Raw genomic sequence first — 57,671 nt, 5'->3', positions numbered from 1 at the left:
CGACAGCGGGGCTAGGGATCAGAACGCTCTCGTTCGGTGACATACGAGTCTTTGGGACGACGATCCACGTGTCTCTCGTCCTGTTGCTCCTCGGCACGCTGATGTTTAACGCTGGACTGGGCGTACAAATATCCCAGTTAAAATCTCTCATACAGAAGACCGGGGTATTGGCAGCTGGACTCGCAGCCAACCTTCTCATTCCAATCGGCTATATCTTCTGCGTCAACCTCCTTCTGCTGCTGTGGCATAACCCCGAGGAGGCGCAACACATTCTTGTGGGGCTAGCCTTGGTCGCAGCTATGCCGATTGCCGGCTCGTCCACCGCCTGGGCGCAGAACTCCAATGGAAATTTGGCACTCAGTTTAGGATTAGTGCTGTGCTCTACAGTCTTCAGTCCAATCATCACACCCTTGGCGTTCTATGTGTTTGGAGAGATGGCATCAAGGGAGTATGAAACGGTACTGCATAATCTTGCTGATTATGGCTCCGGAGCCTTTCTTGGTTTTTGGGTTGTCCTGCCATCGCTCTTGGGGCTAAGTATCCGATTCACAGTCCCGGAAAGACAGCTCGCCGCTGTCATGCCGCACATAAAACTCATCAATTCCCTCGTCTTGTTGGTGCTGAATTACTCGAATGCATCCGTGTCACTCCCGCAGGCTATCGCACAGCCCGATGTGGACTTTTTAGTTCTAACCCTTGTCATCACAGCGGGGCTCTGTATTACGGGGTTTGCCGCTGCCTACTGGCTCAGCTGTCTGTTTAAGACAGACCAGGCGGATCGTGTTTCGCTCATGTACGGGCTTGGCATGAACAACAATGGGACGGGGTTGGTGCTTGCCTCACTCGTGCTCGCCTCTTTTCCACGCATTATGGTACCGATTATTCTTTACAACTTAGTGCAACATCTGGTGGCGGGAAGTGTGCACGAGCTGACAGACCGAAAGGCAGCGGTTCAAAAGGCTGGAGAACCATAAAGTCTTACTTTGGGAAACGTCCGGAAAAGATGCAACCGCGAACCAGCATTGGGGCTATGTCGTCATGCGAATGCAACCATCCGACTGAAATATGTTCGTGGCTCCACAAGACAAAGGGGGCTGACGGTGTCGCACCGACAGCCCCCTTTCTTCATATCCCCCTGGTCTTATGTGTCACCTGGGCGACGATGGCCTCACCGTTCTTGAGCCAGCCCCGCTCTTGAGCACAATCTCGCAAATATGGTCGAGCCGCTCAATATGCTCATAGGCTCCCCAGGGATCCATGGCGACGGCACAGACGCCGTGATTCATTTGCCCGACAATATCGAATTCAAGCGTCCCATCGTTCCTCAACCCCAAACACTCCGCCGTCATATCAGCCAGATCACGTGATAAGGCGGGCACTGCGGGGACTGACCGCCCTACGCGAGTGTAGCGAGAAATCTCCGGAAACTCCGCACTCATGGCCTGCAAATCGATCCCGGCATACATGGCGGCCACGATGTGCGTGGCATGAACATGGACCACCGTTCTCGTCTTTTTTGTCTCCCTCTGAAGATTCCAATGCATCCACAGCTCACCCGATGGGTGTTGCCCATCACGCACGTTGGGGATCAATTGTCCGGTCACAGGATCAGTCACGACCTCTAAGCGAACTATGTGTTCCGGGTGAACAATCGTCTTACGCCATCCGGATGGCGTAATGTAGAGATACTTGCCCGCCCGCTTCCGCATGCTGATGTTGCCATCCCTGGTCGTAATCCATCCTCGTTCGTACACTCGCCTCATCACATCGCCGATCGCAGTCAGCATACCTGCCTCCTTTTGGGACCAACTCTCCAGCTTCTGTTATCGGTTCCTCACTCGCAACCCTTGAGGGGAAAGTCAGCCCTCCAGCAGGAAATGGAATGTGCACAGAGAGACGCATTTGTTTATGATGAGCCGGATATGGCTGCGCTCGATGGATTCATTCCCGCACTCCTGCTCCGCAATCGACATCTCATGACTTTGGTGCCTCGCTACTGGCCTCGGGAGGCGATAGGACCACCCATTCCTCACCTGACACGCCGATTCACGACCGAGCCGGGAACTCAGCTACAAGGCGTCTGTCACTGGCAATCTTACCCTGGCAACTCCCCGACCCTCATCCTGCTCCACGGGCTTGAGGGATCCGCAGAATCCCATTATATGCGAGGGATGACGATCAAGGCCTACCGTGCTGGATTTAACGTGATCCGCATGAACCAACGAACCTGTGGCGGCAGTGACCACCTGACTCAAACTCTGTACAACAGCGGACTCAGTAACGATTATCGAGCGATCATCCAGGAATTGCGGATACGCGATCACCTGTCCCCAATATGGCTGGTAGGATATTCGATGGGCGGAAATCTCGTCTTGAAAGCGGCAGGAGAGATGGGACCGTCTGATCCGGCATTGGCAGGCGTGGTCGCCGTCAGTCCAAATATTGATCCCACCCAGTGTGTGGTCGCTCTCGAGCAACCCAGAAATTGGCTCTACCACCGGCACTTCCTCTCAAGCTTGAAAGCGAGACTGCGACGGAAGGCCGCACTTTTCCCGGGACGGTGGGATGTGTCGCCGTTGGATTCGATGAAAACGATCACCCAGTTTGACGAAGCCTACACCGCTCGAGATGGTGGGTATCGGAATGTCGTCGATTATTATGACCGCGCAGGAGCGCGCCACGTTCTCCAGCACATCGCCGTGCCTACGTTGATCATCACCGCGCAGGATGATCCGTTCATTCCTGCCTCCATATTTGAAACCCCGGCGATCCGGCACAATCCCAACATTACACTCACCCTACTACGCCATGGAGGACACTGCGGATTTTTTCAGCGTCGGCGCCCGCAGGAAGATCGCTTCTGGGCAGAGAACAGAATACTCGAATGGTTGACTCGACAAGGATAACGCAAGAAGGCATTCAGACGCCTGATGGGCCTCCGCCCGCGCGCGCCACTCATCCTTCGCTGCTGGCTTTGATGGGAGACGATGGCTTGCCGAACTGTTCCTCCAAGCCCAGGTGGGGTCTGGCGAAAAACGATCCGGCCAGCTTTCGGCCGTCATCATACAGGGGCTGCGCAGCCTGCCACTCCGCCAGAGGAGGATTCACGGGAAGATTGACCATGAACTTCGTCCCGTGGCCCACTTCACTGGCCACTTCCACATAGCCTCCATGCTCCTGCACAATCTGGTGAGCAATGGTCAAGCCTAGCCCCGTTCCTTCGCGTTCTCCGCTCTCGTGCTTGGTGGTATAAAATGGATCGAAGATATGATCCAGGTCCTGAGGATCGATCCCTGGCCCACTATCTTCGACCTCGATCTGAACCCAGGGCTCATTCACCGGCTTCACGAGTTTGCGGGTACGAACGGACAGGCGGCCCCCTTGGTCGCCTCCGATTGCTTCCATCGCGTTAATAAACAAGTTCAGTAACACTTGTTTGATCTGCTGCCGATCTAACTTCACGTAGGGCAGATCGCTCGCCAATTCCTTCTGAATCGTGATGGCCTTGCTGCTCGCTTTGACCTCGATAAAATAGAGACAGGACGAGACCACGTCATTCAGACTTTCCTGGGTCAACTTGGGCGTCATATACCGCGCATAGTCCAGAATCTCGTGCACCAGTCGTTCGATCCGCTCCACGTCCTCGCACACGACCTGACTGAACTGTTCCATGAATTCCACGTCGTCCCGCCGTTCGGGAGCCAATTGCACAAAGGTCTTGATGGAGGTCAACGGGTTTCGAATCTCATGGGCAAACCCGCCCGCCATGGTTTCAAGCGAGCGTAGCCGGTCGGTACGGCGCATCAACAATTGAGACCGGCGGAGATCTTCGTACAAGAGCGCGTTGTCGATCGCGATCGCCGCATGCTGCGCCAGCGTCTTGAGCAATGCCAACTCCTCAGTCGAATACATGCCGTGGTTGGACCGGCGGCCTAAGTTGCAGAAACCCACGAGCCGCTCCTTGCTGATCAACGGAATGCACACCTCTGACTCCAGACCGTTCAGGGTATCTAGCAATCGTAGGTAGTCTGTATCCGCCTTGTCGTATTCGATTTCCTCTCGAACCAAAGCCGTTTCCGTCCGCAGCAACGCTTTCGGAAACTCTCCCTCCATCTTAATAGGCGGCACAATGGAATCGCGGGTCACAAACCCGTACGCGGCCGTCAAACTGTAGACCCCCTGCTCCTTATCCAGCACGTAGACGGATGCCGTCTTAATGTTCATCACGCGCGCGAGCGTCTGCACGATTTCCTTCGTGAGAGACTTCAACTCGAGAATGGCCACCAGAGATTTCGAGAATTGCACCAGCGTGTCATAGGCATCATACCGCTCGCGAAACAACGTCTGCCCGATAGCCCGCTCGACGCCCTTCTGAAGGTTCGCCAAACCGCTCGATACGATGACAAACAAACCGAATAACACGCCAGCTAACAGATAATGAAACGTCCCAGTGAAAATTCTGATCACCAGCAAGATCATCATGTAGGCCGGAATCAGGCCCATCAACTTGATCGACAGCATCACCTTCGGCCGGCTCGGGACGAACGATACATCCATCAATTCGTATCGAGCGATGGCATATGCCACGACGGTGACCGAGAGACCGGCCAGCAAGTACCCGACCGGGTAAAACCCCACGCCATAATTCTGGAAGAAATCGAGAGAGGCGAAGAATCCCAGCGCCAACGCCACACCGGTATATTTCAACTGTGCGCCGAGTACCGGGGCTGAACTGAGATGGAGCCGATAGCCCTGATGCAGGCGATACACCGTCAGGCCTCCACCCGCGACCACATAGGCCACCAGCCACGGGTGGAGCACTCCCGCCTTCGGATAGCGCCCCCAGTAGTAGAGATACTGTCCCTCTACGAGATACGGCGTGAACAACAGGCTCCAAAACAGTGCTCCGATAACATAGTTCCACACGATCAGGCGATCATAGGCGGCCACTCCTGCAAGGGTCTGCGCGAAGTGGTACGTCAATGCGGGCAAGAACACGATGCCGGTATAGATGACCCGCACCCAGAAAAGCGCCTCATCCTCGCGCGACGCCGAAAACAGCATGAAACAACCGAATAACCAGAGACAGGCGGCCCCACACACAGCGCTGAAGATCGTATTCGAAGTTGAGCGGGGATTATTGCTGAGCACCCAGAGCGCGCAAATGAGAAAGAGCGTTCCGGCCAATAATGGAGGGGTGGAATGTCCGGTCGCACGGTTACTGAGCACCGCACCGATGGAGGTCGCCACGACGATAATCGCCAGGACAATGGCATAACCAAGGCCCTTATTCAGTACGACACTGATATTCATGAGACGGTACCGAACGATCGTATACGCCATCAACGCGGTATACACCGTGATCAGCACCGTGCCGTAAGGCAACAGCGGCACACCATACCAGAGAGGAAAATTCGTGGCCCCGCCCACATACCCGATAATACTGGCCGCCAGCATGTAGGCATATTGATGGCGTCGAATTCCATTGGCATCTCGGAGCGCGACCCCGACAAGCGAGGTGGCATAGATGACATACCAGAGGAAATACGCCAGAAAGGGATGAAAGAAAGGGCCGGGCACCGGCCAGAAGGCGAACGACATTGCGGGATGCACGCCCGCCACGAACCAGGGCGTCGCATCCACCAACAGAAACAAAGCGGCTAGGCCATACCCGATCTTCAAGGCCTTGGCATGGCCCGCGGCGATATCAAGAAATGTGACGGTATGGTGAAAATACAGGATCGGAATAAGGGCCGCGCCGGCCATGACCAGGCGCAGGAGGCTCAGCGCAAGCTCTCGAGACTCAGTAAGTTGCCACCCGCAGTAAAAAATGCTCCAGAAGGCGATGCTCAGACAATACAGCCCGTAGATGCGATTGCGAGGAGCGGCGGGATCCCGGAAGTAAACAAACATTCCGAGCCCAGTCGCCGCCAACGCATTCACCAACGCGCTGAACGCGAGCACTTTCATGTTAGGTACTCTGGGAGAGTCGCGGTCGTAGCATCATGCCGCCACCGTGAGATTCGCCAGGCCCTTGTCGGCCACGGCAATGAGGGCTTGGTTGCCGAATGTGGAGTACACGCGCGGCTGACTGACGCCGGCCGCGCGCAACAAACTTTCCAGTTCAGCCTGGTAGTGGAAATGAAAAATGCCTTCGCCCTCGCGCGCCTTGATTCTACCAGAATTGTCCAGGAGACGACGGCCTTCTTCCACTTGGTCCGGCGACTGCGCCGTTTCGACGAAACTGCGATAAATCGCCGAGAGATCCGCATATGGCTTCAGGTTAGAGACCACCAACCGCCCATTGGGCGCCAACACGCGCAGATACTCCCGCAGCGTGAAGAGCGGATCACGTACGTACCCGATCACAAGATTGCACACGACTCGGTCGAACGAATGATCGGGAAACGGCAATGGGGATTCCAGATCGGCCCGGCAGACTCGCATCGACATCGGCACATAGGCTCGTAACCCTTCATAAAATTGCCCCCGCAACGCCGCCGCAACCTGGTCGAAGTTGGTCATTGCCTGAGCCAACGCCGCTGGCACAAAATCGATCCCGACATAGTCAGGCGAGCGAAAATCTCCGCGCCGGGCATAGCGCTGCCGAAACGCTTGATTGAGCTGCAAGAACACCCCGAGGTTACCATTGCCGCACCCGGCGTCCAGAATCCGCTCACCGTTATGGCAGTCGCCCATCAGGCGATAGACATGATCCATGAGTTGCCAAAAATCGGCCACGTTCGGGATCGTTCGGAAATTATGCAAATACTCCTGCCAGAACGCCACATGGTCCGATTTGCCCATCGGCCGACGCTTCTTACTGCGTTCACGTTCCACGCGGTTCTGCACGCCGATTTCTCGATGTGACGGTTCAAGCATCCGTTCCGTGGCTCGTGTTGGCCACAACTCCTGCTGGCAACACAGGGCGAGTTGGCGATAGACCGTGCGAGCCTTCCGGGGGCTCTCCTGAAGTCGATGCAAGGCGCCCGGCACCACATAGGAGTGACGCAAATTCGAACCCATCGCAGAGCCGACCGATTCGATCGAGGCCGAATCGACCCACGCATCCTGCTCGGCATGAAACAGTACGACGGGAGCACGGAGGCGCTCGGCATCCTGCCGGGTGGTACTCAGATCGGCGTAGCCTCCCTGAACAGCATGCTCCAGCCAACGATCCGCATCGATAGTCAGGCCCAGAATGTTGACCACGCCTTTGCGCACACCAGCCAGATGTTCGCCGATCAGATCTTCTTGATGCACAGCCTCTAACGTATGCTGAACGTCCATGATTCCATTGATCAACACCAGCAACCCTAGGTGAGGGACTCGCCCCGCGACCTTGAGGGCGACACGGCCGGCCAGGCTGGTTGCCACGAGACCGATGGATCGACCCGGCCATTGAGCCGCCACATAATCCAGCACAGTCTCCAGATCAGTTTCCATATCCTCTAGGCGAAATTGTGTCACCGATCCATCGCTCTCTCCGACATGATTCACATTGTCGAAGCGCACGACACGAAACCCATTGCCGGCGAGATAGTAGGCCAACGGCACATAGTCGCGTTTGCTCTCCCCATACCCAGGAGCCAGCACCACAATCGGTGCGTTGTCCGACAGATCGGTTCGAGGTCGATCGTGGCAGAGCGCGATACGGAGACCGGACGGACGGACACACTCGGAGAACTCACTGATGACAGAAGGTCCTTCCGTCTTAGCGTCAACGCCCTCCCCCTGCCGCTGCTCAAGTAGATGCTCAATGATGTCCTCTGCCTCTTTCGCAACCGGGAGAAATCGCACACCGGCCAACACGGTCCGCCCACCCACCTCCTGAGAACCCAAGCGAGCGCCGGCTTCCCACGGCCTTGTCCACATGACTTCCCCCACCACAGAACAGACAGACGACGGCAGGGAGACTGCAGGTGTTCCCTGATAAGCACTTGGCGATATCCATCGCAGTTCTAATTCCGAACCCAGCAAATCTTCCTCGGCCGCCAAACGCACGCAGGCTCCGTTGGGCGTCAAGTCCGTCGTCGTCGCGCCGGACACGAGCCGATGGCCAGCCACATTCTTCAGACTGATTTGGGTGGTCAACCCGACCGTAATCCGCTGCTGACGTCGCCGCTCCCGATACGGCCGATTCGGCGACAAGGCACCGCGCGCACGCACGGGTTGAGCAACAACCGGCTGCCGGGACTCGGTCTCAATCAGGGCCTCTTCACTCTCTTGGGCGACCAATGCCGCGACGAGATGCAGCCCATTCGACCGTGCGCGGCCCTCGCTCATCCACATGGCTACCACCCGTTCATCGCCGGCGCTCAACCGCACAAACTGAACCGCGAGTGTCACCTCTCGTTTCGTGTGGCCTGACTCAAGGACGCTTTCGGATACGCGGATCCCACACACAATCCCCACACTTTCTGGCCGCACAGCTCCTGGAGTCAAACTCAGCACAATCTGCTGATTCAGCATGGCAGGGATGTCCTCGATAAAATCCATCGACAGCCCCCCTAAACTGAGGCTTTTCGTCTGACCTTTCCATGTATGATCCTGAAAGTGAAGGAGGGTCGACAGGCGAGTATCGAGGCGCCGGGTAGCCCGCCGCTCCGCAACGGACAGGGACCACGCATCGTTGGTTTTCTTCCGATCCGGTGCCGAAGATTGCAGGTGGCTCTCCTGACCAAGCAAGCCGGTGATAGACAGACTCTCATTGCGCACAGCGAAGTGCTTCGACATGTATTTCCTCCCGCCATATTACGTGCTGCACGTGGCACAGCATCGGATTGAATAACGCGTGGACGTCGTCGCCCGCTCACAGAGCTCGCTCCGGGCGAGGCTGGACTCTTGCAAGCGCACGAACGATTCCAAAGACGCGGGAGGAGGTTGGTTGATCTAACCAGGGCAGGATTAACGACACGTACGGCCTCAGAATTGGCACAAGGCACCTGTCATAACAATCCGATGTTCGAAGCTTATTCTAGGGAATTAGACATATTTGTCAACTCGTCCACAGAAAAAAATGCAGCTACCTACAAAAATCAACGTAGATGACAGCCACAGGGAAAAACGATACCGTTTGCCGGGGTTGCACGGCACGAACGGCGCCACGGCGAGTCAAAACGATGACGATTGTCATGATCCTGACGCCGTTTCATGGCCTCTCTCGAGAGGCTGCCGCATATCCTCTGAGAGCATCATGGCCAGGCCTCACCCGCACATATTAAGTATTTGCACGCAGCACAATGAGCCCAGGACACCGCGCACCGGCTCACCGATGACGGTTAATGGGTACCCACCTCAGTGCCCGATATCGCAGCTCGTCGAAAGCCGCACGGCGAGCGTCGAGAATCAGCCCGGGTTGGTTGCTTTGGCCTGGCAGATATGCTAGTCACAACTCCCGATAAACCAAGCTGAGTGCTCACGATGCGTCCACCTTATATTCGTTTTTATCAGAGCATTCTGCTGACCTTCCTGCCTGCAATCATGCTCGGCTGCCACAGCACACCACCGGTCACCGAGGGGTATCCGCATCAGCAGGCATTGCGTGGAAAGAGCACGGCCCAGGTGTTGTCTTGTGCCGGCCCCCCTCAACAAGAGCATGCAGATGGATCGCTCACCATGCTCCGGTATTACAAAGAGGCCCCGCTGCTGGAAGAATCCATGGTGTCCTCGAAGGGCAGCCGCCCGACCGCCCACCACGGTTGCTGGGCCACAGTCGTGCTGCAGGGTGACCACGTCGACCAGGTCCGGTATCGTTTCGTCCCGAGTTCGGTCGATGCATCAAACGACTGCGAAGAGATCTTCGCTAATTGCCCTGAATGACACTCCGGCAACCCAACATTCCCGGCCTGTCTTGGCTGGTCCTGGCGATCAGTTTGCTGGCGGGGATGACACCCTGGACGCCACCGGCGTTCGGCCTGGAAAAGTACGGCCGCCCGCTCCCCTCGATGGATGAACCGGAACATGAAGCGCGCGAGGAAGAAGAAACGCTTTTCGGTGGGTATCTGCTGACCGCAGCCTTTGTGAAGAATCCAACGTTCGCCGCGAGACCTGACAATACCGGACTCGTCGGCCTACGTCACATGCTGCACCTGGAAACCGATCTCTATAAGCAGTACCTCACGTTTTATACCGATCAGAATTTCTTCTCGGACCGCACCGACGGGTGGATCAAACTGACGGAATGGGACGGCACCTTCGCATTTACCGGCGTCCTCGACCGCTTCAATTGGCGCCTACAGTACGAACGGGATGCCCCGCTGGACCGTCGCGGCCTCAAGCAGGCATACGCCGATGCACTCGTGACGGCCCGATTCCAAGCCATTCAGGACTTCACCTGGTGGCGACACACGTTCCCGAACCAGAACCTCACGGCCTATGCCGGCGCGGGATGGCTCTTCCACAACAGCCAGTATTTTGCGCGCCCCAACAACACCGGCCGCGCATTGTTCCGATATGTCGCCCATACCGATCTGGATCTCTACAAAAACAAGGTCGTCCTGTACGGAGACATGAACCTCTTCACCGACCGTGAAGCGAGCAACACCCTGAATCCCTCTGAACTCGATTGGATCGTAGGTATTGCTGTCCGCTGGAAGGATACGGAATTGGCTTTTTACCGCGAAGAAGACCGACCGCTGGACCAAACCGGCCTGGTCCAGAAGTATTATGCAGTCCAATTGCGCTTCGCATTCGATGTGTCGAAGAGCGCGCTGGAACGGATGGGATTGAAGCGATAGGGGGAAGACTATCGAGCGGCCAGGTGGCTACGCACATCCTGCGCGTAAGTCTTGAACGGATCGGCCATAAAAAACGGCGGAGTTCCACGCAGTTTGAAATTCGACCAATTGATGATGTAATCGCAGGCCATCTGTTCCTCGAAATCGAGCGGGGCATCCGACACAATTCCTGCCGTTCCGCTCTCCAGCAGATGCCTGACCAACTCCCCTCGCCCGAACGCCCGAGTGTTGCGCGGCGGATGGTCCTGCGCGAGATGCACAATCTTATCGGTCGTCAGGCGCGGCCCTCGCCCCTCCTGCTCAAGGCCGTAACAGAGTCCCCGCTCGGGATGCAGATTGTGATACTCAAGGTCGAGACTCTTCAACATGGGATCGTCCCACGCAGACTGCTCGGCATCCCGATAGGTCTCCAGTAGCCACAGTTTCGAGGCCCAATCGATTCGTCCGACTAATTTCTCGTACCCGCCGCGCAAATCGGTCAGCACAGACTCCCACTGCTCCAGCACCCAATCCGTCTCCTCGTCCTGCCCCTTGCAATGGCGCTGGGCCGCGGCCAGAAACTGTTCTTGAATATCGATGGCGGACATCGACTGTCCCGACTCCAAGCGGACGGTCCATTGACGATCCGGGTCGCGAGAAATATCCTGCAGCGCCTCGACCGGCTCCTGAATTCCCAGACCGCGCGGGGCCTGTCCGGCCTCAATCAGCTGCAACACCAGCCCGGTGGTTCCCATCTTGAGCGCCGTGGCATACTCAGCCATGTTCGAATCTCCGAGCAGGAGATGAATCCGGCGGTATTGATTCGGATCGGCCAACGGCTCGTCCCGTGTATTCACGATCGCCCGGTTGTGTTGCACCCACTCGAAGAAGTCGTTGACGATATAATCGGCGCGTTGGGAGATCTGGAACGGCACGATCGATCGATCCTGCGCATCCCGCATCCCCGGCCGGTGCAGGATCAGCCCTCCGACTTGCACCCATTCGTTGGGATCGCTCGCGCATCCGATACGTCCGGCTCCGGTGAACACCTGACGAGTGACTAAAAATGTCACCAGCGGGCCGAGGCCACGTCGAGAAAAAGGAAACTGCCGCGTGACGAGATAGTTTTCATGCGAACCGAACGTCGCATCGGTCTCGTGATCGATGTTGTTCTTGATGAGCGAGACCGTCTCTTCCAGCCCCAGCGCCCGCACCGCATCTTGAATAATCCGATCCCCTGCACGATCCGAAGCCACCAGGTCAGCCAGGGTCGTACACTCCGGAGAGGCGTATTCCAGATGCCCCATATCGATATAGATGCGGCCCGCATTGGTGAGAAACCCGCCGTTGCCCGGCGGTTCGTCATGGCCACGATGGTGCAGATCGAGGACGCCTCGCCGCTCAACATGAAAAATATGGTCGCGAATACGCTGCGCCACCCAGGACGGCGAATGGTCAGGCCGATCCTGATTCACCAGCAGGCCATACTCCGTTTCAAGGCCGAAGATCCGATTGAGCATGTTAGGTCACGATCGGCGCGCTGACAGCCGGAGGCAATAGACCGCCCAACTCATCAGGACGAAGCGCGCGATATTTGGCCGATCCAGGCCCGCGGCGCTCCAGCAGAACACATTCCAATGATTTTTCAACAACGGTCTGACGCACATGAGTGAGCAACGCCGCCTTGTCAGGGAGACTGGAACCGTCTCCTTCCGTCTTGTCTTCCGAGACCTGAGCGGAGGATGACTCCGCAGCCGAGGACTCGGATGCTGTTTGAGCCAGCGAGCCAACCGCCCACATGCACAGGGCGAGTTCCACCGCCTGCGCCAGCGAAGCCTGCGCACACGCCGGTTGCGACTCAACATAACGTCGCATCCGGCTCTGCACGGACGACGTCGCGCCTAATGCCGCCCAGCCCCGGCTCTCCTCGAAATTGCCATCGTAGTTGATCGAGAGAAACAAGTCGCGCTCGGGTTTCACGCCCAATTCGGCCAGCAAAATTTTGGCGATGAAGGGCGCTTTATAAATTTCTTCAAAGGCCTGCTTGATGACTGGTGCCAAGCCATACTTCATGAGCCTGGCGCCCGTGACATCGGACGGCGATCGGTTAAAACCCTCGACATGGGCCATCTCCAGAAGAGAGAAGCGCAACTTTTCCAAATCCGCCGGGTGTCCCATTCCACCCAGCGCAATACGATCGTAAATCTCGTAGAGCTTGGGCGTTCCTCGGCTCACGGTCAACATCAGTATCCCGTCGGCATAGGCCAGCGCGACGACGGGTGAGCCCTTTGTGAACTGCTCGTCGAGATACTGGCGTCGGTTGCCGACTGCCTCGATCCACCGATAGGGTTCTTCATACATAACGTGCCACCTTCACCATTGAGATCAATAACCAGCCGTCTATCTGTCAGCGTCCGCGCAGCACTTCGCTCTCATACAATCGTTTCAAATCGGCATCCGGAATGGTCTGCACACCGGCGGCCTTAATGAGTTTCACCACCGGATAGAGATTCAGCTCCCGATTCACTCCGCCGGTGGCCGAGTCGAATTCCGCCGCACTGGAGAGCAACCGGAGTGCCTGAACGGTAGCCTGCTCTTCAGGGAGCGTCGCCAACGGTTGCGGTCCCCAAGTGTTCACATAGTGCAGGATGCCGCGAATCGTCGGCGAGCCCGAACCGGACACGGCATACTCGACGGCCTCAAATTCAGCACCCAGAATATCGTAGAAATAAATCTTCGCGGACTCCTGCTCGTGATCATACCCCGCGAACACCGGAACCACGGCACCGGTCCCCGCCAATGCCGCCGGGACGTTCTCCTTGAGCAACTTGGAGACTGCGCGCAGTTTCCCTTCGAAACTCAACTCCTGCAATTGGGTGCGCCGATAGTATTTGAACGAATGCTCCAGGACCCGCACCATCTCATAGGCCGTCGCCGGCACCCCCGCGATGGCCATCACGCTGTGGCGATCGATCTCCAGCACCTTGTCGGTGCGGTCGTACATCACCATATTGCCCGCCGTTGCCCGGCGGTCGCCTGCGACCAACACGCCGTCGCGATACTTCAACGCCAAAATGGTGGTGGCCGTCGGAACGTCCATCCCGGCGGCTGCCGCGACAGGATTTCCGAACTGATACCCCTGTTCCTTCAAGAGTTGAAAAAAGTCCCCTTGCATCCCCATTACACAAACCCCTCGTGAAACGTGAAGCGTCGGGCCGCCAGATCGATGAACTACCCCCTCACGCCTGACTCCGTACCCGAACGCGCCTTACTCTCCCGTGCGTTGTCGATAGCGCTCTGCTTGCTTCGGATCGACCTTCCGCATCCGCTTCAGCAGATTATCCTTATCCGGCGAGCCCGTTTCAGGCCGTCGAGGTCCTCCGCCTTCTTCCGACGGCCCCGATGGTTTCGGCATGGGATCGCCCGGTGCCTCACGACGTTCCGGCATCAACATATATCGCATGGTTACCCGTCCTTTCGTCTCGTCCACGCCGCCAGCGCCTCGGCTGGAGACGCCGCAGCTTCCAACAAAGCCGCACAGGCCTGCACCGCATCTGGCTCAAAGAGATCACCCATCTCAAGCGTGCGCGCACGCAGCCCCCCCGCAAACTGCACCCGCTCCCATTGCATACCGGTGATCTGCTCCGGGAACCGTCTCACACACAAGCCGCGAAGCCCGCCCCTGGTGTCGGAGGGGCCGGCCACCAGAGCCTGTGCGATATCACGCTCGCTCGTCATGCGCCAGGTTTTCCCTTCGGCTTCGAGGCCCAGAAACAGCCCGCGGTCGGGGTTCACATTATGGTATTCCAAATCCAGACTGGCGAGCCATGGGTCCTCCCACGCCAGCCGTTCTTCCCGCATGAACGTCTCCAGCAACCACTGTTTGGTCACCCAGTCGAGCTTGCCGACCAATTGCGCGCGATCTTGGCGAAGCAAGCCGAGAGTCTCGTGCCATTCCCGCAGCACCCAATCGGCATCCGGATCACTGCCCGCACAGCACCGACTCGCCGCGTTCCAGTATTCTTCCTGAATGGCCAATCCTGATATGGTCCGGCCATCCTTTAATCGCACCGTCGTCTTCAGCTCAGGGTCTCTAGAAAGTTGCTTGATGGCGGCCACCGGCTGTTCCAACTCCAGGCTCGGAGCCGCTCCACGCTGAAGTAGGTCCAGCACCACCCTGGTCGTACCGACCTTGAGCGCCGTTGCATACTCGCACATGTTCGCATCGCCCAGAATCAAGTGCAGGCGCCGGTATTTGGTCCGGTCGGCATGCGGCTCATCACGCGTATTCAGGATGGGCCGGTTGTGCATCGTATCGACGCCTAATTCAGCCTCCATGAAGTCGGCCCGTTGCGAGAGTTGAACAGGCCCTGGCACGAAGCCCGATTCTTGAGCCTCCATCCCGACCTTCCCGGCTCCCGCCACCAGCTGCCGGCTCACCAGAAACGGCAACAGGCCACTGACCAGCTGAGGAAACGGCAGGGCACGCGACACCAGGTAATTGTCGTGGCAGCCATAACTGTGGCCGTGAAAGTCGGTATTATTCTTGTAGAGTTGGACGTGCGGGCCGCCGAGCTGCTGGTTCCGTCGATCTGCCGCCCGCTGCACGATCCGTTCTCCCGCCCGGTCATGCGCCAGGAGATCCTTGAGCGTGCGACATTCCGGAGTGGAATATTCGGGGTGCGTGTGGTCGTTGTAAAATCGCGCCCCGTTCGGCAGGACCAAATCGCTCTTCATCTCGTGAAATGAAAAGGGTCGATGCGCATCGACCTTGGCGAAGTCGTCCTCCTCCTTGTCCTGTTGCAGACCGGAGACCCGGAACCCGCGCGCGTCCTCATGCGGATCTTCGCCCCGATAGTCCCAGCGTCGTTCAAACTTGCCGGGCAAATGGGCACGGACCAGCTCCATCGATTCCTCGACGGGATCGACCGCATCGAGGTCCTCGCGGGTGATGCCATATTCCGTTTCAATGCCAAAGAGATGCATAGGCCGTTTCAGATGATCTGGTTGACCAATCGCTCTTCCGTCGCCCGCCCACGGCGGAAGGACGACACACCCACAACCTGTTCGGGATGGTGATCCAGGAGTTTGAGCCATTCTTCGGCGGCATCGTCCGGCGGCAACATTTCCCCTTCGCGATATTCTTCATGCACCGCATCGAGCAGATCTTGCGCGCGGATCCCATCGCCGGCAGGCGCGCCGGCTTGTGCGACCACCCGCTCGATCGCCTTCTCCTTCGCCCGCTGGACGATCGAGGAGAGAATTGCGCCACTGACGAGATCTCCGCGATACAGTACCTTGTTCTGCCCATTCCGAAGGCGAATCGACAACACGCGATTCTGATCCGTCCGTGCGAACAGGCTGTCGACGACCTGCTCGATCACCGCACGGCGGGCGGCTGCATGGTCCTGCCCGGTCCGCGCCAGCAGGTCAGCATCGAGGGGCAGCGACGGCGTGAGATACACCGCAAGAATCTCTACCGCCGACTCCCGATTCGGGCGCGCAACCTTGATTTTTCGATCGATTCGTCCGGGCCGGAGCACCGCCGGATCGATCAAATCGGGCCGGTTGGACGCCAGAATGATCACCACATCCTGCAGCGACTCAATCCCGTCCATCTCGGCGCAAAACATCGGCACCAACGTATTGTTGATATTGAACGACCGCATCGACCGCCTGGTCCCCAACACGGATTCGGCTTCATCGATGAAAATAAACGGCAGCGCCCCCTCTTTCCGTCTAGCGCGGGCCTTGGCGAAGAGGTCTCGGACGATCCGCTCGGACTCGCCCAGCCACATGTTCAGAATCTCCGGCCCCTTGATGTGCAGGAAGGCGCCGCTAGTCACCGGGGGATTCTTCGACGTGCCGTCCGCAGCAGCCTGCCCCTGCGACTCCCGGACGAGCTGGGCCAGGCTGGCGGCTGCCGCCTGACCGATCAAGGTTTTGCCGCAGCCCGGCGGTCCATAGAGCAGAAACCCCTTCGGCTGCGTAAATTCATACTTCGTAAACGTATCGGCATGGAGCAGAGGATATTCGATGGCTTTCCGGATGGCTTCGATCGCCTGATGCTGCCCGCCGATTTGCTCCCACGTCACGCTGGGCACTTCGTCAAGGAGGTGTGTCCTCGCCTGGCGATTTTCAAACTTTTCGATGGCGATCCGATGTGTCGGCTCGATACGAACTTCATCGCCTGGTTTGAGATCAGTCCCCAGCAAATCACTGGACCGCTGCAGAATCAACGCCTGCCGGCCCATATCCTGCTCAAAACGAATGCGTCCGTCCGGCAACACCTCGGCCACCTTCAGCACCGGCCCGTTGCGGTCGTACCCCAGGGCCTTGATCACCGTATAGGCTTCATTCACCAGAATTTGCGTGCCGATCTTGAGATCCTCGACCGGGAGACGCGGGTCGATGTTGGCGTAATACTCCGCCCCTCCGACCACAATACGCGCGACTCCTTCAGCCGGCACCTCAAGCAGCAGACCGACCCGATTGGCCGGTGCCGTCAATTTGGTCACCACCTCATTGAGTTTCTTCAACTCCGTGTCGCGCCGGTCCTGCGCGACCGACTGGGCCGTCAGCACATGTCGTAATTTATACAGCAGCTTCTGGCGCGGATCGCCGTCCGGAAACGCCGCCAGACATTCTTCTATCAGTTCGATCGGATCAGGCGATGCAGAAGCTTCGCGGCGCGGCGACTGTGGCCCGCCTGCCTCTGGCTGATCTGGATTTCGATGGTCACTCATAACTATTTCCTCCGGCTGGTCTCACTCCGGTCATCCTAACACAGAGCACAACCGCACTGTCGCGGGCGCACCACCCGGTTCACACCCGTCCGATCAATTGACCGCCTGCAGCGGGACAACCACTTGTACCCGCCGTTTGCCACGGACGTATTCGATTGTCACCTCGTCGCCGACTTTGTGCCGTTCCATCAGATCCATCAAATCGTCGATCGTCTCCACCGGCTGCTGGTCCACCGCCACGATAATATCGCCCAGTTCGATCCGGCCTCCGGCCGTCTCACGCGCCCCGTGCAGACCGATCCGTTCGGCGATACTCCCCCGGCCGACCTTTCCGATGATCACGCCTTTAACACCCCAGCGCCGGGCCATGGCATCCGGCACTAATGAGATCCCCAAGCCTGGCCGGATCAGCTTTCCATGCTTGATCAATTCCGGCACGATCCGGCTCACCGTATCGACCGGCACGGCGAACCCGATGCCGGCGAACGCACCGCTCGGGCTCATGATCTGGGTATTCACGCCGATCAACCGGCCACCGCTGTCCAGCAATGGCCCCCCGGAATTGCCCGGGTTGATCGCCGCATCCGTTTGAATCACGCCTTCGATCGTCCGGTTGCTCATCGACTTAATGGTACGGCCGAGCGCGCTCACGACACCAGTGGTCAGCGTGTGATCGAGCCCGAAGGGATTGCCGATGGCCAACACCTTTTGCCCGACACGCAGCGACTGGGAATTGCCGATGATGACCGGCTGGAGCGCCGCTTCCGGAGCCTGAACCTGCAACACCGCAAGGTCGTGATCGGGATCGGCGCCGATGACCTTCGCTTTGAATTCCGTGCGATCCGCCAACGTCACCGTGATTGCATCCGCGCCATAGATGACATGGAAATTGGTGACGATGTGGCCCTGCCGGTTCCACACGAAGCCTGTGCCGGAACCTTGGGGCACTTCAAACAGGTTGAACGACCAGGGATCGCGCTGCATCGCCGTGTTCGCAATGAACACCACCGACCGCGTGGCGCGCTCGAAGACGGCGATGGTCGCCTGCTCCTCTGGACTGAGCTCGGTCGGGGCGGCAGATTGCGCAATCAGGTGCCTGTTCGTGCCTTCCGCGGCCGGAAGCCAGGCCGGTGATGACACAGCCATCGCCAGCGCCGCCACCACACCCAGCCTCATCCCTGTACCACGCCACTTCTCCCGGAGCGCTCCGCGCAGACCCATCCTATTCACCAATGACCTGCAGCACCAAGTCCCTCGTTCGCGCGCGTGTATCGAAATCCAGCACGACGATCTGCTGCCAGGTGCCCAGCGTCATCGCCCCATCATTGAAAGGAATGGTGAGCGACTGCCCCTGCAGTTGACCGCGCAGATGGCTGTGGCCGTTATCCTCTCCTGCGTTGCGGACATTGTGTTGCCAGCCCGGATCAGCAGGAATCAATCGTTCCCACAGCGCTTTCGTGTCGGCACGGATGCCCAGCTCATCCTCGATGATCAACACGGAGGCCGTCGTGTGCTTGATAAAGAGCGTGAGAATTCCGGCACGTAAGCGTGTTTCTTTCAACGCCTCCTGGACCTGCCCGGTAATATTCTCCACCCGGCAATCGCCCGGCATCTTCACCTGCATCGCAACACTTCTCACCGTCATGTCATGACTCCTGACTTGCCCCGCGCAGGAAATTGCGCTCGCGTTCTGACAACGCCCGTCCCCTGGCCTCTTCCAAGACACGATCGAACACCCCTTCCGACGCAAGCGCCCGCAAGGCCTGGACAACGGGACGGCTGATGATCCCTTCCCCTTGCAGGGCATCCAGATAGGCAAAGGCTTCCGATACATCTTCACGTTGCCGCACATAGTAGTCACGCCCGCGACGTTGATTACTATAGGCCTCGAACTGTTCGCAGGCCACCAGGATCTCCGCCAATTGTCGAACCCAGGGCTGCGCGCCGTTCAGCTTTTCAGGATAGTAGTAGTACAGCATAATCCGGCCCATCCATGGCGACCAAGTGACCCCAAGCTCGCGCAAGCGCGGCTTCACGGCGCGCAATCGGGCGGCCAATCTGCGGGCGTACCCCAGGCGCATTTCCACCTGCTCGCAGGCCCAGGAATTCAGATCAATGCCCGCCGCTTCCATCGCGCCTCGATAACGCGAGACAAAGGCCTCGGTTTCCCGGCCATACCGGGTCTCCGGGTGAAGAGCCCGCCATTCACGCGGCCTGGTGGGAATGCCCTGCGCGCGCGCCCAGGACCAGATCCGGCCGAACAGTCGTCGATCCAGTCCGGCTCGCCCCAAATCATGCAGCATGCAGGCGATCTGATACTGTTTGACTCGCGCCGGCGGGTGTCCCATGCGCTGAGCCACGGCGGTGCACATCCGGGCCGTCCGGAGGGCATGCGGACAATCGTAGCCCTTGATCAGACGTCCGGGGCGGCGCGGGTCGGGATAATCGTAGAGATGCAACAGTTGAGAGACGAGCGTCCGCGGAATCAACAGCGGAGGGAACGTAAGACGTGTCGTTGCCATGCAGGTGTGATGAGCCGCAGTCGATCCTCTACCGGCGGGCAGAATATCGTCCGCCAAAAGAACGTGTCAAGCAAACCACGCCCCAGACAGAGGATTTCCTCGCACTCACTGGGGAGCTTTGTTATTCTGAGACCGATGCTGACCGACAACCGGGAGGGAATCATGGCAAAGACGCGGTCCATACACATTGTGGTGGGAAGCGCCTGCCTCCTGTTTGCACAGGCCTTTACGCCCCTGTTGGCGGCCGCCGCCGACCTCGCCGATTTGAGCGGCAAAGCCGCCGCATTCGTCACCCTGCGCAGTCGGGATAATTTTTCGAGCGAATATCGGTACGATGTGACTGTCCGCAACAATTCTGCGGAACTCTTCGTCGCCGACTCCTTGATCATCGTGCTGGATCGCATTACCAATATCGGCGGGCAGGATCGTGAGAACCTGACCGGCGAATCCCTCCTGAACAGAATGGAAATCATCGGCCAGGACGGGACCACGGAGGACGGACGACCTTTTTTTCGTATCCCACAAGGATCGGACCCTGACCTCACCCCAAACAGCGAAAGCCTCCCCGTGACCGTCCGCATCCGGAACCGGGACTATGTGGCGGTCTTCACTCCCTCGTTCCGCGTGATGGGACAAAAACGCGACCCGCCCAAATCAAAAAACGCCGCCTCCACCGCCGCGACACCTCCGAGCAAGGCAAGCACCGACAAGTTGATCCAACTCTTACTCAAAAAAGGCCTGATCACGCCGCAAGAAGCCCAGGCTCTGAGCCAACCATGAACAGCGAGCCGTGCAAAGCCTGTGTCGGAACCTGGCCCGATCGGGACCGGTTCATAGCCGATTGTGGACTGACCCAGGCCTATCTGCACGACGACCAATTCTTCCCCGGCTGGACCGTGCTGGTACTGAAACGTCATGCGACTGAACTCTTCCACCTTTCTCGCGACGAACGCAGCCGGCTCATCGAAGAAGTGTCCGAGGTCGCTGCGGTGCTCGCACACACGTGGCAGGCCGTGAAGATCAACTATGAATTGCTCGGCAACCAGCTTCCCCACATCCATTGGCATCTGATTCCGCGCCGACCTGACGATCCGGCCCCCCTGGAACCGGTGTGGCGTATTGCGCATGAACCGGTTCGACTTGAACCGGACGCACTCGCGTCACACATCGACCGCCTCAGAAGCATCTGGCCGCTTCATCCGAACCAGGCCGGCGGAAACCCCTGAGATCCTCGACCGATCACGATGTCGAATCCGCCCTCCTTACCACATGCGAAACGGCCCCGCACGTTCCTTCGCACTGTCCTCTGGTCGCTGCCGCTGCACGTGGCAGGCTCAATCGCCATTGTCGGGGGGGCCGCCGCCTATTACAGCAGCATTGTTTCCTCCCATGGAACATGGGCCACAGTGGGCAGCTGGTCGCTGACGGCTATCTACGTCGTCGGTGCCCTGATCGGCGGCGCCCTCGCCGGGGTGTTGAGCGCAGCTCAGCAGACGGTAGAGCGGCTGGAACTCGCCCTCCGGGACTGGCTCCATGCCTTGCCTTCCATACTGTCGTCGTCCACTCCGGCAGAACGAAGTCTTGCCACGGTTCGACAGGAATACGAAGCCATGGTCGACCGATGCGTCACTCACACTGCCGAGCGTCTGAGACTCCCGCGCTGGCTGGACAAGCTGATTCGCACCGCGCTGCAAGGCGTGGTCGTGGATCGGTTCATCACCTCCTGCACAGACCGTGGACTCCACCTCGTCGCCCCTCAGGAATTCAGAAACTGGCTGTTGGCAGAAGGCGTCAGTCTGGGGTTCATGCCGGTTCAGGATCAATTGTCCTTGTGGCGCTACCTCATCCTGGGTCTCCTGGGCCTGCTGGTCGCCATTGTCCTCGTACTTGCATGGCTCAATAATTAACTGCTCTTCATCCCTCACCACCGGAGCATGTTTCCTGCGAGATCCCGTGGAATTTCCGTTGCGTCTATGTGTATAAAGGATGCTCTTTTTTTACGTGGAGGGTTGTCAGCGCCTATGTTTTTGCACCACGCCGCCAAGGGAGGGTGGCCTTTGATCCTGACTGCGGCTTTGCTCATCCATCCGGCTTGGGCCGGCGCGCAAGAAGCTCCTTCCGAGATCCCAGCACCGGAACCCATTCGAGAAGAACCGCTGCCTCCAGAATCCCTCGCGCAGCCGGTATTGCCGACGCCCATTCCGGCGCCTGCGCCCCTCAGCCTATTGGAAACCCTGACCCAGGCTCGCCATTCCTTGCACTTCGAACCCGATGCCCAGGAACCACGCCTCACACTCGGCCGAGCGCTCTTCCAACTGGGCGACACCGATGGCGCCATCGACGAATACCGGACCGCCCTGCGGTTCCACCCGACCGTGGCGCAGGCCCATCTCGATTTGGGCACCGCACTCATGGCCAAGCAAGACTGGCGCACCGCCATGACGGAGCTTCAGGAAGCCGTTCGCCTGGATCCGACCCTCGTGCAGGCGCATTACAGCATGGGGACGATTCATTACACCCGCGGAAATGTGCAATCGGCTATTAAGGCCTATCAGGAAGCCCTCCGGCTCAAAGCGGACTTTGCCGAAGCCCATTATCGCCTCGGGCTGGTCTTGAAAGTGGCGGGACGTGATAAGGAGGCGGCGCAGGAGCTGGAAGCCGCCGCCCTGGCAGGGTTAGCCAAGGCTCAATATTTTCTCGGGAACGCCTATCGCTCAGGCCAGGGGGTAGAGAAAAGCCAGATCATGGCCATCACCTGGTGGGCGCGGGCCTTCGAGCAAAATTTGCCGGAGGCGGCCCAAGCACTGACCCAACTCAGGCGATTGGCGGCGGTGAAGGGCACCCTGCAGACGAAACAGTCTAAGGCTGCGGCAGAGGCCTTCAAGAATTATTGCGACCAGCTGTGGCTGGACTTCCCCGATCTCGACCGCGCTCAAGCCACGGAAACCGTCGGGACAACCTTGCTCAAGCAAGGTCGCACCGGCGAGGCCCTTCCGGTGCTGTTACGGGAAGCCTATGCGCTCAACGATATCTCACACGCAGCACTGATCCAGCTCTATGAGCAGGGCCTCGACGGCCAGCTCCCTCCCCACGGCCAGTGGATCCTCAGTTACCTGGAATCCACGGCAACCGATGGCGCCATGGCGTCTCGCATAGCCCTGGCACGCATCTACGCCAAAGGTCTCGGCCTGGCGCCGGACCTCGCGAAGGCCAAAAGCTACCTGAAGGGCTTGCCGCGGGAAGAGGCCAAACGTATTCTCGACGAAATCACCCCCGAGACTCCGAAACCGTAGTAAGCTGTTGGACATAACTTCAATAGCCTCGACATGCCGGCTGGCATGTCTCACGGACAGGAGCAGGACCGCTCGCAGGATGTTCCTATCGTCCTCCGACACAGCGTACAGCGGCATGCGCGCGCTGTGTGGATTCACTGACGAACATGGATACCATCCTGCTAGCCATCACCACCACCCATGCAAATAGCCGCTCGCCTGTTCGTCAGGAATGTCTGGCTGCAAGCCGTCGTCATCGCACTGGCGTCAGTGGCCCTCAGCGAGGTCTTATGGACACCGGCACCGGTGACCTATAGCGCGCTGGAATGGGCGCCCTACGACACCTGGATGCGGCTCCGCTCGCAACCGGCTCCGGACTCGCCCTTACTGCTGGTCACGAGAGATCGGGCGAGTGAACAACAATTTGGCACCGGGGTTTGGGATCGTAGCCTCCCCGCAAGGCTTATCACAGCCGTGCACGATGCGGGAGCGGCGGCGATCGGGCTCGATGTTCCACTCGACCTCCCAAGCCCGCCCAACCTCGGCGGCGCCGTCAGTGACGCCTTGCTGATGGAAGCCGTGTCCCCCGCCGGAACCGTCTCCTACCCCGCCTTGCCGACTGCTCCCGCCGATCAGGAGACAGCACTCTCCGCGATGACTGCGCACGGCCTTCTGTCGGGCCGAAGCGCCATACAGCCGGTCCTCGACCCCGATCGTATTGCGCGCCGGGCTGAGCTCTTTCACGAAAACGGAACAGACGTACGCCCGGCCCTGGGCCTCTCCTTGGCTGCGACATTCTGGCAGATACCGTTGGACCAAGTGGAACGACGCTCCGGGCAGCTCCGGGTGCAACACGCCAGATGGCCGAACGGTACGACGGATTCCCTGACGATCCCGCTCGACCGCCAGGGCCGCCTCCTGCTCAATTTCGCCGGACGACAGGGCCTCACAGCGTTCCCCGGCATCACGGTGTTGGAACTGTCCCGCCTCCTCGACCGGAAGGACAATGACGCGCTCAGCACGCTGATCAACGGCAAAGTCGTCTTCTTGCTCACCCAACCGCAGCCGCAACCGGAACGGCCACTCCCTTCAGGCGACGACGCGTCGGACATGGTCCTCCAGGCGCACCTGCTCCATACGCTGCTCACCCGAAACTGGATTCATGAGCTCGCGCCGATCGAGCAACTCCTCTTGACCGTTGCCCTCTGTCTCGCTATCGCCTGGATGGTCCTCCGGTGGACGGATTGGAAGGGATTGCTCCTGGGCATCGGAAGCCTCCTGTTCTATCTGGCCGTCGGTCTGCTCTCGCTCACCAAGGCCCAGTGGGTACTGCCGTTTGTGATTCCCGTCACGGCAGCCGTCACCGTCCTCGTGACGACCAGCCTACTGGGACAGATCGTGGCAACCCGACGCCTGGCCCTGCTGGAGCAGGACATGCTGCAGGTTCAGCAACACCTGGTTTCGATTCGCGAAGCCCTGATCTACCGAGAGACGGCCGTGGAATCCCTGGAAGAAGACCTCGAATCGGCCCGCGCCGGCATGTCCCACTCAGCCTTCAGGGAAGCCGAGTCGACCAAACTCGCCGCCGAGCTTCAGCTCAAAATCGCCGAGGCCCACGCGCAGGAGGAAGCGACGCGGCAGCGCATGGACGAGCTCGAACGGCAGCTGCAGAACCTGCGGGCCGCAACAATCAGCTCAGCGCCCCTGGGAAATGCCGAGCAGGAAACACTCCGCCGGGAATGCGCGCAGGTGGGCATCGTCACCAGAGCCCCTGCCATCCTGACCATGTTTCGCGATCTCAAGAAAGGCGCCCGTTCCACCGTCACCGTTCTGATCACCGGTGAGCCGGGAACCGGCAAAGAGCTGTTTGCGCGCGCGGTGCACCGCCTGAGCCCGCGATCGGCTAGACCCTTCATCGCGGTGAACATGGCGGCAATCTCTCCGGAGCTCTTCGAAAGCGAGCTCTTCGGCCACGTGCGCGGCAGCTTCACCGGGGCGCTCACGGATCGCAAAGGCTATTTCGAACTGGCGCATCACGGCACCGTCTTCCTGGACGAAATCGGCGACCTTCGTCTCGACCATCAAAGTAAACTGTTACGGGTGCTCCAAGACCGGACCTTCTATCGCGTCGGGGCGACGAGTCCCACCACCGTCGATGTCCGAATCGTCGCGGCGACCAACAAAGATCTTCAGCGTGGCGTATCCGAAGGCTGGTTTCGCGAGGACCTGTATTTTCGACTCAAAGGTCTCGTTCTGCACCTGCCGCCGCTGCGAGAGCGGCCCGGCGATATTCCGGCCCTCGCAGACGCCTGCCTGCAGGAAGCCGCAACGCAGCCGGCCCATGCGAATATCCGGCTCTCGGAAGAAGCGCTGGCGGCGCTGCAAAGACAGACATGGAACGGCAATGTGCGAGAGTTGCGCCAATCTCTCGAACAAGCCATCGCACTCTCGGATGGCCCGATCATCACCGCCGCCGACCTCCGCCTCTCGGAAACGCCTTCTCCAGTCATCGTCGCAACCGGAGCCAAACCGCTCCTCCCCGATCCGGCCGGTGACATCGCCGTGCTGGACCAGTTGCGCCAACACCGGTTCGATATGCAGGCGACGGCCAAGGCGCTGGGATGGGATCGCAGCACCGTCACACAACGACTGAAGGGCCTCTGTTTTCAAGCACTCGTAGAATCGGGAAGAGATCAGGCAAAAGCCGCGGCCGCCCTGGCAGGAGACCCATCCTTACTCCGTACGGTCGAATTGAAACTCACGGACTACTATGGCCACTTGATGGACACGATCGAACCCTTTCCCACGGCGGAAGATGCTCTGCTCGATTGTAAACGGCGTTTCAAAAACCTTCCCGATCGGCACTTCAAGTCCGTTGAAGCCCTGGTTCGACAACATTTTCAGTAGCCTACTCAGACGCACGGAATTTCAACACAGGACTACAGCGACTCCCATGAACAACACCTTCAGCAAAAAACAGTCGGAACAACGCAACACCCCAGGCACGGTCCTCTCATGAGCACGCCACCACTGGTGCATTGGACCGAGGCCGATCAGCCCTGCGCTGCGCGCTGGCGCTCGGAATGGGGCGCCCCACCACCTACACGCGTGACCATTGCCGACGACAGCATGACCGCCGATGCTGCGCACCGCCTGGCCTGCGAAGGAACCGCGCTACTCTGGCGAGGCGATTTCCAGAATGCCCGGCAGTTACTCAACGCCATGGCCCGGCGTGCCGACCGCCATCCCCCCAAGCCCGGCACCTCGCCGGCGGAGTCCTTCCATTTTCATCGACAGACTCAGTCCCGCCGGGCGCGTATCCTCGGCATGCTTCTCGTGGCCCTTGAAGACGACTACGACATTCGTCTCCGCCGCGCCCCCGATCTTCGACTCGCCTGCACGGAAGCGTATGGCCCCTATGAAGAGCCCGCACTGGTTGCACTCCGCGAACTGCTGGGACTGGTCGGCGCGCACGAATGGCGCAAGAATGGGGTGATTGTCCCTGCGCTCGGTGACCACATCCACCCCCACTATGGCGTGTTCGCTCCGATTCGCAGCGAGTATGTGGACCTGGTGGCCCACACGCCACTGCCGTCCTGCGCACGTGCCTTCGACATCGGCACCGGCACCGGCGTGCTTGCCGCAGTCTTAGCCCGCCGCGATGTCTCACACATTGTGGCAACCGACCAGGACCCTCGCGCCCTGGCCTGCGCCCGAGAGAACCTACTGCGGTTGGAGCTCGCCGATCGGGTGGAGGTAGTGCAGGCGGATCTCTTTCCCGAAGGCAAGGCGCCACTCGTGGTCTGCAATCCGCCGTGGGTCCCGGCACGGCCGACGTCCCCGATCGAACAGGCGATCTACGATCCGGACAGTCGCATGTTATCCGGGTTCCTGAACGGTCTGGCGGCACACCTGGAACCGGAGGGAGAAGGCTGGCTCCTGCTCTCCGACCTGGCCGAACATTTGGAGCTTCGAACCAGAGCGGAGTTGCTCGCGATGTTCGATCAGGCCGGGCTCGTTGTCATCGGCAAGACCGATATCCGTCCGCATCATCCTCGAGCGTCCGACCAGGCTGATCCACTCCGCGCCGCCCGTGCGGCTGAACTCACATCGCTGTGGCGGCTGGAAAGCCGATAACAGGCGCACTGGGGGGATTCACGGAATACCTACCCCCTTGACCGCTTCGTGGATCGCTTCGTGCCGTTGCATTAGGACCACCGTTTCAACCTCCTCATCCTTGCGGGGCTATCCCCGCATCCCCGCTGATCCCCGCATGAGCCGCCGACTCCTCGCATCCAGACACGTCCGCTAAGCCATTATTATCCCATCGCTTTTTGACTATCAGCCCCATCGCTTCGCCTGGCCTCCGCCTTGCTCTACGCACCGCCCAACAGCGGGCAACGCGGCAAGGAAGGAGGTGAGCATTACAACGCCCGCCCCGCAGCATCAGGAGCCGTCGATTCCTCTATCAGCCACCAATGGGACGGGGTAACCCGGCCCTACAACACAAGGAGCAGGCCATCATGCAGAAATCATCCACAGTCAGCATCAACGCAGGACCAGTGTCTCCCACCATTATCGGCCCGGATAAGGAGAGGAAAGATGTCTACATCCTGGCTGGACTGGTTTTCTTCCTGGCCGTCGTCGTCTCCGCATTTTGGTACTACTCCCAGGCGGACGAGGCGGCCCATAGCAACCCCTCAGCAGACGCCCTCAATAGCGCTCAGGTGGCGCAAGCTCTCAACCATTCCACGGACCACACATCGATTTCCGCCACGATCTCACCGACGTATGTGGACAACGCCCCGGTGGCGAGCAGAAGTACCGATATCCTGCACGACGATATTCACTTTGAAATCGGCCGCAAGGGCTTGAACGATGACGGCAAGGCCGCGCTGCAGCGCCACGCGGAGTTTCTCAAGAACGAGCGGGATTGGGGCATCCTGCTCCAAGGGTATACCGACCAGCAGGGGTCGATGAGCTTCAACAAAATCCTGGGCATGAAGCGCGCTGAGACCATCAAACAGCAATTGATCACGCTGGGAGTGCCAGAGTCGTCTATCCGCACCGTCAGCCTGGGTGAGGAGGGCGCCCTCTGCATCGATAACAGCGACGTCTGCCGACAGATGAATCGGCGGGTGCACTTGGAGATGCGAAGGATCGGCCAGGAACACATGGTGATTCCTGCCGCCGCCACTGAAGCGATGACCGATCCGCTCTCCAGCGACATGGACCTCTCGACCGACACCGAGCAGAGCAGCCAGAGCCTGCCCCCCTCGAGCGCCGAGCGGGAGGAAGGCACAGAAGAGTTAACTGACGGAAACTAACTGGCGACCGGGCATCGTCTCTGGGAACGACAGCCGTCCTTCCCAGAGACACCCGCTGCACATCCACCTTCCGATCTCCATACACGAGGACACCATGCTGCATGACTTTCTCTGTGCTCACCGGCACCGGGCCGTACACGTTGTCGCCCGGCTGGCCCTCTGCACCCTCCTCACCACCACGGGAATGGGCACCACACCACCACCGGCATCCGCTACCGAATCAACTGAATCGCTGAGACTCGGCGTCGTTCCCACCATGAGCCTCAACGAAGTGACGGAAGGCGCGCTGCTGTTCCGTACGAATCAGGCCGGACGATATCGACCGGCACCCATTCTCAAGACCGACGTCCAGATTGCCGTCACCGGCATCATCGCCCGCGCGACCGTTCGACAGGAATTTACGAATCCCAGCCAGCAGAAGGGTGATTGGTTGGAAGGCATCTATGTCTTCCCGTTGCCGGAAACCGCCGCAGTGGACCACCTCCGTATGAAGGTCGGCGAGCGGATCATTGAAGGGCAGATCAAGGAACGCGGCGAGGCCAAGAAGGTCTACGAACAGGCGAAACAGGAGGGCAAGCGGACCAGCCTCGTGGAGCAAGAGCGACCCAACATCTTTACCACCTCGGTAGCCAACATCGGGCCGGGTGAACATGTCACCATCGAGATTGAATACCAGGACACCATTCGCTACGAGAACGAACAGTTTCAACTCCGCTTTCCCATGGCCGTCGGGCCACGTTACATCCCCGGTGTACCTGTGATCATCGAAGGACAAGATCCCAAGGGATCAGGAACCAGGCTCGACACCGATCGGGTGACCGACGCCTCGCGCATCACACCGCCGATGCAATCGCCCGGACAAGGCTCGAGCAACCCGCTCAGCCTGTCCCTGACCCTGAATCCCGGGTTTCCCATCACCAGGATCGAATCGCCGTTCCACCCGATCATCAGCATTCAGGATCAGAACGGTGTGTACCAGATCGCGCTTCGGGAAGATGCGGTACCGGCTGACCGTGATTTTCAGCTCATCTGGCATCCGGCGCCACGCACCGAACCGATGGCTGCTGTCTTGACCGAACAGAAAGACGGCGAGACCTATGCCATGCTCATGCTCGTTCCTCCGACACAACACCAGGAACAGGCGCCCCGGATTCCGCGGGACATCACCTTCATCATCGACCGGTCGGGATCCATGGCCGGCGCATCGATCGAACAGGCCAAGAGCGCCCTGGTCGCCGCGCTGTCACGGATGACCGCACAGGATCGATTCAATATCATTCAGTTCAATCATATGGTCCGGTCGCTGTTTTCGATCCCTCAATCCGTGACGACCAAGACGATGCAGCAAGCCATCGGGTACACCGAACACCTCACGGCCGACGGCGGAACCGAGATACTCCCCGCCTTGAGACAGGCACTCCAGAGCCAGCAAGACAAGTCCAGGCTCCAGCAGGTCATTCTCATCACCGACGGACAGGTCGGCAATGAGGACGAATTGTTTGAATTGCTCCACCAGCGCCTGGGCAGCCGACGCCTGTTCACCATCGGAATCGGCTCCACGCCCAACAGCCACCTGATGCGGAAGGCCGCGGAATCAGGTCGCGGAACCTTCACGTATATCGGCAACGTCAACGAGGTGAAAGACAAGCTGGATGCACTGTTCAAGAAACTTGAGCGCCCGGTGCTCAACAACATCACGATCGATGCGGCCGGCTGGTCCGGGCTCGAACAGTTCCCGGCCACCATCTCCGACCTCTATGAAGGCGAACCGATTGTGCTCGCGCTCAAAGCTGCGGCGCTTCCATCTGAAGCCATGCTGCGCGGACAGGTCGGCAGCACCGCCTGGTCGCTCCCGGTTTCGTTCCACAATGCCAGCGCTCGTGGAGGGATTTCCGTCTACTGGGCCCGGCAGAAGATCTCCGCACTCATGGACGAGACCTACAAAGGCGGCACGCAAGAGCTGGTCCGAAAGGCCGTGCTGGATGTGGCCCTTCACCACCACCTGGTCAGCCGTTACACCAGTCTGGTGGCGGTTGATGTGACGCCGGCGAGGCCGACCGATCGGCCGGCCGCCGAGCAGGATCACGTCACGCCTGCTGCGAGCACAGAGGATCACGCGGCACTCACGGGCTTACCCAAGACCGGGACCGGCGGACAATTGCAGATGTTGCTGGGGCTCGCGGCGCTTCTGCTCGCCGGATTCGTGTTGGGACTCCGCAAACAGGCGGCATGAAACGGTCACGATTGTATCCCCGTCTATCGGCGGCGCTGATGGTGAGCCTCCTCACCATCGGCTGCTGGCAGATCGGGGAAGGATCCTGGATCTATGCGAAGGCCGGGCTCGCGCAGTTCCTCCTGCAGCGGGCCTGGTCTCGCGCCCTAGCGGGAGAACCGATGCCCAAACCATGGCCCTGGGCCGATACCTGGCCGATCGCGCGGCTTCGCCTGCAAGCCCGCGCGGTAGATCTGATTATCCTAGCCGGCGCCCACGGCCGGACTCTGGCATTCGGCCCCGGCCATGTCAGCTCCAGTGCGTTGCCCGGTGAGACAGGCACCATGATTATGACCGGCCACCGGGACACACACTTTCGTTTTCTGAAAGAGACTCATCCGAACGATCAACTTGACCTGACAGGACATGACGGAATCACCCGGCACTATCGCATCACAGACCAACGAATCATGGATTCACGCCGAGATGTCATTCAGACCGGATCAGATAGACAGGACTTGGTCCTGGTGACCTGCTTCCCCTTCGAGGCCCTCCAGGCAGGTGGGCCCTTGCGCTATGTGGTGCGCGCCGAGCGAGTCTATTGACCCGTGCAACCGCTCTACTCTGACTGAACGCGGATCGTCGGTCATAACCGCGCAATAATCACAAGGTCCCTTGGAAGAATAGGTCACCAGCGCACAGGACTCATGTCTCCACACAGCCCTTCAACGAACTGACCCTCAAGAACAGGCCATATAAACAGTCGGCACTGCTCTCTGCCATTCTGCCTATTTCAGTGACCACCGCCTGCTGAACACGCATTCGCATATGTCGGTCTGCGAGCGAAATAGCAACGAGCGCTCCGTGCGGCATCGCTCGCTTTGCATACATGAAGAACCCCTGCTGCAGGCGATGCCCCATGGCAGGGCAACACCCTGAGCGCGCTGGACATCAATACAGATGGGATGAACCATCAGTTCTGGACACAGACTGGCTATGACCGCCAATCACATGTGTGGCATTCATTTTGCTCATTTCGTCGCTGTGCCACGAAATCAATCGTGCGACTCAGTCGCGGGTAATGCATTGCCGGAGAGGCCAGGAATGAAAAGAACTGCACTGCTGCTCATGGTTACGCTTCTTCTGCTGCCCGGATTGAGCGAGGCACGCTGTCGAACGGTCGGTGAAAGTGCCAGCCTCGGCACGGAATACGGCACGTTTCCGCTCTATCCCGCAAAACGCCTCATAGAGGCCGGCGAGCAGCGTGACAATGCCCCGCTGCAATGGATGGGGTACGGGATCGGGCTGCCACTCTTTGTGGTGGCGATGCCGTTCGCCATGGTGGGAGCGGGAGTGGGTGCCGCACTACATCCCTGGACCAAATGCAAGCAGCATGAAGATGATTGGCTTGACCTGAAGTAATCCGATCAGTATGGAGAATCTACAGCTGCGCGGCCAGAATCACACAAGCGTGGCGCCATGCCATCACGATCCGCTGAAGGATCTTCAGATCGAGCTTTTGTCTCCGAATGGAAAAACGGACTACCTATCGTAGACCTGCTGAAACCACTGCTCGGTTGAGTCCCCTGACAGACCAGCATCATAACCTTCACGCACGATCAAGCCCTTGCCGTAACAACGTGTCTCTGCGCTGAGTCTTACTCAACGACTCCATGACGAGGAAATGGACAGAGTGTCTGGAATGAGCGGTTCAGCGGCGCTGACCCCATGAAGCTTCCTTGCGGGAGGACCGGTCGCCCGAGGACGGTTCGCCAAGAAGGGTACCTGGTACAGCATTATCGTGAGGGGGATGAATGACCAACACTTACTCTCTTTCCTCTAAGAGGGTTTGGTCACTCCTCAGTGCACATCCATCCTGCGACCCCATGGCGAGAACGCTGGCGGCAGCACGTAGCGATAGGCTACTGCCCCCCTGTGGGTCATTTAACCGGAACGGTTGCCATGATCGCAGTAGAGGCCTGGGCTGACCCGGCCGGCATCCCATTTCCAGTACAGGCAAAAGTCCTCGCGGTGCGGCTCATGAAAGATGTCCCGATAACAGGCTTGGCCGTGATAATACACGGCCGCGTTGCCCCTCTTGATGGCATCCACCTCAGCAGCCGTAAACGGACTCTCCCGTGCCACTTCCTTCGCCATCGCCTTCCCGACAAACCATTTGTTCGCCTTCGGGTTGTTCGCCTTCGGGCCAGAAGCAGGATGGGCACACTCCTCGTTGACGAACTGACGCCGCAGAGGATATTCCGTCACCACCAGTTTTGAGAATGAGCCGTTGTCATGCGCAGGCGTTCGTCCGATATTCTCAAAGTGTTCCTGAACACGAGGCACAGCCCCTTCCTCGATTGTCATGATGCTCTTGGGCCGCACATCGATATAGGCGCGCAGTGATCGTTTCGCCGCTTCTTGCGCCATATAACTTTCCCAGCCGGGATACCCGGTCACGAACACTGCAATAATCGCCGCAATAATCACGATCCCAAACATCGCGAGTTTCAGCCGAAACTGCTGCTCCGCACCATTGGGTTCACCTGGCGAGGAATCAGGGGAGGGATCGTGACGATTCGCTGTCTGGGCAAATCCGGTTTGATCGTGAGGAGAAGATCCCGACTGACGCGGGGCGTTGGTTGGCTCTGCTTCGTCGTGACTCGCCATACCGTACTACCAATCTTTGGTCCGTACCAGGAAGTCGATCGAAAAACCTGCCCGAGGAAGCGCTCCCCACTATAGGGAAATACAGGTCGTAAGACAACCAGCTTCTAGCCTGTCTCGACGGATGCTGCTGCAGATTCATACGATGCGATGAAAAAAGGGCGGACCACGAAGGATTGAACCTACCGCAAGGGCCATTGAACAGGTGCCATGTCAGGACAAGCCTGGGATGGAACCGGCGAGTGGAATCGAACCATCAACCTGCGGTTCATGAATCAGGATAGGACACTGTTTACGATGGGCGGTGTTTCAAATGGTTTCTCCGTGTAGCTGCCACAACCATGACATGCGCGGTTTCCATGGAATCGATTGATTCGAGTGGATTGATGGATTCACAAAATATTTCGCACACATTTTGCATCATACGCCTGCAGCACGAGCTCAACCATTTGCACTGTAACAGCGGCCACGGAATTTCTTTCTCACGGAAAGGCAGTAGCCTGCGTCGCGTCACTCTCGGATATTCTTGCACGGACAGTCTCTCGGTTCCTCTACGTATGTTCAGGAACAGAAGAACCAGTCTGATACACGGCTGGTTGGGCGCGTCGATGTCGGAGAGGATTGCCGACCCGGGCCTGACAACATTCCATCACGATAATCTATCGGCCGATTGACCCTGCCAGAGACCATTGAGGAGGAGATAGTGCGAGATTTTTCACTCAACGTCATCACTCCCGCCATCCCGCTCGTCAGCGTCATCATCCCTACTCGCAACCGTGCGCAGCTGTTGCGAGAGGCGTTGACCTCGGTCTTTGCACAGGAGGGACGAGGCAACCTGTTTGAACTGGAAGTGATTGTGATCGATGATGCCTCCTCGGATGAAACCGGTGCCATCGTGCGCCAATTTCCACTGGTGCGATATCTGCGATTGGAGACGAATCGAGGCCCGGCGGCGGCACGGAATGCCGGAATTAAATTCAGTAAAGGAGGGTATGTCGCCTTTTTAGATGATGATGACCTCTGGCTTCCCAACCGCCTTATGGCCGAGGTACCTATTTTAGAAACACAGAGCGACATTGGGGTCATCTATGGTCACGGCCTCGTGAAGGACATCCGCGGCAATATTGTCCTTTGGCCTCCATCTGGTCCCTCAGGTCGAGTGTTTGAGGAGTTCTTAACTCGAACCGACGATTTCATCAATATTGACACACTCCTTGTAAGGCGAGAGGTGATTGATCGAGCCGGATATTTTGATGAAACGGTCGAGACAATGGAACACTACGAATTTGCCTTGCGTCTCGCCTATCACTGCCAGTGGCATTTCGTGAATGATCCTGTCGCCCGTGGGAGAGAATCTAAACAAGGAAAACATCACCAAGATATTATCAGTGGCTCGAATGAGCACGCACTCCGAATCATTATTGAGAAGACGTTACGGCTGCTTCCAGACTCACCCGATGCCGACTTGATGAGGCGCCGTGCCAGAATCGCCGTCTGTGCAACCATTGCGGGACAACGGTGGTGGCGTGGAGGGGGGGTCGAATCCGTTCGAACGTTCCTCCTTTCGGAGTTACAAGCTAACCCCTGGTTGGGAGAGGCGCCGGCCATTTGGCAACATATACGAAAAACCGTGCGGGTGCTCGCCGTTTCATCGCACCGCCCCTTGGAGGCCGTGCGCAGATTTTGGGAAGATGTGGTCAAGGCCCTGGGAACAGAATCGCGGGGACCGCGGTATGGCTGGGAAAATTTCTTGGCGGAGGCGGCCGAAGCGATACGTGAAGATGGGAGCTCACCGTTCCAGGCGGGTGCGCTTGCATTGCGCGGCCTGATCCAGAATCCTGCACGATGCACTCGAAGGTTGCTGCTCGTTATTGCCAATATGATTGCACTCGGGTTCACCCGCCCACCGAGGCTCTTGTTGGAAGCCTGCGGAATTATGAAACCGGAGGCACGATGGTCGGCCCTTCTCGCACAACTTGCAGCCTCCCCGAATGTCTTCTTCGTCGAGGTCGGCGCAAATGACGGGTTCGCGTTCGATCCTATCTACGAATCGGTCGTCAAACATGGGTGGCACGGACTTCTAATAGAGCCGCTTCCTGACCTGTTTGCGCAACTTCGCGAGACATATGAAGGCCGAGAGGGCATGCTGTTTGAGAACGTGGCCGTCGCCGACTATACCGGACAAAAAACAATGATTCGGGTGGACCCTGAAGCAGTGGAGTTGGGACGCGTACCGTACTGGGCAAAGGGCATTGGGTCGTTCTTTCACGACCGAAATGCTCTGGGTGGGCAACGAATTTCCGACGCGGAGTTTGCGACGATTCGACCACATATTATCTCTGAACCGGTCCGATGTGACACGCTCGAAAATTTGTTTCAAAAACACAGGATTCACAAGGTTGATCTGCTTCAAATCGATGTAGAAAGTTATGATTATCAGGTCTTGAAACAGTTTGACTTCTCGCGCCTCCGACCCCGTGTGATCCGCATGGAATGGGACAACCTTCCCGAAGATGAAAAACAAATGACCGTCGCTCTGTTGAAGCAATGGGGCTATCGAACGAGTCCGCTCGAATTCGATTTGATTGCATGGCACTCGGACTGAAGCAAGGGCAAGCGTGACTACCACTAGAACCGTCTCGCGCTCCACATCAAACAGTCCGAAGTTCTGGGATGTACGGACGTCGGCGGTGATGCCCCAGCGGCAATCTCGCGAATCCGCATCCGTAGCGCCACATCCTCCAGGCAGCGACCGCGATACCGCAGCGTGTCCCGAACTACTTTGAGGAGTCGACAGAACCGTCGCCGACTGAGCCAACGCGTTCGGCCATCCACCGGGCCGCGATTCGTTTCACCTTAGGTACGACCAATTTTTTGCGGTGATGGCCTTCGGCCTGTGGATGTCCAGCGCTTGCTCCGTCACCATCTGCGCCAATCGCCGCTTTTCGGCTTCCAGCTAGCGCAGCTTCTTCACATCGCTGACTTCAAACCCCGCATACTTGTCCCGCCACGCCTAAAAAGGTGGGCTCCTTGAGGATAGCGATAATCTGTTCCTCCGTCTGCCGTTTTCCAGCCATGGCCCCTCCTGTGGGCCTCATCTCAGCACGGTCGGACTTCCTAGCCAATGATTTACGTTTCGGAGGGTAGGTCAGGCCGTGCTTCGTCCTGTGGTGTGGTGCCTAAAACCGCCGGAAACGGTCTCGACGGTTACACTTTTGGTTACACTGCACGCCTCGCCTTTTGCGGGGCATGCAACCTATTGGGGTCGGGTCCGCACGCGGATTCGAGAGCGGTCTACGATGATGAGAGACGTGGTGAGTTCAGCTTCGGTGACCTCACTGAGCAATCGCCCCAAAGCCTGTTCGGTTTCTTCGATCGTTGTTGGCCACACCCGAAGGCGCACAATGCCATGGTGGTGCTGCGCTGGGAAGGAACGGCCATCAGCGAAATCTTCATCGAAGGTTACAACGACAGCGCTCTGTTGTTGCGCCCAGGCGAAGACCTCTTCGTCAGCCTTCCCCGACAATCCCACATCATCAGTGTGGAAGACGGCCCAGGTCGGCTTCAACAGCTTCAGCCATGACACGACGGCTCGAGGAACATTTTGGTCGAGAAGGATGGTCAAGCGGTCAGGCACGCGGAATGACTTTCTCTTCGTCAATCACCTGGCTGGCATACTCAAGCGCGGCAGTGACATCGTTGTTGGTCAGTTCGGGGTACGCGTCAATGATCCCGGCCATGGTATAGCCACCGGCCACCATGCCGAGAATGTTTTTCACCATAATGCGGGTGCCCCGAACTGTAGGCTTTCCGCTGCAGATGTTTGGATCGACAACGATACGATCATCCATGACCAGTTCCTCACTAACTAACCGGTTAGTCAGCCTAAGGCTAGGAGGTTCCAGATGTCCTGTCAAGATAAGCCGCTCGATTCAAACAGCAGCAACCAAAAGCCGGACGCCCGTGCGCGGGGTGGCGCAAGCCACCTGCGCAGGGGAGCCGCGCCAGCGGCCTCTCCTAAACTTGACAGGAGGACATTTCTCGGCGACCACACATGGCCTCACATCACACTACCTCCCGCAGGGAATGTCTGGTCCATCACGATTCATGATTTCGGAAAACAATGGGTCGAACTGTCTTGGGGACGGTTAGACCCGATTCAAGGCAAGAGAGGAGAAAAAGGCGCATCGCGGAATAGAACGATGAACGAGGCGCGAGCACGAAGTCGTGCCAAAGGCACTATTCGCAAGAAATGCCTGACCATTGGAGCCGACCATCTCGTGACCTTGACCTATCGAGCAAATGTGCAGGATCGGGAGCATGTCTTACACGACCTGGCACGGTTACGGCGTGCGCTCTCGCGGTCAGGCTGTTCCATGCCCTATGTGGCGGTGCTGGAACGCCAACAACGTGGGGCGCTGCATCCTCATCTCGCCGTGAAAGGTTTTCAGGATGTGCGGCTGTTGCGACGGTGCTGGTACAAGATCGTGGGAAATGGGCAGGGGCAAGTGAATGTGAGAGGCCCCCGACCAGGAAGCTCACCCGTGAAGCTCGCTCGCTACCTCTCAAAATACATCAGCAAGGATTTCAACAATATGCCTCGTGAGTTTGAAGAGCACCGATACTTCTGCTCTTTAGGCGTCCAGGTGCCAACGGAAAAGCATGAGTTTGTGCTAGATCGAAGGGCAAAGGATGTTGAAAGGAAAATGTATAGCATCATTCGGCAAGAGGCCTTGCGTCGCGTCGGCGTCTGTTGCCATCTTACAGAATGGATAGGTGGATCGGGCACCTACGGCTGGATGTCTGGGTTTGAAGATAGCTCGATACGATGGGTTACGGGAAAGCCTGAACCGGCGCCGATTACTCCGCGCTCGTGACTCACTGCGCCGGCGCTTGTCGAAGCGCGGGCGCTCTCAGTGGGGAAGAGGGGGTGTCGAAGACTCCCCCAGAACGGTCTGAAAAGCGCATATGTGAGGGTTACAAGTTCCAAGGGAAGAATTCGACGTCGTCTTGCCTCCACGAAGCGGGCAAAGAGGGGCACTGGCTTGAGGCCTTCTCGCTGTTCTCACCGGCTGCAGACGACCCAAAGCAGAAGTCCACGACCGCCGCTACCCGAGGGGGGATTACGCTGATCCGCATAGGACCGTGTGCTAAGTGGGCCAACAGTCACAACTCATTGAAACAACACTGGGCACGGTGTATTCTTCACGAACTGTAGCGGCGTGTTCGGATCGTAAAAAGCCAAGCTGCGCTTCGCATTTTGCGCCCGGTACCCTTGTCGTCAGACAATTCAGGAGTAGTTCAGTGGCATACAGTATCGGGGCAAAACCAATGCAGAAGTGGGATGCACGTTTCTGTGAGTTGGCCAGATATATTTCAAGTTGGTCAAAAGATCCAAACGCAAAAGTTGGGGCGGTGGTCTTTTCCAAGAAAGGTGGAAATATTTCTATTGGCTATAACGGTTTCCCGATGGGCGTAGAAGATTCCGCAGAACGGCTGACTGATAAAGATACCAAACTCGAGTTAGTTGTACATGCCGAAGTAAATGCTCTAATTGCAGCTGGGGCTCGCGCTGAGGGCTCAATACTCTATGTTTGGGGAAAGCCAGTTTGCGCAAGGTGTGCAGGACCGATTATTCAAGCTGGGATTAAAAGAGTTGTTGCATTGGCCCCTGGCCATACTGACTCACCATGGGATAAGAGTGGCAAAACAGCACATCAAATGTTTCTTGAGGCAGGGATCATTATCGACTTCTATACAGTCACTGATTCTGGAGAAAATAATGCCTAACCTCTGGGGCAACCGAACCGTCCGCAAGTTGCTCGTGCAGGTTCCCTCCGCGGTTCTCGCTCCTCCGGCGACCGGGTTACCTTAAACGTTAGGTGTCATGGAACACTTTGCCATTTCCAGCACGGAGTCGGGCCTTCACATAGAAGGCTTTCCAGATGCTGTGAAGGTTATAACGATCAACGGTCCAGAAGCCAAGCGGGTAGCAGACCTATCTCTCCACAAGGAAGACCTCGAATTCGCTGATGCTTGCCTTGATGCAATCAACCAAATGCCAGAGAACCCTGTTGTAGCCCGTGAAGCTCTTTGGCGTTCGGCCATTGTCCACTTCATGAAGTGTTTCGGCTCAAGTGCTAGGTTGCAGCTTTCTGCGCCGAAAATCTACAAAGGGGAGCCGCCAGAAGCTCTAATGGCATTCGAGTACTTCAAAGACCTTCGGAACAGGCATTTTATCCATGACGAAAACTCCTATGCGCAGAGTATCTCAGGCGCGATTCTAAACAATGGAAAGAAGAGCTACAAGATTGAGAAGATTGTTTGCTTTGCCGCCTTTGGTGCAACGCTGGAACAAGGAAATTACGGCAATCTCAAACTTCTTATAGGAAAGGCAAGCGCGTGGGTTGTCACTGAATTTGATTCCCTTTGCGAACACCTCACCGGAACCTTAGAGCAAGAAAGCTACGAAGATCTTCTTGCAAGAAATGCAATCACTTATCGTGTGCCAACTGTTGATGAAATCTCTCGCGCCCGAAAAGCACCCTAACATGCCGGTCGAGAGGGGTGGCCTGCAAGCTGCGCTTGCAGGTTCCCTCCGCGCTTCGCGCTCTGGCCACCCTGACCCTCCACGGCGGTACGGCTTCGTCGTCGAACTTCCGCTCTTGGCCGATGGCAGTCCTCGAACCTGAGCCGAAATGCACGATCGACCGCTACCAGAAGTGGGGCTTACACCGATCGGCATAAGAACCCGTGATGCATGATCCCACCGTCGCAACCCGTTGAAACAACACCGGGCATGGCGTATTCTTCACAAACTGTTGTGGCGTGTTATGCGGACAGAAATGCAGATCCGTTTCTTATGCGGATCCGCCTAAACATAGTTAGGCATCAGAACCCCGCCACGAGGCGCTAAGCAGGATGGAGATTCATGGCGAGATGCACAGCCCCAGTTTATGGTCACCGCACTCCAAGCGCTGCGGCAAATTGCCCTGCGTGCAGCCGCTATGGTGGCTATCGCAGCAGCTACAGCTACAGTAGTGGATACAGTTCGTCCTATCCGTCTGGCGGAGGCAAGTCCAGCGGAAGCGGCAGTTTAAGGCCGCGCTGGTCGCGTGTTGGCTCGACCGTCTCGTACACGCCTGCTCAAATGGCGTCACTCACACCGGTCCGTGAGGCTGTTGAGACTCAAACGGCGGCGAAGCCAGATTTGCGTGATTGCTTCCTCTGCCACGCCTGGGATGACCGGCAAGGAGCCGCCAAACAACTCAACGACCTGCTTGAGGCGGCTGGTGTCAAGGTTTGGTTCAGTGAGAAGGACCTTGGCCTTGGCGTGCCGATGATGCGCGCTATCGACAAGGGCTTGGCGGCCTCGAAAATAGGACTCGTTCTAGTGACCCCTGCGCTGCTCGCACGGCTCCCTAAAGAGGGTGTTGCCGACAAGGAGCTGTCGGCCCTTTTGCAGGGTAACCGGCTGGTGCCTATCGTGCACGGTACGACCTACGCAGCACTCCGCGATGTCAGCCCCATGCTCGCTTCGCGAAGCGGTCTGGACACATCGGAAGACACAATGACGGTTATCGCAACGAAGATTGCCGAGCTGGTCGCCATCTGGAGCTGACCGTGTCAATCGAGGAGCGACCCATCGCCTGCACCTTGAGCGCGTTCTCTGCCCATTTCTGACCTCCCGAACTGATGCCTAACCCCTCGCTCAAGCTGACCCGCTACGGCCGCCGTCGCTTGGCCGCTCCGGGTCGCTTTGGCAATCTGCCTTCCACGGCTAACCACCGTCTGCATTCGCGGTTAGCTTAGCTCGAACGGTATGCTTCACAAGTAGCGACGAGTCCCATTGCTCAAAATGTTTCGAGATTCAGATGGCAAACTTCAACATTCGAATCGGCGCTAGACAGGAGACGGAGACACTGTTTTCCTATCCCAATGACGGCCACGAGCAGGACACCCTTGAGGCCACGGTGACTCACTACATGCAGGACAGCCTCCGACGTGAGGCGGTCGGGATCAGCAACGTCTCCGCATCAACCTCTCCAGCGGGATTTGTAGTTGCCTTTGAACATCCGGATAACGAGGTAGGCAAGCGAACAGTTAGCCGCTATGAAAAGTTCTTTTCGCTAGGGCTAAGAGGATTCGCCCAAAGTAAGGATTTCCAACAGACCGGGAAATGGAGCGACAAATGGAAGTTTCTGCTTCCGCTTGGGCTTCCATTGGAGTTCGGGGCTGCCGTGGAAATCATGGATTTTCCGCCAGTCTCACTGATTAAGAAGCAGGACTATCTCAACTCTAAGACCACGAACCGTTGGTGGGAGTTGCTACAGCTGAACGGGGTTCTACAGCAAGACCTTGCTCGGTTTTCATGCATTGTTGATATCGTTCCTGTCGCGGCACCAGCAAATGACGGCAAGGCGCTGGACTCCTCAGGAATTTACGAAGGCCCATTCGACGACTATTCGCTTGGATTACTTGAGCTTTTCTCAGACAAGTCGAACACAAACACTCGCCGACCTTTAATGGCACTTGGTCTGCCAATCCGAAAGTGGATCCAACGCCTATGGGGTCAAGCGCTTGAGATACTTGATGTTGGAACATTGGCGCTGCCATCCGGGGAATCGGCACCAGTAATCGCCTCCAATCATCCAAGCTTTTTCTTCTATGCAGCGTCAGCTTATAACGGGCAACCAGATGCCGACGCAAAGAACTTTGCGGCCGGCTTGGCCGTCATGAAGCAAGACATAGTTGCTGCGGCTTGGCATGCCGAGCTTGGCTCGAACCCCAGCGTCGATCCATTGATATCGCTTGCGACTAGTAAAGCGAAGTGGGCAAATCGCGAGCCGGAACTGATCGAGCTAGTTCATCGGCAAGCAGGGATTCCGAAACCCATGGTCCCAATGTTAACTATTGAGGCTCTGCGTGAGATGCAACCAACAGCAGAGTCTCTCGCTGAGCTGGAACGGCAATTTCACTATGAACGAGATGCGCGGGCAGAAGACGAGTGATGCCTAAGCTTGCGCGCACCCGCCTCGCTACAGCGGGCTTCGCCAGTTTCCGCGTGCGAGTGAACTCGAACGTTAATGTGACAGGGCTGATGGCCGCTTTATAGGGGCGCGATCTCGGTAATGAACTTCCGATCTTGGCCGTTCTTCGACCATCGGTATCCGACCTTTAGCGGACCTATGCGGCTCAGACGTGATAAGACGTCACCCTACAGACGTTTACCTTCAAACCAGCCGGCGAATGTGTTCGTGCAAAGTCAAAGCCGCCGTGAGCTGCCGAGATACAGCATGCGCCGAAAGATCGAGCAGAGCCTGGCGCGACTTCTCCTTCTGTCGTAATTCACCCACATGTTCGGAGACGAGAACGTCTAGGAATTCCATAAAGGCGCTCGATGTCGAGTCCCTGCACCATTTCCCCATATTACCGTTGGTCCTCATCGCATCGGCAATCCATTGCAGCCCATCCACACGCAGGGGCTTTCCAACCTCGTGGGCAAGAAATCCACAGAACCACGCTAGATTGTCTTCATCACTCGTGAGCCGGTTTTGAGCCCAGATCGGAACCAGGTCCCGTATCATTCCTACAAGTGCAGCGTGACCTGGAACTCGTCCTATATAGCCCAACGCGCCGAATCCCAGAACCTCGCGCTCCAGTCGCTCACCGTAATACCACGGCCCATCCTTGGACCACTCAGAATTCAGGATCATGAACTCGACCATTGGACGCCAGCGTTTCGCGAACTCCTCGACGACAGTAGCTTCCGTTAGCTGCCCGAACCAAGAGGACAGGAAATAACTAATCGCATAGTGCCCCTTAGATCCTAGCTCAAACACCGGATGCCAAAGCGATGGCGTTTCAGAAACTGGACTTTCAACAACTAGGCGCGCCATTTCATCTAGAAGCGCATAGCCAAACTCGTGCATGGGCTGATAGTGGTCATCCTCATCCTTGCCGCTGCCCGATAACCACCATGCCTGATGGGACCAGAATGCCGCTACCAGTTGCCGGTGCGTCTCTAACTCCCGGACCGGAATAATACGATCAGCATGACTGGGAAACAGCCATGTAAACGCGCTCTTGAGAAAGGTCGTATCAAGACTGCCGGAGAGTCGCCGCCCCGGCTCAATGGTGACGGTGCGACCATCGCGCGCGTAGCGTCGGAGCCATCGTCTGACTTCAAGCCGCTCCACCCGCTGCGCAATCGCCAGCGGCGCAATCGAGGACGATGTCGCTACGACGGAGAGGCTGCGCCTCCGAAGCCAGCGATGCCATCTCTGCCAGCGAGCCTTTGTGCCTTCTTCGTCGCCATACCGTGCAACGAGCATCGAGAGGCCTGACCACAACAGCGCCATAAAAAGAAGTCGCCACCAGCGCTGACCCAGCGCATCACGGTTCTGATATGCCGACCAAACCAACACACGCACTGCTGACGAATCCTCGCTCGTAAGCAGTCGCAATAGCCGTTCGTCGCTCTTCTTTCCTGGATCAGTAAGCCAGCGCTCAGCAGCATAGTAAGCAGCAAATTCCAAATGACTCGGTGCCGACTGAATTCGGAGCCGGTGCCCTCCATCACTATCGACAATCTCGTCAATGGCACTATCAATGATCGACTGCGCCCTCCGCTCGGCAGCCGCGTTCTGAGCCAACCAGTCGGAGGTACGCAAGAGAAGCAAGACTGCTGTGGCCACGCGTGGCGCATGCAACATATCTTCATCGAGATCGATCTCTTCGTCGCCGTCGAGAGCCCCCATGAGCGACGCAACGGATTCAGCGCTCTCGTTGGTAAGTGTACCCGTCTGATCGAGAGCGTCGCGGCATTGTTGAGGGAATGCCAGCGCCTCTATGACTCGTGAGCTTTTTTGTTGGAAGGTCGCAATTGCCTCAGCGATGTCCGGCGGACAGGCGAACTCAGAAACTTGCTTCCCGGAGGTAGGGTCAAGCCCAGATGAGTAATTCCTATAATCGAGCTCGGCCACCAGCGCTCGGAATTCCAACGCTTCCTTCTCAGACTTGGGCGAAACCCATTCACGAATCATTGCTGCAACAAAATCGCCAACCTCCCTGTCAGCCATAATTATTTTGGGGACGATCGCTCGCAACGGCTGTCCTCGATACGGAGCCGAAAACCATCTCTTAGCCATCTCGAAGATGAACTCACCCCATCGAGCCCACGCCGTCGCATCAAATCGATATGCATTGGCATTAACACGCCGTGAATCCCACCAATAGAAGTGCTGCACGCCAAGCAACGGCCGCAATGGGCCTTTGAGCAACTCCTTGCGATATTTCCCAACGTTGACAAGAACACCCATTACGGCAACCGAGGTCGTCGCTCGAAGCAAAGCTTCGATGCGCGGGACGATATCTATCCCCGCATCAATGAGGTCACATAGCCATTGCTCCAGCGCCGCGAGCGCGCAATGGAGTTGGCCGTTGGAGTTGGAGTCTTCATCAGACCAGGCAAAGACCCAATGATTGCCTTCATACTCGCGCACTGTACCATCAGACAGACGAATTGAGAGCCTTGATGGATCCGACCCATTTCTCTTGCTGACCGCCTGCACCCATCGATCCGTACTGAAATTGATGAGCTGATGCAGATGACCGAGCGCCGCCTCTGGTTTGATGCGGAGAAACGCGTAAAACGGACTCTTCCACGGGGCCGTCGGATAGCCTTCAGAATCAAACTCGATGCCAAGTTCCCAACCAATTCGTTGGTGAGAGCCATATTCTTCCTCGGGTTCACTTTCAATAATGCACCCAAGAAGCACTTCGCCCGCGACCTCGGCATCAGCACGCATAAGCGCCTGAAATTCCGCCGATCGCAGCACGGTTTCACGAAACGGCCCCACAATGCGACCCGTAGGCCCGAGGGGCCAGGGTGGGAGTCTTCTACTGGAACCTATTAATCCCGATGACTCCCTGAGTTGTTGATGGCGTTTGCGATATTCAGAGTCAGATGCGAGTCGCTGCTTGTGTTTCGCTGCCTGCGCTGCGTGGTATGCTGTAACCTGTTCAACGATAGCCGCTCGGTACGGACGGCGTTGAGCCATCTCAAGTGCCCATTCCGATACGTCGGCGGTCAAGTCTGGAGCGCCCGCGAAAACCGCCTGATAGATGAGCTTCTCCCCTTGGGAAAAACCAAGATACATTACGCCTTTTGCGTGCTCGACCTGCATCTCTCCCGCCATTGCTAGTGCTAACTCGGAAAATTCTTCTCGAAAGGGTACCCTCCCGCCGCCAGGCAATCCTGGGGGTGTGCTTGTAAGCCACAGCCTACACACACTCCCGACTGCAGAAGATGTCAGTTTCACAATCCGGTCACTATGCTTATGGAGGAAGCGCGCAATCGCGGGCCATCGGCCAAAGATTGGAGTTCGGAAATGGGTCTCGGTGTAGAGACTCAGGTCCGCGAAGGGACCTTGAACATCGGGGCTTGGACCAGGAGCCGAACCGACATGCTCGAACCGCTTGAGCAAACGCAATAGCCGTCGTCCGCCATCCGCAAGCAGGAGCTCCGCCCTCTGCTCCATGAACACGTCGGCGCTAGGATCGAGGAACAGTGCATCGAGGAGTACATCCTCGGCGAGCCGCGTCGTATCCCTATTCTGCTCTGCCCATTCAAACGCCATGTCCCAGGCACTGCGAGTTTCGACCTGACGCCTCAAGAGAAGCTGGCCTAGCATGCGAAGCGCGCCGTGCCAGAACGGATTGCTCGCATACCCAGCCCACTGGGCCGTATTGTCCACAATCTCTTTCAGTCTCTGGAACCGCGCCCAATCCGCAGCGAGATCGTGCTGAAACTGAATCCGACCGGTTGCTCCATCTTTCCGCAAAGGGCAGGTGACAGAGAGGTCGTCAAGAACGGCGGCGTCGCCGCTCTCTAATTCGCTGATCGCAAAGCTGTGTTCGAAACGGGCTTCACGTTCAGCAAGCCTCACGAGCAGCCGGTGGACACTCGACTTGCCTTCAGTCCAGTGAGTCCAGAGGCGGTCAGCAATTACCAGGAGCGTGAGTGTATGGTTGCCGTTCTGTGCATGGAATTGGGATGCAGCTTGAATGACCCATGCCAGTGAGCGTAAGTTTCTGAGCGTTGATACTGCATCACTATGCGTCCCCAACCATCCCAGATCAGCAACTGAACGCAACACCTCTTTGACGGTCTCATCCCGTAACCCTTCGACTTCGAAGTTTGACGGCGATGCCGTACCTGCCAACTCTTGAAGTGTTCCACGGACCCAGGCTTCCATTTGGCCGACGATCAATACATGCCATCCGATCGACGCCTCCGACGCGTTGCGCCGTTTCAGTGACTCGATAAGCGCCTTGGCTTTCAAGGTACTGTCGTGACCTACCCGTTCGGCAGCGTCGATGACAAGAAAATTGTCGGCACGAGGACTCGCATCCAGTAAATCGACCAGGGGCTGATTGATACCGAGGCTTGTTCGCGCTGTTTCGTTGAGAGCGAGTTGAAGAGTCTCAGGCCCAAACCATACCTGAGCAGCTTTGGGGAAACGCTCATCCAGCATCGTCTTTACAAGCGCCGACTTGCCGCTGCCGGACTCTCCATAGACGACACACACTCTATCGTTGGTTATTCGTTTTGATAATTCGTCGATCTCATCCTTTCGATCCAGAGAAAGGCCGGATGGCAGCACCGTCTCTATCGTACCCTTATAGTCATCCGTCAGAGCACGAAGTTTCTGCCATGAGGCCTCGTAGTCAGGGTGATCCTTGAGCAGATACTTGCGCCGGAGCTGTCGCCATAGGTCAGCAATGTCCAACGTTCCCGAGCCAAGTCGAATATTCTTGGCCTGTGCAACGAGTTCGATCCACAGCCGATTGCCCTCCATGAGACTGCCGTCAACTAACAGCTTGCGCGACTGCGCAATGGCGGCCTTTTCGTCTTCGGATCCGGCAATTTGGAAGTCGAGTGGTGTCACCTCCATACAGTTGATCATCGCCACGACATCCCTGTCAGTAACCGTAACGCCAGCATCCCTGGCGGGCGCCTTCACACTCTCAAATATTCTCCGATGCTTAGCTGTCGCCGTCATACGGCCAACCGCAAGCGCGATATCCGCGCCGGGCGCGGCGTCTTTCAACTCGCTCCAGGTTGCCATGAACGCGTTGTTTCTACCCCGCGTCACCAACATCAGGCGATCCTTGCCACGCTGCATAGGATTTGGATTAACTTGAGCCCACTGCTTCCAGCAGCGACTCACGAAGTCGGCAGGCAAACGCGAAGCGGTCACTTGCACGTTGCTTTTGCAGGACATCGCAAGGTGCCGCTGATCGCCGGGCGACTCCATTGTCGTCAACAAGATGTCGTCAATGACCCAGCCAAGTGATTCGACTTGCATCTGGAGCCGTGTCCCAATGCCCTCAATGCCAGGGAGCGGCTGACCGGTAAGCACCTTTAGCAGGAGCCAGGCAGCGACCTGATCCTCGAAGTCGAATCCAGGCCCAGCCGTTGATCTCGTTGTGCTCGGTCTCACGGCCTTATTCTTAATCTGCTTCGCGGGCCGCTTCCCTTGCTTAGCGGTCCTTTTTGATGAGTGGGTCATGACGCGACCAGTTTATACCCGTGACTCTCACATGGGAACCCGGAGATTTGCGCGGCGAGCTGGCGTTCGGTTGTGAGGTTACTGTTCTCTTGCTGCCTCGGCTGGAGATTCGAGGCCGAACGTCCGCTTTTGGCCGGTCCGCGTCCGTGACGAAGCACCCTGAAACGGGCTATTGAATTCGATAAACACATGGCGGGAACTCCTTTCTTTATACTACGGGGGCCTGGCTATGCCCCATTCTTCACCGCTACGAAGCATACTTGACACACATATAGCCATACGAAATATGTTCATCTCTATAACGGAGGGCTATAGATGAGTCCAAAGCCGAAAAACACACCACATCGAGTACTACTGTCGTTGCCCACGGATCTCTACAACACCATTTCGCGTGTATCCGCTGCTATGGAAAAGCCACGAGCCGAAATCATCCGGGACTTATTATCTGAACAACAACCGATTCTCGAACACATGGCCACGATGTTGGAGCAAGCGAAAGCAGGCAAACTAGATCAGGCCATGAAGGGCTGGAAGAAAATGACCGGGGAGGCATTGAAAGGTCTGGGCGTGCTCATGACTCCCCCAGATATCAGAAAGGCAAAGCCGAAGGCGTAAGCGGGTGCAGGTCTTCTGTGCAATACAACCATTTCGAAATGAAAGGGGGTGAGGAACATGCCAGAGCAAGTGCTGAAACGACTGTATTCCGTGAGGGAGGCGGCTCGCTACCTGGGGGTCAGCCCTTGGTCGGTTCGCAATCTTCAGAAATTACGGACTTTGCCCTGTGTGCGGCAAGGCCGTCGAGTGCTGTTCGATATTCATGATTTGGAACGGCACATCGAGAACCACAAAACGGAGGTCCATGATGGGCATGATTTATCGCCGCAAGAAACGTGATCCGGCCACGGGCAAGCTAGAGGAACAAGGCCCCTACTGGATGAAGTATTACGTTGAGGGCCGACCGATTCAGGAAAGCACAAAGGTCTTCGAGAAGGAACAAGCCAAGAAGATTCTCAAGGTCAAAGAAGGAGAAGTCGCGGCTGGACTATATCGCGGGCCGAGCATGGACCGGATCAGATTTGAAGACCTGGCGGCATTGGTTCAGCAGGACTACCAGATCAACAGGCGAAAAACGGTTCGACGGATCACAGAGTATCAGAAACACTTGGAACCGTATTTCCGTAAAGCCCGAGTGTCTTCTATGACTACAGAACGGATCAAAGCCTACATCATCAAACGACAGGAGCAAGGGGCGGCGAACGGAACGATCAACCGGGAAATCGGATTTCTCAAGCGGATGTTCCGTTTAGGCTACCAACAGACTCCCCAGCTCGTGGCCCGCGTACCCCACATTCCCCAGCTCAAAGAGCACAACATACGCTCCGGCTTCTTCGAGCATGAGGATTTCCTCGCCCTGCGCGGGGCACTCCCCGACTATGCCCAAGTTCCAGCCACGCTGGCCTACTACAGCGGCATGAGAATGGGAGAAGTGTACTCGCTCCAATGGAAGCAGATTAACTGGACAGAGGGGAAACTCTTTCTGAAGGCCCAGGATACCAAAACGAACACCCCACGGGTTCTCTATTTGACCGGGGACCTCTATCGGGTGTTATTGGCCTGGAAGGCTCGTTGCGACAAGAAATGGCCCTCCTGCGAGTGGATCTGCCATCGAGGCGGCATTCGCCCTGCAGAGCTTCAAGCGCTCCTGGTGGGAGGCCTGTGAAGCCGTAGGATTGGGGCGCATGGTGAAGGATGAGAAAAAGGGACGGCTCGTCTGGGATGGGAAGAGACCTCACGATTTCCGGCGTACAGCGGTGCGAAACATGATTCGGGCCGGAGTGCCGGAAAAGATCGCCATGGCCATCTCTGGCCACAAAACCAGGAGTGTGTTTGACCGGTACAACATCGTGAACGAACGGGACCTCGAACAGGCTGCACGATCACTCACGGCCTACTTCGAAAAGCAGACGGTTACACTTGCGGTTACACTGGCAGAATTGAGGGGTGAGAGCAGCGGTGTCGCAAACCGCCAACAGGTTGATTCGTCGAGGATATTTGTGGAGCCGGCGAGTGGAATCGAACCACCGACCTGCGGTTTACGAAACCGCTGCTCTGCCAACTGAGCTACGCCGGCCTTCCGAAGGCAACATCCAACAGACGAATCAGGAACGCGATCTTACTCAGGACGTGAAACACCTGTCAATGCAGGGATGCAATCTTTGAAGAAATCTCCACGTTGAAAAATGCCCCTGCCCCGTCTCACCTTCCCCCATGGGGGCATCCATCCCCACACACATTCTCAGCAAGGAACGCCTCTCAGTGATTCTTTATGATAGGGATCGCTCGTAGCGGCGATCGCTCACCGGCGGCGGGGAAACACAGTGTCTGCTGTGGATTGCCTGCCTGCGCCTGTGCCACCGCCCCGACTTGTCCATGCACATAGGCGCACAACTCTCCGGTCAAGATATTTCCGTTCTTGTCGAGATCGGCAGCCCCCCGTAATCCCTTCAACAGGAAATACGTGAATAACCCGTGTTGCCCCGGTTGGTAGGCTTGCGCTTCCTGGATGCCGGAGTTGCCGACCATCAACATCACCCGGTCTGGCTCCCCTCCCGAATCCGGTTGGATCCATCGCGGCGGGACCACCCGGCCCGGGTCAGATCCGGACGAAGACTCGAGTGAAAGGTCCAACATTAAGACGGCTTGTTTCACGGAGGCCTTGGTGAGTGCACGCTGAAGCCTGGCCAGCGAGAATGTCCGGGACACACCGCCTAACGTCCCATCATAGGGTATCAACGAGACGACACCGGTCTCCTGATCCACCACAGCCCGGCCGGTCACATAGATATACGTCGTGCTCTGTTGTGACCCGCCCTGCTTCGGCAACCACTGCTCAAACAGATCTACTAAGTCATCCTTCAACCCATTGACGTCGGACACGACCTTGACCCGTTGCGGCGGAATGCCCAGAACCGTCTTGAAATACGCGCCCATCACCTGAGCGTCGCGCGCGGCAAATTTCATCCCCGGCATGGCAGGATCTCGAAATGCGCCGATACCGATGGCAATGCCAACCGCATGCGGTTGCGCCGATTTGCCGTTCCTGCTGGGCAGCTGGTCCACATCCACCGAGAGCACCTCGATGACCTCGCCGGCCTCAGGACGAATCGCCACAAAAAACTTCTTGGCGGAAGGGAGTGTCACGTTGGAGGACGCTCGCAACGCACAAATGAGTTCTGCCTGCTCGACATCCGATACCGTCCCCACTTTGCCGTTGACGGCCACGCGCTGAACGTCTCCCGGCTGCAACGTACCGAGGGTCACCGGCGACTCGAGCCCCCCCACGATCGCGGCATGACCGCTCAATTCAATTTCAACGCTTTCGGCAGGGGCAGTGCCCTCGTTCTTCACTTCGAACTCGACGCTGAACGATTCACGCTGCTCAAGGACATGGTTCTGATTATCGTCGCGGATAATGGTGCGGAACGACAAGTGAGTCGGCCCCAATTGCACGGTCGACACCGGCTCAGTAGGCAGCTGCCTCGTGCCGTCAACCGGCTGGGTGGGGGCAACAGCAGTCGACGATTCGGCCGACAACGGAGCCTGGATGGGTGGCGCTGTCTGGCCAGAAGCAGACGGGATGGGCCTCGCGCCGCCGAGCTTACGGAACTGTGCCTGCTCCCGAATCTTGATGGCCGTTCCCAGCTGCTCGGCCACACCTTCAGCCAGCTTGGTAGCGGCCTCCTGTGCCACGTTGTCGAGTCCGCTGATATCGCAGCTGTCGGCGCGCGCCTCGACTTCTCCAGTCGCCGCACTTTGCAACTTTTTGCTATAGAGCACCGCGCCCTGGTTGTCGGTATAGGAGAAGTCGAGGCCAAGCGTCACCGTCGCGGGATAGGATTTATTGGCCTTGCGAGGGACAAACAGCGCCACCTGGCGGAAGCCCAACGCGGTGTCCACAATTCCATCCACGGCATCGGGTGATGGGCCTGGTTCAACGCGTACGTGTTCGAACACATGTCCCATGCGCGTTTTTAATTGCGATTCAAGTGCATCGCGAATGGGCAGGGTGCGGGCCTGACCACAGGCATCGCGGTAGTCCACGGATGCCGCAGCGATGCTCTGATCCATCCGGAGTTGAACGGTCAAGGGAAGATTATAGTTGGTAGGACGGTGCTGCCACTGACCGAAGAATTGGCACCCACTCGAGCCCAGCGCGACCGCCAGCAACACCGCGAGAGGAACCTTCGATGAGCGCCGCACACCTAACCCCGTCCATCGGCACATAGATAGCTGCACAATAGTCCCTTATACCCAATCTCCTCCCGGCATGACAACCGAGGTGCTCCCGCGTTGACAGGGTTCCTGTGCTCGGTTATGGTCCCATCCGTGAACGTCGTGAGGCTTTCAACCGACCCATCCACGCCCGCCTGGTCGTGGAGCGCCGTCGCAGATCTGATTCGGCTGCGCAATCAATCCGGCACCTGGCTCTTGCTGTTACCCAGCCTCTGGTCGCTTGTTCTCTCCAACCAAGGTCGTCCACCGATCTGGCTACTGGCGATCTTTACCCTCGGCGCGTGGGTCATGCGGAGTTTGGGCGTGGTCTTCAATGATCTGGCCGACCGTCACTTCGATAAACACGTCACTCGCACCAGTCATCGCCCACTCGCCTCCGGCAGACTCGTGCCCCGGCAAGCGCTGCTCGTGGCCTTGGCTCTGGGGCTCCTTGCAGCCGCGCTGGTCGCACCTCTGAATACCTTGACGATCTTCCTAAGCCCGATTGCGCTCTTCCTGGCAGCGATTTATCCGTTTAGCAAACGATGGATTCAACTGCCGCAAGGGGTGCTCGGCATCGCGTTCGGTTGGGGAACAATTATGGCGTGGGCCGCTTCGCGCGGGACGGTCGAGCCTCCGGCTTGGTGGCTCTTTCTTGCCACAATTTGCTGGGCAATTGCCTACGACACGATCTATGCACTGCAGGACCGCGAAGATGATCGCCGCATCGGAGTGAAGTCATCGGCGATCCTTTTTGGGGAAGCCGTCCCGGCCGCCGTCGGGCTGTTTCTGTTGGGGATGGTGCTCTGCCTGGTCGCAGCCGGTCACTTGTCCGGCCTGCGGATGGGATATTACGCGATCTTAACCATACTGACGGGCGTTTTTATCTGGCAGGTACGCCGCTTGCGGGCCCCCTTAACACCACAAGAGGCCTTCATCATGTTTCAACAACATGTCTACGCGGGCGTGGCCATTTTAGTCGGCATCTGGATCGGCCTCGACGCCCCTACGCCCTAATCGATCAGTCGCCCACTTTCCCAAGTGGCTTATCCGGCTTCGCAGCACGGAGGGTCTTTAGATAGAGGGCCACGGCCTTGGCGTCCGCATCATTCAGGCCGAGGCTCGGCATACGCGTATCAGGCTTCATCGCTTGCGGGTTGCGCAGCCATCGATAGACCCAAGTAGGGTTCAACCTGTAGCCGGCACGATCCAACGCAGGACCGACCATCCCGCCTTCCTCACCGATCTTATGGCAACCGTTGCACCCGTACTTCGTGACGTAAAGTTGCTTGCCCACTTCCGTCAATTTTGCCGCGGCGTCCGGCTTCATATTGAGATCAGGCCGGGCAATGTTGACGCCCTTTCCTGGCCTGGTCGTGAAATTCGTGAGGGCAGCGGTCGCTTGATCCAGTTCTTTCTTGGCCTGTCCCATGGCCTGCATTTCTTTGGCGTAGGCGTTATCATCGACTTCCACGCCCTTCTTGTCGGCTTCGTCGCTGGCCTTCTTCTCCGCCTCCTGCTCGACCCGCTCGGCTTCCTTATACTTCTGCTCCGCGCCTTGCTGAGCGGCCTGAAGGTCTTTCTTGCGACCCTCAACGTTGAACTCTAATTTCTTACCGTGCAACGAGCGCACGTAACCAACGATGCCCCAGATCTCTTCTTCCGACAACGTGTACTTGAAGGTCGGCATCGTAGGAACGGCAAACTCATCGTCACCGATCTTTTCCCCACCAGGCCCCGTGTCCTTCATATCACGAGAGATCGTATTGAAGATTTCCTCGTCCTTAAAGGTGCCCATTTCCTCTTTATTGGACAGGTCCTTGGGCTTCGGGTCCGCCATGGAAGACCAATTGAACCCCTCGTTCTGTCTTCCATTTTCGCCGTGGCAATGCATGCAATAGTGAGCATAGAGCTTCTTGCCCTTCGCGGATTGTTCGTTCTGAAACATCGAACAACCCCCGGCTCCAATGAGGCCCGAGAGTCCGACCACCACTGCGACCGCTCCAAATACGCGTATTCTTCGCCACGCCCTCATGCTCACGACCCTTTCTTTAAACGTCTCACGAGGACCAACTCAAAGCCTAGCGCTAAGGCCACCGCGAGTAATGCATACATATATGGCGAATAGTCCGGTGGTGCGTCGGCTCGGAAGTACCACCAGGAGGAAATGGCCTTTTCGGAGCCCTTTTCCTTCGGCAGGCCGGTCTCCATCTTCTTGCCATCCCAGATCGCAAAGGCGATGCTCGCGAACTGTCCAGGGAGGAACTGCGTGTCCTCGGCCACGTACGCTGTGCTCAACGGACGTGAAAACACCACTTTCCACACCCCGCCCTGGTAGACACCCTTGGCTTTCACATCCTGGTGCGCGTGAGGTTTCAGCGTGCCGAACCCCTTCGCCCCCAGATCTGCCCCCTTAGCATCCTTGTTCTTCCAGTACCAGATATTGACCGGTCCACCCTCAACCTGTGCCATCGGCTGACCGTGCGCAAAATGTGCTTTGGTATCGCCGACCATGAACTCCAGCGCGGCAGCATCCTCCGGATCCTCGGATGGATCGGCATATTCCAGCAAGATGGCTACGGTGGTGCCGTCATGCAGGCCGCGAACTTTCACACTTTTGGCAGTGACATCAGTGATACGAACGGGCCAATGGACCTGAGGAGACATCGGGAATTCCGACACCGCCGCAGTCGCCCAGACCGCTGCCGTTGGATCATCTGCCGGAAGGGCTCCCTTCACGAGCGCGGCACGCACCGACACGCTCTGTTGGCTATAGGCCGGCTGCACCTCGGCGGCCATGCACAATCCCACAAGGCCGACGGCCCCAATCCACCACCTCGTACCTGGTCTCCTCACTCGTGCCATACGCTCCCCTTAGTTGCTCAGCGCTCCCTGATCGGAGAAATTACTCGGACTCATCCCACGTTCTTGGTTTCTGTCCGGCGCCATCGTATTCGCCCATAATGACCTTCCAGATATCCTCGTCGGACATCTCGAGCTCCCACCGCGGCATGGCTGACTTCCAGGGCATGCCTTCAACCGGGAGGCCCACCCCGCCCTTTTTGATCCGCCAGAACAGGAAACTCTCCTGAAGCATGGCAATGGTCGTGGGGTCTTTGAAATTCGCGGGCGGCGGCGTAAACCCGGGGGCAGCAAACCCCTTGCCGTCAAAATTACCGTGGCAGGGGGCACAACGGGATGCATACAAACCCTTGCCATACATAATGTTCTCAGGGGTCTTAGGAACGGGATTCGACAGACCCGTGTATTCTCCAGGAGGGGCCGGGTGAATGGTGCGATTTTCAGCAGGCGGCGCATCACTCGAGGCGGTGCTACCGTAGGTTTGCCATCCCACCAATAATGGAAACAAGGCGAGGACGATATACCGCGCACTGCTCAGGGCTCCTCCACCCTCACCGGTCAAGAAACGCAAGATCGGACCGAAGAATGCATCCTTGGATGCCCCGCTCAGCGTAGCGAAAATGACAATCCCTGCCGTGGTCAGCATCAGGTATAGGAAGATCAAGCTCGAAGGCAACGGGGCGGAATGCGGCAGATTCGGGACGATGAACTTCAAGAACAGATAAATGCAGACCGTCAGGATAACCGGTCTAACGAGTACGCCTCCCATAACCATCCTCCTCTACATCACCGACGACTATCGAGCCTGTGCCACTGCAAGCGTTCCGGCATCTGCCGCTTTGACCGGCGCCGGAGTGGCTCGTGGAAGATCTAATTCTGCCGGGCTCACACTGATCGGTTCACCGCTCATCTGTTGAAGGAACGCGATGACCGACAGGATTTCATTCTTTGACAGCCCGATGGGGTTCCTATTGATATACGGCATCCTGGCCGGGTACTCCTTGGGAATCCCCTCATGCCGGTAGTCCAAATACAGATAGGCCTGTGGTTCCGTCAAACTTTCAAAAATAAACTCTCGGGACAATTTGGCGCCAATGCCCTTCAAGTCCGGACAACGGGCAGATTCGCTGGGGCCGATCGAGTGACAGAGTGCGCACTGCCCCTTGCTGAAGAAAATCTTCTGGCCGATGGTCGCCATATCCGTCGGCGTCTTGATATCAGCGATATTGATGCTTTCCTCCGCAGGCGGCAACGAGGCCATTTGTGGAACGGCCAGCGCGACCAAGGAAAACAGGCCGAGGACGATTGCCACGAAACCAAGGACGCGAATAAATTGGCCCTTGATGAATAGGAGGATTACCGTGCCGAGACCAATGACACACAGACCGATTAGCTGCAGTTTGACAACTTCACTCATAAGTCCTCAACAAAGGATAATGATCACGACCCGCCCCTGGTGTAGTCCCCGGAGAAGATCATCTTCCCGATCAGACAGGACGTTTTCTTTCAGACGCATCAATCGCACTGACAGGCGCTTCAGGCCCATCTAATGCCTGCGACCCTCCAGCCATGGCCGGAATAGTGCCCGGCTCGACCGATCCCTTCGAGCTCGCAGCCGCCTTGGCCTTATCTCCCATGGTGGCGACCCAGAAAATAAAGGCGACCAACATACAGAACAGGAACGTATTCAACGCCATGAGTGCCGCGGCATACCCGAGTGCCGGTGAGAACGCATAGGGAGACGAGTCGCGCATGACCCCATACACGTGCCAATGGACGCGAGAGGAAGAACGCGCATAGCCCATGAGCGTCATGAGCAGAATCACCATGACCGCATTGAGCACCAGCGCATAACCCGCGCGTGGCGGCATTTTCCCCCACACCATTTCCGTGGTGGTCTTGGCACTCTTGAGCAGGAGCGCAGTCAGCGGCGTAATCGTCAACATGACGAAGATCACGATGCCGACCTGTGACGTGGAAAAGTAGTTGATACGGATGATGGCGGGAACAAAGTATCCCCAGACACCGAGCACGATCACGGCGATCGCCGCGAGCCCCAGCACTCCGCCCATAAGGGCCTTGGCAGCCCGGGCCCATCCGGCCGTGTCTTCCTTACCTGCCCGCCAATACATAATAAAGCTCATGAAAGTCACGAGCACCATCAGGTTTGAGACGGTCATTTTGGCCGACATGACACCGAACACACCGAGCAACGGGTGGTGCGTGCCGCCCATCTTCTGGGCCTCTTCCAAGCTGGCAACCAGCGAATGCGGCGTCATCCATACACCGAGGCACAGGAGGAGAATGATCAACATCGCCATAATCGGCTTACGATATTGACCTTCTGACCCTGGGATTCGATGCGTAATACCCAGCCAGAAATAATAGTTGGAGCCCAGGAACAAGACCCCGATCAACATGGCCTGGAGAATAAACAGCCAGGACAGAAAACCGCCCATGAGGGTGATGCCCATCTGCTGGTTGTACTGATAAATTT

The 57,671-nt window shown here is 57.7% G+C and carries 46 protein-coding genes and 1 tRNA gene (2 of these 47 running past the window's edge); 25 read left to right on the top strand and 22 right to left on the bottom strand.

Annotated features, from left to right (window positions below; genetic code table 11):
- Positions 1-974, top strand: partial view of a bile acid:sodium symporter gene (locus V9G17_13700; GenBank protein MEI2753652.1) — the 3' portion only. Its footprint begins 100 nt before the window's first position; only the last 974 of its 1,074 coding nucleotides appear in the window; its start codon lies beyond the left edge, outside the window; the stop codon is at positions 972-974.
- A gap of 174 nt (positions 975-1,148) precedes the next feature.
- Here V9G17_13700 and V9G17_13695 read toward each other — a convergent pair whose 3' ends face one another.
- Entirely contained in the window at positions 1,149-1,787 is a 639-nt protein-coding gene (locus V9G17_13695) for a class II aldolase/adducin family protein (GenBank protein ID MEI2753651.1), read from the bottom strand.
- A gap of 135 nt (positions 1,788-1,922) precedes the next feature.
- Between V9G17_13695 and V9G17_13690 the strand changes: the two genes are divergently transcribed.
- Positions 1,923-2,906: an alpha/beta fold hydrolase gene (locus V9G17_13690; protein MEI2753650.1), complete on the top strand. Its 984-nt coding sequence runs from the start codon at positions 1,923-1,925 to the stop codon at positions 2,904-2,906.
- A gap of 49 nt (positions 2,907-2,955) precedes the next feature.
- On the opposite strand, the gene V9G17_13685 is transcribed toward V9G17_13690, so the two are convergent.
- Both V9G17_13685 and V9G17_13680 read right to left on the bottom strand, forming a co-directional pair.
- On the bottom strand, positions 2,956-5,970 hold the full coding sequence (locus tag V9G17_13685; protein MEI2753649.1) for an ATP-binding protein: 3,015 nt from the start codon (positions 5,968-5,970) through the stop codon (positions 2,956-2,958).
- Between the two features lie 33 nt (positions 5,971-6,003).
- Complete coding sequence (locus V9G17_13680; protein ID MEI2753648.1) at positions 6,004-8,736, bottom strand: alpha/beta fold hydrolase; 2,733 nt, start codon at positions 8,734-8,736, stop codon at positions 6,004-6,006.
- Between the two features lie 687 nt (positions 8,737-9,423).
- On the opposite strand from V9G17_13680, the gene V9G17_13675 reads away from it, so the two are divergent.
- Together V9G17_13675 and V9G17_13670 are read left to right on the top strand one after the other, a co-directional pair.
- Entirely contained in the window at positions 9,424-9,822 is a 399-nt protein-coding gene (locus V9G17_13675; GenBank protein ID MEI2753647.1) for a hypothetical protein, read from the top strand.
- Positions 9,819-10,739: a hypothetical protein gene (locus V9G17_13670; protein MEI2753646.1), complete on the top strand. Its 921-nt coding sequence runs from the start codon at positions 9,819-9,821 to the stop codon at positions 10,737-10,739. The genes V9G17_13675 and V9G17_13670 overlap by 4 nt, the downstream gene beginning before the upstream one ends.
- An 8-nt stretch (positions 10,740-10,747) precedes the next feature.
- On the opposite strand, the gene V9G17_13665 is transcribed toward V9G17_13670, so the two are convergent.
- The 9 genes from V9G17_13665 to V9G17_13625 all read right to left on the bottom strand — a co-directional run bounded on the left by V9G17_13665 (position 10,748) and on the right by V9G17_13625 (position 19,986).
- The gene (locus V9G17_13665) at positions 10,748-12,238 is read right to left on the bottom strand and encodes a proteasome accessory factor PafA2 family protein (protein ID MEI2753645.1); all 1,491 of its coding nucleotides are present in this window, start codon (positions 12,236-12,238) and stop codon (positions 10,748-10,750) included.
- A gap of 1 nt (position 12,239) precedes the next feature.
- Positions 12,240-13,079: a hypothetical protein gene (locus V9G17_13660; protein ID MEI2753644.1), complete on the bottom strand. Its 840-nt coding sequence runs from the start codon at positions 13,077-13,079 to the stop codon at positions 12,240-12,242.
- Between the two features lie 46 nt (positions 13,080-13,125).
- Positions 13,126-13,899: a proteasome subunit alpha gene (locus V9G17_13655; protein ID MEI2753643.1), complete on the bottom strand. Its 774-nt coding sequence runs from the start codon at positions 13,897-13,899 to the stop codon at positions 13,126-13,128.
- An 87-nt stretch (positions 13,900-13,986) separates the two neighbouring features.
- Positions 13,987-14,181 (bottom strand): ubiquitin-like protein UBact, encoded by a 195-nt coding sequence (locus tag V9G17_13650; GenBank protein ID MEI2753642.1) that lies wholly within the window; start codon positions 14,179-14,181, stop codon positions 13,987-13,989.
- A gap of 2 nt (positions 14,182-14,183) precedes the next feature.
- Positions 14,184-15,704 carry a proteasome accessory factor PafA2 family protein gene (locus V9G17_13645; protein MEI2753641.1) on the bottom strand — a complete coding sequence of 507 codons (1,521 nt, stop codon included), beginning with the start codon at positions 15,702-15,704 and terminating at the stop codon, positions 14,184-14,186.
- An 8-nt stretch (positions 15,705-15,712) separates the two neighbouring features.
- A complete protein-coding gene (locus tag V9G17_13640; protein MEI2753640.1) occupies positions 15,713-17,464 on the bottom strand; it encodes an AAA family ATPase in 1,752 nt (583 codons plus the stop codon).
- 93 nt (positions 17,465-17,557) lie between these two features.
- Positions 17,558-18,685 (bottom strand): trypsin-like peptidase domain-containing protein, encoded by a 1,128-nt coding sequence (locus V9G17_13635; protein MEI2753639.1) that lies wholly within the window; start codon positions 18,683-18,685, stop codon positions 17,558-17,560.
- A 1-nt stretch (position 18,686) separates the two neighbouring features.
- Positions 18,687-19,109, bottom strand: a complete 423-nt coding sequence (locus V9G17_13630) for a secondary thiamine-phosphate synthase enzyme YjbQ (protein MEI2753638.1) — start codon at positions 19,107-19,109, stop codon at positions 18,687-18,689.
- Position 19,110: 1 nt separating this feature from the next.
- Entirely contained in the window at positions 19,111-19,986 is an 876-nt protein-coding gene (locus V9G17_13625) for a hypothetical protein (protein ID MEI2753637.1), read from the bottom strand.
- 162 nt (positions 19,987-20,148) lie between these two features.
- On the opposite strand from V9G17_13625, the gene V9G17_13620 reads away from it, so the two are divergent.
- The 10 genes from V9G17_13620 (at position 20,149) to V9G17_13575 (ending at position 32,219) form a co-directional block, all read left to right on the top strand.
- A complete protein-coding gene (locus V9G17_13620; GenBank protein ID MEI2753636.1) occupies positions 20,149-20,766 on the top strand; it encodes a hypothetical protein in 618 nt (205 codons plus the stop codon).
- A complete protein-coding gene (locus V9G17_13615) occupies positions 20,763-21,212 on the top strand; it encodes an HIT family protein (protein ID MEI2753635.1) in 450 nt (149 codons plus the stop codon). The genes V9G17_13620 and V9G17_13615 overlap by 4 nt, the downstream gene beginning before the upstream one ends.
- Before the next feature lie 18 nt (positions 21,213-21,230).
- Positions 21,231-21,893 carry a hypothetical protein gene (locus V9G17_13610; protein ID MEI2753634.1) on the top strand — a complete coding sequence of 221 codons (663 nt, stop codon included), beginning with the start codon at positions 21,231-21,233 and terminating at the stop codon, positions 21,891-21,893.
- Between the two features lie 114 nt (positions 21,894-22,007).
- Positions 22,008-23,279, top strand: a complete 1,272-nt coding sequence (locus tag V9G17_13605; GenBank protein MEI2753633.1) for a tetratricopeptide repeat protein — start codon at positions 22,008-22,010, stop codon at positions 23,277-23,279.
- Positions 23,280-23,459: 180 nt separating this feature from the next.
- Positions 23,460-26,165 carry a sigma 54-interacting transcriptional regulator gene (locus tag V9G17_13600; GenBank protein ID MEI2753632.1) on the top strand — a complete coding sequence of 902 codons (2,706 nt, stop codon included), beginning with the start codon at positions 23,460-23,462 and terminating at the stop codon, positions 26,163-26,165.
- 108 nt (positions 26,166-26,273) lie between these two features.
- A complete protein-coding gene (locus V9G17_13595; protein ID MEI2753631.1) occupies positions 26,274-27,395 on the top strand; it encodes a class I SAM-dependent methyltransferase in 1,122 nt (373 codons plus the stop codon).
- Positions 27,396-27,781: 386 nt separating this feature from the next.
- A complete protein-coding gene (locus tag V9G17_13590) occupies positions 27,782-28,585 on the top strand; it encodes an OmpA family protein (GenBank protein ID MEI2753630.1) in 804 nt (267 codons plus the stop codon).
- A gap of 94 nt (positions 28,586-28,679) precedes the next feature.
- A complete protein-coding gene (locus tag V9G17_13585; GenBank protein ID MEI2753629.1) occupies positions 28,680-30,818 on the top strand; it encodes a marine proteobacterial sortase target protein in 2,139 nt (712 codons plus the stop codon).
- Positions 30,815-31,402, top strand: coding sequence for a class GN sortase (locus tag V9G17_13580; protein ID MEI2753628.1), 588 nt, complete (start codon positions 30,815-30,817; stop codon positions 31,400-31,402). Before V9G17_13585 ends, V9G17_13580 begins: the two co-directional genes overlap by 4 nt.
- Positions 31,403-31,901: 499 nt before the next feature.
- A complete protein-coding gene (locus V9G17_13575) occupies positions 31,902-32,219 on the top strand; it encodes a hypothetical protein (GenBank protein ID MEI2753627.1) in 318 nt (105 codons plus the stop codon).
- A gap of 522 nt (positions 32,220-32,741) precedes the next feature.
- Here the strand turns inward: V9G17_13575 and V9G17_13570 are convergent.
- Positions 32,742-33,467 carry a hypothetical protein gene (locus V9G17_13570; GenBank protein MEI2753626.1) on the bottom strand — a complete coding sequence of 242 codons (726 nt, stop codon included), beginning with the start codon at positions 33,465-33,467 and terminating at the stop codon, positions 32,742-32,744.
- Positions 33,468-34,167: 700 nt separating this feature from the next.
- On the opposite strand from V9G17_13570, the gene V9G17_13565 reads away from it, so the two are divergent.
- Both V9G17_13565 and V9G17_13560 read left to right on the top strand, forming a co-directional pair.
- Positions 34,168-36,069, top strand: a complete 1,902-nt coding sequence (locus V9G17_13565) for an FkbM family methyltransferase (GenBank protein ID MEI2753625.1) — start codon at positions 34,168-34,170, stop codon at positions 36,067-36,069.
- A 567-nt stretch (positions 36,070-36,636) separates the two neighbouring features.
- On the top strand, positions 36,637-37,047 hold the full coding sequence (locus tag V9G17_13560) for a hypothetical protein (GenBank protein MEI2753624.1): 411 nt from the start codon (positions 36,637-36,639) through the stop codon (positions 37,045-37,047).
- A gap of 46 nt (positions 37,048-37,093) precedes the next feature.
- On the opposite strand, the gene V9G17_13555 is transcribed toward V9G17_13560, so the two are convergent.
- Positions 37,094-37,315, bottom strand: a complete 222-nt coding sequence (locus V9G17_13555) for a DUF433 domain-containing protein (protein ID MEI2753623.1) — start codon at positions 37,313-37,315, stop codon at positions 37,094-37,096.
- A gap of 351 nt (positions 37,316-37,666) precedes the next feature.
- On the opposite strand from V9G17_13555, the gene V9G17_13550 reads away from it, so the two are divergent.
- The 5 genes from V9G17_13550 (at position 37,667) to V9G17_13530 (ending at position 42,475) form a co-directional block, all read left to right on the top strand.
- Positions 37,667-38,341, top strand: coding sequence for a hypothetical protein (locus tag V9G17_13550; protein ID MEI2753622.1), 675 nt, complete (start codon positions 37,667-37,669; stop codon positions 38,339-38,341).
- Positions 38,342-38,768: 427 nt separating this feature from the next.
- Positions 38,769-39,254 carry a dCMP deaminase family protein gene (locus tag V9G17_13545; GenBank protein MEI2753621.1) on the top strand — a complete coding sequence of 162 codons (486 nt, stop codon included), beginning with the start codon at positions 38,769-38,771 and terminating at the stop codon, positions 39,252-39,254.
- A 97-nt stretch (positions 39,255-39,351) separates the two neighbouring features.
- Positions 39,352-40,014, top strand: coding sequence for a hypothetical protein (locus tag V9G17_13540; GenBank protein ID MEI2753620.1), 663 nt, complete (start codon positions 39,352-39,354; stop codon positions 40,012-40,014).
- Positions 40,015-40,614: 600 nt separating this feature from the next.
- Complete coding sequence (locus V9G17_13535; GenBank protein ID MEI2753619.1) at positions 40,615-41,085, top strand: toll/interleukin-1 receptor domain-containing protein; 471 nt, start codon at positions 40,615-40,617, stop codon at positions 41,083-41,085.
- 253 nt (positions 41,086-41,338) lie between these two features.
- On the top strand, positions 41,339-42,475 hold the full coding sequence (locus tag V9G17_13530; GenBank protein MEI2753618.1) for a hypothetical protein: 1,137 nt from the start codon (positions 41,339-41,341) through the stop codon (positions 42,473-42,475).
- Positions 42,476-42,697: 222 nt separating this feature from the next.
- Here V9G17_13530 and V9G17_13525 read toward each other — a convergent pair whose 3' ends face one another.
- Entirely contained in the window at positions 42,698-45,652 is a 2,955-nt protein-coding gene (locus tag V9G17_13525) for a hypothetical protein (GenBank protein ID MEI2753617.1), read from the bottom strand.
- A 2,703-nt stretch (positions 45,653-48,355) separates the two neighbouring features.
- Between V9G17_13525 and V9G17_13520 the strand changes: the two genes are divergently transcribed.
- Genes V9G17_13520 through V9G17_13510 form a run of 3 tightly spaced genes read left to right on the top strand, consistent with a single transcriptional unit; the run spans position 48,356 to position 49,760 of the window.
- The gene (locus V9G17_13520; GenBank protein MEI2753616.1) at positions 48,356-48,655 is read left to right on the top strand and encodes a hypothetical protein; all 300 of its coding nucleotides are present in this window, start codon (positions 48,356-48,358) and stop codon (positions 48,653-48,655) included.
- Between the two features lie 57 nt (positions 48,656-48,712).
- Positions 48,713-48,934 carry a helix-turn-helix domain-containing protein gene (locus V9G17_13515; protein ID MEI2753615.1) on the top strand — a complete coding sequence of 74 codons (222 nt, stop codon included), beginning with the start codon at positions 48,713-48,715 and terminating at the stop codon, positions 48,932-48,934.
- Entirely contained in the window at positions 48,900-49,760 is an 861-nt protein-coding gene (locus tag V9G17_13510) for a tyrosine-type recombinase/integrase (GenBank protein MEI2753614.1), read from the top strand. The genes V9G17_13515 and V9G17_13510 overlap by 35 nt, the downstream gene beginning before the upstream one ends.
- 335 nt (positions 49,761-50,095) lie before the next feature.
- Here V9G17_13510 and V9G17_13505 read toward each other — a convergent pair.
- Both V9G17_13505 and V9G17_13500 read right to left on the bottom strand, forming a co-directional pair.
- Positions 50,096-50,171, bottom strand: a tRNA-Thr gene (locus V9G17_13505).
- Between the two features lie 182 nt (positions 50,172-50,353).
- Complete coding sequence (locus V9G17_13500; protein MEI2753613.1) at positions 50,354-52,324, bottom strand: hypothetical protein; 1,971 nt, start codon at positions 52,322-52,324, stop codon at positions 50,354-50,356.
- Between the two features lie 102 nt (positions 52,325-52,426).
- Here V9G17_13500 and ubiA point away from each other — a divergent pair, with 102 nt between their 5' ends.
- Complete coding sequence (gene ubiA / locus V9G17_13495; GenBank protein ID MEI2753612.1) at positions 52,427-53,329, top strand: 4-hydroxybenzoate octaprenyltransferase; 903 nt, start codon at positions 52,427-52,429, stop codon at positions 53,327-53,329.
- A 4-nt stretch (positions 53,330-53,333) separates the two neighbouring features.
- On the opposite strand, the gene V9G17_13490 is transcribed toward ubiA, so the two are convergent.
- The 5 genes from V9G17_13490 to V9G17_13470 form a co-directional block, all read right to left on the bottom strand.
- A complete protein-coding gene (locus V9G17_13490; protein ID MEI2753611.1) occupies positions 53,334-54,347 on the bottom strand; it encodes a c-type cytochrome in 1,014 nt (337 codons plus the stop codon).
- A gap of 2 nt (positions 54,348-54,349) precedes the next feature.
- Positions 54,350-55,111 (bottom strand): ethylbenzene dehydrogenase-related protein, encoded by a 762-nt coding sequence (locus V9G17_13485; GenBank protein MEI2753610.1) that lies wholly within the window; start codon positions 55,109-55,111, stop codon positions 54,350-54,352.
- A gap of 106 nt (positions 55,112-55,217) precedes the next feature.
- A complete protein-coding gene (locus tag V9G17_13480) occupies positions 55,218-55,943 on the bottom strand; it encodes a cytochrome c (GenBank protein MEI2753609.1) in 726 nt (241 codons plus the stop codon).
- A 27-nt stretch (positions 55,944-55,970) separates the two neighbouring features.
- Entirely contained in the window at positions 55,971-56,591 is a 621-nt protein-coding gene (locus V9G17_13475; protein MEI2753608.1) for a cytochrome c, read from the bottom strand.
- 70 nt (positions 56,592-56,661) lie between these two features.
- A protein-coding gene (locus V9G17_13470) for a cytochrome ubiquinol oxidase subunit I (GenBank protein MEI2753607.1) crosses the window boundary here: on the bottom strand, positions 56,662-57,671 show its 3' portion. Its footprint extends 886 nt past the window's final position; only the last 1,010 of its 1,896 coding nucleotides appear in the window; its start codon lies off the right edge, out of view; it ends in the stop codon at positions 56,662-56,664.

Origin of the sequence: Nitrospira sp., from assembly GCA_037045225.1 — a bacterium.
In the GTDB taxonomy this organism is placed as follows: domain Bacteria; phylum Nitrospirota; class Nitrospiria; order Nitrospirales; family Nitrospiraceae; genus Nitrospira_A.
This window is presented reverse-complemented; position numbering and strand designations above follow the sequence as displayed.

Bases quoted from the DNA above. Each gene is read 5' to 3' on its own strand.
- V9G17_13660 (MEI2753644.1), bottom strand. From the start codon at position 13,079: ATGTATGAAGAACCCTATCGGTGGATCGAGGCAGTCGGCAACCGACGC.
- V9G17_13535 (MEI2753619.1), top strand. From the start codon at position 40,615: ATGGCGTCACTCACACCGGTCCGTGAGGCTGTTGAGACTCAAACGGCG.
- V9G17_13605 (MEI2753633.1), top strand. From the start codon at position 22,008: ATGTTTTTGCACCACGCCGCCAAGGGAGGGTGGCCTTTGATCCTGACT.
- V9G17_13530 (MEI2753618.1), top strand. From the start codon at position 41,339: ATGGCAAACTTCAACATTCGAATCGGCGCTAGACAGGAGACGGAGACA.
- V9G17_13500 (MEI2753613.1), bottom strand. From the start codon at position 52,324: ATGTGCCGATGGACGGGGTTAGGTGTGCGGCGCTCATCGAAGGTTCCT.
- V9G17_13515 (MEI2753615.1), top strand. From the start codon at position 48,713: ATGCCAGAGCAAGTGCTGAAACGACTGTATTCCGTGAGGGAGGCGGCT.
- V9G17_13585 (MEI2753629.1), top strand. From the start codon at position 28,680: ATGCTGCATGACTTTCTCTGTGCTCACCGGCACCGGGCCGTACACGTT.
- V9G17_13635 (MEI2753639.1), bottom strand. From the start codon at position 18,685: ATGGGTCTGCGCGGAGCGCTCCGGGAGAAGTGGCGTGGTACAGGGATG.
- V9G17_13670 (MEI2753646.1), top strand. From the start codon at position 9,819: ATGACACTCCGGCAACCCAACATTCCCGGCCTGTCTTGGCTGGTCCTG.
- V9G17_13540 (MEI2753620.1), top strand. From the start codon at position 39,352: ATGGAACACTTTGCCATTTCCAGCACGGAGTCGGGCCTTCACATAGAA.
- V9G17_13580 (MEI2753628.1), top strand. From the start codon at position 30,815: ATGAAACGGTCACGATTGTATCCCCGTCTATCGGCGGCGCTGATGGTG.
- V9G17_13555 (MEI2753623.1), bottom strand. From the start codon at position 37,315: ATGGATGATCGTATCGTTGTCGATCCAAACATCTGCAGCGGAAAGCCT.
- V9G17_13650 (MEI2753642.1), bottom strand. From the start codon at position 14,181: ATGCGATATATGTTGATGCCGGAACGTCGTGAGGCACCGGGCGATCCC.
- V9G17_13610 (MEI2753634.1), top strand. From the start codon at position 21,231: ATGTCGAATCCGCCCTCCTTACCACATGCGAAACGGCCCCGCACGTTC.
- V9G17_13620 (MEI2753636.1), top strand. From the start codon at position 20,149: ATGGCAAAGACGCGGTCCATACACATTGTGGTGGGAAGCGCCTGCCTC.
- V9G17_13475 (MEI2753608.1), bottom strand. From the start codon at position 56,591: ATGAGTGAAGTTGTCAAACTGCAGCTAATCGGTCTGTGTGTCATTGGT.
- V9G17_13680 (MEI2753648.1), bottom strand. From the start codon at position 8,736: ATGTCGAAGCACTTCGCTGTGCGCAATGAGAGTCTGTCTATCACCGGC.
- V9G17_13685 (MEI2753649.1), bottom strand. From the start codon at position 5,970: ATGAAAGTGCTCGCGTTCAGCGCGTTGGTGAATGCGTTGGCGGCGACT.
- V9G17_13485 (MEI2753610.1), bottom strand. From the start codon at position 55,111: ATGGCCGCCGAGGTGCAGCCGGCCTATAGCCAACAGAGCGTGTCGGTG.
- V9G17_13590 (MEI2753630.1), top strand. From the start codon at position 27,782: ATGCAGAAATCATCCACAGTCAGCATCAACGCAGGACCAGTGTCTCCC.
- V9G17_13600 (MEI2753632.1), top strand. From the start codon at position 23,460: ATGCAAATAGCCGCTCGCCTGTTCGTCAGGAATGTCTGGCTGCAAGCC.
- V9G17_13575 (MEI2753627.1), top strand. From the start codon at position 31,902: ATGAAAAGAACTGCACTGCTGCTCATGGTTACGCTTCTTCTGCTGCCC.
- V9G17_13655 (MEI2753643.1), bottom strand. From the start codon at position 13,899: ATGGGGATGCAAGGGGACTTTTTTCAACTCTTGAAGGAACAGGGGTAT.
- V9G17_13490 (MEI2753611.1), bottom strand. From the start codon at position 54,347: ATGAGGGCGTGGCGAAGAATACGCGTATTTGGAGCGGTCGCAGTGGTG.
- V9G17_13665 (MEI2753645.1), bottom strand. From the start codon at position 12,238: ATGCTCAATCGGATCTTCGGCCTTGAAACGGAGTATGGCCTGCTGGTG.
- V9G17_13595 (MEI2753631.1), top strand. From the start codon at position 26,274: ATGAGCACGCCACCACTGGTGCATTGGACCGAGGCCGATCAGCCCTGC.
- V9G17_13695 (MEI2753651.1), bottom strand. From the start codon at position 1,787: ATGCTGACTGCGATCGGCGATGTGATGAGGCGAGTGTACGAACGAGGA.
- V9G17_13645 (MEI2753641.1), bottom strand. From the start codon at position 15,704: ATGCATCTCTTTGGCATTGAAACGGAATATGGCATCACCCGCGAGGAC.
- V9G17_13675 (MEI2753647.1), top strand. From the start codon at position 9,424: ATGCGTCCACCTTATATTCGTTTTTATCAGAGCATTCTGCTGACCTTC.
- V9G17_13690 (MEI2753650.1), top strand. From the start codon at position 1,923: ATGGCTGCGCTCGATGGATTCATTCCCGCACTCCTGCTCCGCAATCGA.
- V9G17_13550 (MEI2753622.1), top strand. From the start codon at position 37,667: ATGAACGAGGCGCGAGCACGAAGTCGTGCCAAAGGCACTATTCGCAAG.
- V9G17_13510 (MEI2753614.1), top strand. From the start codon at position 48,900: ATGATGGGCATGATTTATCGCCGCAAGAAACGTGATCCGGCCACGGGC.
- V9G17_13520 (MEI2753616.1), top strand. From the start codon at position 48,356: ATGAGTCCAAAGCCGAAAAACACACCACATCGAGTACTACTGTCGTTG.
- V9G17_13625 (MEI2753637.1), bottom strand. From the start codon at position 19,986: ATGGCAACGACACGTCTTACGTTCCCTCCGCTGTTGATTCCGCGGACG.
- V9G17_13570 (MEI2753626.1), bottom strand. From the start codon at position 33,467: ATGGCGAGTCACGACGAAGCAGAGCCAACCAACGCCCCGCGTCAGTCG.
- V9G17_13615 (MEI2753635.1), top strand. From the start codon at position 20,763: ATGAACAGCGAGCCGTGCAAAGCCTGTGTCGGAACCTGGCCCGATCGG.
- V9G17_13525 (MEI2753617.1), bottom strand. From the start codon at position 45,652: ATGCAGGTCGAGCACGCAAAAGGCGTAATGTATCTTGGTTTTTCCCAA.
- V9G17_13630 (MEI2753638.1), bottom strand. From the start codon at position 19,109: ATGACGGTGAGAAGTGTTGCGATGCAGGTGAAGATGCCGGGCGATTGC.
- V9G17_13480 (MEI2753609.1), bottom strand. From the start codon at position 55,943: ATGGGAGGCGTACTCGTTAGACCGGTTATCCTGACGGTCTGCATTTAT.
- V9G17_13640 (MEI2753640.1), bottom strand. From the start codon at position 17,464: ATGAGTGACCATCGAAATCCAGATCAGCCAGAGGCAGGCGGGCCACAG.